Origin of the sequence: Methylocaldum szegediense (assembly GCF_949769195.1) — a bacterium.
GTDB classification, from domain to species: Bacteria; Pseudomonadota; Gammaproteobacteria; order Methylococcales; family Methylococcaceae; genus Methylocaldum; species Methylocaldum szegediense.
The window spans coordinates 3,505,129-3,562,799 of the sequence record NZ_OX458333.1; the positions used below are offsets into that span (position 1 = coordinate 3,505,129).

52 protein-coding genes and 1 tRNA gene (2 of these 53 only partly in view) are annotated in these 57,671 nt (G+C 55.0%); 37 read left to right on the forward strand and 16 right to left on the reverse strand.

Going from position 1 to position 57,671, the window contains the following annotated elements; all coding sequences use genetic code 11:
* On the reverse strand, positions 1–1,820 hold the 5' portion of the coding sequence (glnD, locus tag QEN43_RS15150; RefSeq protein ID WP_026609209.1) for a [protein-PII] uridylyltransferase. Its footprint begins 844 nt before the window's first position; 1,820 of the gene's 2,664 nt are visible here — the first part of the coding sequence; the start codon lies at positions 1,818–1,820; the stop codon falls past the left edge of the window.
* Positions 1,786–2,589 (reverse strand): type I methionyl aminopeptidase, encoded by an 804-nt coding sequence (gene map, locus QEN43_RS15155; RefSeq protein ID WP_051331428.1) that lies wholly within the window; start codon positions 2,587–2,589, stop codon positions 1,786–1,788. The genes glnD and map overlap by 35 nt, the downstream gene beginning before the upstream one ends.
* Positions 2,590–2,823: 234 nt before the next feature.
* Here map and rpsB point away from each other — a divergent pair, with 234 nt between their 5' ends.
* The 9 genes from rpsB (at position 2,824) to QEN43_RS15200 (ending at position 11,253) form a co-directional block, all read left to right on the forward strand.
* The gene (gene rpsB / locus QEN43_RS15160) at positions 2,824–3,609 is read left to right on the forward strand and encodes a 30S ribosomal protein S2 (protein ID WP_026609210.1); all 786 of its coding nucleotides are present in this window, start codon (positions 2,824–2,826) and stop codon (positions 3,607–3,609) included.
* A gap of 119 nt (positions 3,610–3,728) precedes the next feature.
* Complete coding sequence (gene tsf / locus QEN43_RS15165; protein WP_026609211.1) at positions 3,729–4,613, forward strand: translation elongation factor Ts; 885 nt, start codon at positions 3,729–3,731, stop codon at positions 4,611–4,613.
* A gap of 92 nt (positions 4,614–4,705) precedes the next feature.
* Positions 4,706–5,425 (forward strand): UMP kinase, encoded by a 720-nt coding sequence (gene pyrH, locus QEN43_RS15170; protein WP_026609212.1) that lies wholly within the window; start codon positions 4,706–4,708, stop codon positions 5,423–5,425.
* Between the two features lie 6 nt (positions 5,426–5,431).
* A complete protein-coding gene (gene frr, locus QEN43_RS15175; protein WP_026609213.1) occupies positions 5,432–5,989 on the forward strand; it encodes a ribosome recycling factor in 558 nt (185 codons plus the stop codon).
* A 140-nt stretch (positions 5,990–6,129) separates the two neighbouring features.
* Positions 6,130–6,918, forward strand: a complete 789-nt coding sequence (gene uppS / locus QEN43_RS15180) for a polyprenyl diphosphate synthase (RefSeq protein WP_036267818.1) — start codon at positions 6,130–6,132, stop codon at positions 6,916–6,918.
* Between the two features lie 21 nt (positions 6,919–6,939).
* Entirely contained in the window at positions 6,940–7,947 is a 1,008-nt protein-coding gene (locus QEN43_RS15185; RefSeq protein WP_051331429.1) for a phosphatidate cytidylyltransferase, read from the forward strand.
* 1 nt (position 7,948) lies between these two features.
* Positions 7,949–9,136, forward strand: a complete 1,188-nt coding sequence (gene ispC / locus QEN43_RS15190; protein WP_317964080.1) for a 1-deoxy-D-xylulose-5-phosphate reductoisomerase — start codon at positions 7,949–7,951, stop codon at positions 9,134–9,136.
* 7 nt (positions 9,137–9,143) lie between these two features.
* Complete coding sequence (rseP, locus tag QEN43_RS15195; protein ID WP_026609215.1) at positions 9,144–10,505, forward strand: RIP metalloprotease RseP; 1,362 nt, start codon at positions 9,144–9,146, stop codon at positions 10,503–10,505.
* 31 nt (positions 10,506–10,536) lie between these two features.
* Positions 10,537–11,253, forward strand: coding sequence for a DsbC family protein (locus tag QEN43_RS15200; RefSeq protein WP_026609216.1), 717 nt, complete (start codon positions 10,537–10,539; stop codon positions 11,251–11,253).
* Positions 11,254–11,286: 33 nt separating this feature from the next.
* On the opposite strand, the gene mutS is transcribed toward QEN43_RS15200, so the two are convergent.
* Positions 11,287–13,851 (reverse strand): DNA mismatch repair protein MutS, encoded by a 2,565-nt coding sequence (gene mutS / locus QEN43_RS15205; protein WP_026609217.1) that lies wholly within the window; start codon positions 13,849–13,851, stop codon positions 11,287–11,289.
* 54 nt (positions 13,852–13,905) lie between these two features.
* Here mutS and QEN43_RS15210 point away from each other — a divergent pair, with 54 nt between their 5' ends.
* From QEN43_RS15210 to lpxB, 17 genes are all read left to right on the forward strand, one after another.
* Positions 13,906–14,400, forward strand: coding sequence for a CinA family protein (locus QEN43_RS15210; RefSeq protein ID WP_026609218.1), 495 nt, complete (start codon positions 13,906–13,908; stop codon positions 14,398–14,400).
* A complete protein-coding gene (gene thpR, locus QEN43_RS15215; protein ID WP_317963380.1) occupies positions 14,327–14,959 on the forward strand; it encodes an RNA 2',3'-cyclic phosphodiesterase in 633 nt (210 codons plus the stop codon). Before QEN43_RS15210 ends, thpR begins: the two co-directional genes overlap by 74 nt.
* A gap of 40 nt (positions 14,960–14,999) precedes the next feature.
* Positions 15,000–16,046, forward strand: a complete 1,047-nt coding sequence (gene recA / locus QEN43_RS15220; protein ID WP_036267822.1) for a recombinase RecA — start codon at positions 15,000–15,002, stop codon at positions 16,044–16,046.
* 41 nt (positions 16,047–16,087) lie between these two features.
* Positions 16,088–16,504 (forward strand): regulatory protein RecX, encoded by a 417-nt coding sequence (locus QEN43_RS15225; RefSeq protein ID WP_396662805.1) that lies wholly within the window; start codon positions 16,088–16,090, stop codon positions 16,502–16,504.
* Between the two features lie 38 nt (positions 16,505–16,542).
* Positions 16,543–19,143, forward strand: coding sequence for an alanine--tRNA ligase (alaS, locus tag QEN43_RS15230; protein ID WP_026609221.1), 2,601 nt, complete (start codon positions 16,543–16,545; stop codon positions 19,141–19,143).
* Positions 19,144–19,172: 29 nt separating this feature from the next.
* Positions 19,173–20,402, forward strand: a complete 1,230-nt coding sequence (locus QEN43_RS15235) for an aspartate kinase (RefSeq protein WP_026609222.1) — start codon at positions 19,173–19,175, stop codon at positions 20,400–20,402.
* Positions 20,403–20,533: 131 nt separating this feature from the next.
* Complete coding sequence (gene csrA / locus QEN43_RS15240) at positions 20,534–20,740, forward strand: carbon storage regulator CsrA (protein ID WP_026609223.1); 207 nt, start codon at positions 20,534–20,536, stop codon at positions 20,738–20,740.
* Between the two features lie 24 nt (positions 20,741–20,764).
* Positions 20,765–20,857, forward strand: a tRNA-Ser gene (locus QEN43_RS15245).
* Between the two features lie 215 nt (positions 20,858–21,072).
* Positions 21,073–21,336 carry a 30S ribosomal protein S16 gene (gene rpsP / locus QEN43_RS15250; protein ID WP_026609224.1) on the forward strand — a complete coding sequence of 88 codons (264 nt, stop codon included), beginning with the start codon at positions 21,073–21,075 and terminating at the stop codon, positions 21,334–21,336.
* Between the two features lie 29 nt (positions 21,337–21,365).
* Entirely contained in the window at positions 21,366–21,866 is a 501-nt protein-coding gene (gene rimM / locus QEN43_RS15255) for a ribosome maturation factor RimM (RefSeq protein WP_026609225.1), read from the forward strand.
* A gap of 12 nt (positions 21,867–21,878) precedes the next feature.
* On the forward strand, positions 21,879–22,628 hold the full coding sequence (gene trmD, locus QEN43_RS15260) for a tRNA (guanosine(37)-N1)-methyltransferase TrmD (RefSeq protein ID WP_026609226.1): 750 nt from the start codon (positions 21,879–21,881) through the stop codon (positions 22,626–22,628).
* An 11-nt stretch (positions 22,629–22,639) separates the two neighbouring features.
* Positions 22,640–22,990: a 50S ribosomal protein L19 gene (gene rplS / locus QEN43_RS15265; protein ID WP_084161627.1), complete on the forward strand. Its 351-nt coding sequence runs from the start codon at positions 22,640–22,642 to the stop codon at positions 22,988–22,990.
* A gap of 133 nt (positions 22,991–23,123) precedes the next feature.
* Positions 23,124–24,044: a site-specific tyrosine recombinase XerD gene (gene xerD / locus QEN43_RS15270; RefSeq protein ID WP_156912643.1), complete on the forward strand. Its 921-nt coding sequence runs from the start codon at positions 23,124–23,126 to the stop codon at positions 24,042–24,044.
* A gap of 27 nt (positions 24,045–24,071) precedes the next feature.
* Entirely contained in the window at positions 24,072–24,860 is a 789-nt protein-coding gene (lpxA, locus tag QEN43_RS15275) for an acyl-ACP--UDP-N-acetylglucosamine O-acyltransferase (RefSeq protein WP_026609229.1), read from the forward strand.
* Between the two features lie 48 nt (positions 24,861–24,908).
* Entirely contained in the window at positions 24,909–25,844 is a 936-nt protein-coding gene (locus QEN43_RS15280) for a Gfo/Idh/MocA family protein (RefSeq protein ID WP_026609230.1), read from the forward strand.
* A 107-nt stretch (positions 25,845–25,951) separates the two neighbouring features.
* On the forward strand, positions 25,952–27,049 hold the full coding sequence (locus QEN43_RS15285; protein ID WP_026609231.1) for a DegT/DnrJ/EryC1/StrS family aminotransferase: 1,098 nt from the start codon (positions 25,952–25,954) through the stop codon (positions 27,047–27,049).
* Positions 27,042–28,193: a lipid-A-disaccharide synthase gene (gene lpxB, locus QEN43_RS15290; RefSeq protein WP_317963381.1), complete on the forward strand. Its 1,152-nt coding sequence runs from the start codon at positions 27,042–27,044 to the stop codon at positions 28,191–28,193. The genes QEN43_RS15285 and lpxB overlap by 8 nt, the downstream gene beginning before the upstream one ends.
* Positions 28,194–28,228: 35 nt before the next feature.
* Here the strand turns inward: lpxB and QEN43_RS15295 are convergent, their stop codons facing one another.
* Positions 28,229–30,040: a GGDEF domain-containing protein gene (locus QEN43_RS15295; RefSeq protein ID WP_051331431.1), complete on the reverse strand. Its 1,812-nt coding sequence runs from the start codon at positions 30,038–30,040 to the stop codon at positions 28,229–28,231.
* A gap of 221 nt (positions 30,041–30,261) precedes the next feature.
* On the opposite strand from QEN43_RS15295, the gene QEN43_RS15300 reads away from it, so the two are divergent.
* The 6 genes from QEN43_RS15300 to QEN43_RS15325 all read left to right on the forward strand — a co-directional run bounded on the left by QEN43_RS15300 (position 30,262) and on the right by QEN43_RS15325 (position 35,205).
* Positions 30,262–30,759 carry a GreA/GreB family elongation factor gene (locus tag QEN43_RS15300; RefSeq protein ID WP_026609233.1) on the forward strand — a complete coding sequence of 166 codons (498 nt, stop codon included), beginning with the start codon at positions 30,262–30,264 and terminating at the stop codon, positions 30,757–30,759.
* Positions 30,760–30,762: 3 nt separating this feature from the next.
* Entirely contained in the window at positions 30,763–31,479 is a 717-nt protein-coding gene (locus QEN43_RS15305) for a M48 family metallopeptidase (protein ID WP_026609234.1), read from the forward strand.
* A gap of 4 nt (positions 31,480–31,483) precedes the next feature.
* On the forward strand, positions 31,484–31,975 hold the full coding sequence (locus tag QEN43_RS15310; RefSeq protein WP_026609235.1) for a protein disulfide oxidoreductase: 492 nt from the start codon (positions 31,484–31,486) through the stop codon (positions 31,973–31,975).
* A gap of 35 nt (positions 31,976–32,010) precedes the next feature.
* Entirely contained in the window at positions 32,011–32,988 is a 978-nt protein-coding gene (locus tag QEN43_RS15315; protein ID WP_026609236.1) for an NAD(P)H-quinone oxidoreductase, read from the forward strand.
* 155 nt (positions 32,989–33,143) lie between these two features.
* Complete coding sequence (locus QEN43_RS15320; protein WP_026609237.1) at positions 33,144–33,749, forward strand: tetratricopeptide repeat protein; 606 nt, start codon at positions 33,144–33,146, stop codon at positions 33,747–33,749.
* A gap of 481 nt (positions 33,750–34,230) precedes the next feature.
* Positions 34,231–35,205 carry a carotenoid biosynthesis protein gene (locus QEN43_RS15325; RefSeq protein WP_051331432.1) on the forward strand — a complete coding sequence of 325 codons (975 nt, stop codon included), beginning with the start codon at positions 34,231–34,233 and terminating at the stop codon, positions 35,203–35,205.
* Positions 35,206–35,258: 53 nt separating this feature from the next.
* On the opposite strand, the gene QEN43_RS15330 is transcribed toward QEN43_RS15325, so the two are convergent.
* The 6 genes from QEN43_RS15330 to QEN43_RS15355 form a co-directional block, all read right to left on the reverse strand.
* On the reverse strand, positions 35,259–37,733 hold the full coding sequence (locus QEN43_RS15330) for a PAS domain-containing hybrid sensor histidine kinase/response regulator (protein WP_317963382.1): 2,475 nt from the start codon (positions 37,731–37,733) through the stop codon (positions 35,259–35,261).
* A gap of 160 nt (positions 37,734–37,893) precedes the next feature.
* Complete coding sequence (locus QEN43_RS15335) at positions 37,894–38,361, reverse strand: FKBP-type peptidyl-prolyl cis-trans isomerase (RefSeq protein ID WP_026609240.1); 468 nt, start codon at positions 38,359–38,361, stop codon at positions 37,894–37,896.
* A 127-nt stretch (positions 38,362–38,488) separates the two neighbouring features.
* The gene (locus QEN43_RS15340) at positions 38,489–40,366 is read right to left on the reverse strand and encodes an ABC transporter ATP-binding protein (protein ID WP_026609241.1); all 1,878 of its coding nucleotides are present in this window, start codon (positions 40,364–40,366) and stop codon (positions 38,489–38,491) included.
* 273 nt (positions 40,367–40,639) lie between these two features.
* Entirely contained in the window at positions 40,640–40,825 is a 186-nt protein-coding gene (locus QEN43_RS15345) for a hypothetical protein (RefSeq protein ID WP_026609242.1), read from the reverse strand.
* Between the two features lie 136 nt (positions 40,826–40,961).
* Positions 40,962–41,663 carry an endonuclease/exonuclease/phosphatase family protein gene (locus tag QEN43_RS15350; RefSeq protein WP_317963383.1) on the reverse strand — a complete coding sequence of 234 codons (702 nt, stop codon included), beginning with the start codon at positions 41,661–41,663 and terminating at the stop codon, positions 40,962–40,964.
* Between the two features lie 16 nt (positions 41,664–41,679).
* Positions 41,680–43,848, reverse strand: a complete 2,169-nt coding sequence (locus QEN43_RS15355; RefSeq protein WP_051331433.1) for a VTT domain-containing protein — start codon at positions 43,846–43,848, stop codon at positions 41,680–41,682.
* A 531-nt stretch (positions 43,849–44,379) separates the two neighbouring features.
* Here QEN43_RS15355 and QEN43_RS15360 point away from each other — a divergent pair.
* Together QEN43_RS15360 and QEN43_RS15365 are read left to right on the forward strand one after the other, a co-directional pair.
* Positions 44,380–44,994: a response regulator transcription factor gene (locus QEN43_RS15360; protein WP_026609243.1), complete on the forward strand. Its 615-nt coding sequence runs from the start codon at positions 44,380–44,382 to the stop codon at positions 44,992–44,994.
* Positions 44,995–45,367: 373 nt separating this feature from the next.
* Entirely contained in the window at positions 45,368–47,575 is a 2,208-nt protein-coding gene (locus tag QEN43_RS15365) for a sensor histidine kinase (RefSeq protein WP_051331435.1), read from the forward strand.
* On the opposite strand, the gene odhB is transcribed toward QEN43_RS15365, so the two are convergent.
* Both odhB and QEN43_RS15375 read right to left on the reverse strand, forming a co-directional pair.
* Positions 47,465–48,712: a 2-oxoglutarate dehydrogenase complex dihydrolipoyllysine-residue succinyltransferase gene (gene odhB / locus QEN43_RS15370; protein WP_317963384.1), complete on the reverse strand. Its 1,248-nt coding sequence runs from the start codon at positions 48,710–48,712 to the stop codon at positions 47,465–47,467. The two genes, QEN43_RS15365 and odhB, sit on opposite strands and share 111 nt — an antisense overlap.
* Complete coding sequence (locus tag QEN43_RS15375; RefSeq protein ID WP_051331436.1) at positions 48,687–51,518, reverse strand: 2-oxoglutarate dehydrogenase E1 component; 2,832 nt, start codon at positions 51,516–51,518, stop codon at positions 48,687–48,689. Before QEN43_RS15375 ends, odhB begins: the two co-directional genes overlap by 26 nt.
* A 430-nt stretch (positions 51,519–51,948) precedes the next feature.
* Here QEN43_RS15375 and QEN43_RS15380 point away from each other — a divergent pair, with 430 nt between their 5' ends.
* Together QEN43_RS15380 and moaA are read left to right on the forward strand one after the other, a co-directional pair.
* Complete coding sequence (locus tag QEN43_RS15380) at positions 51,949–53,154, forward strand: EAL and HDOD domain-containing protein (protein ID WP_026609245.1); 1,206 nt, start codon at positions 51,949–51,951, stop codon at positions 53,152–53,154.
* Positions 53,155–53,268: 114 nt separating this feature from the next.
* Positions 53,269–54,270 (forward strand): GTP 3',8-cyclase MoaA, encoded by a 1,002-nt coding sequence (gene moaA / locus QEN43_RS15385; RefSeq protein WP_026609246.1) that lies wholly within the window; start codon positions 53,269–53,271, stop codon positions 54,268–54,270.
* A 42-nt stretch (positions 54,271–54,312) separates the two neighbouring features.
* Here the strand turns inward: moaA and QEN43_RS15390 are convergent, their stop codons facing one another.
* The 4 genes from QEN43_RS15390 to QEN43_RS15405 form a co-directional block, all read right to left on the reverse strand.
* Positions 54,313–54,519, reverse strand: a complete 207-nt coding sequence (locus QEN43_RS15390; RefSeq protein ID WP_026609247.1) for a DUF6494 family protein — start codon at positions 54,517–54,519, stop codon at positions 54,313–54,315.
* A gap of 82 nt (positions 54,520–54,601) precedes the next feature.
* Positions 54,602–55,282 carry an NnrU family protein gene (locus tag QEN43_RS15395; protein ID WP_026609248.1) on the reverse strand — a complete coding sequence of 227 codons (681 nt, stop codon included), beginning with the start codon at positions 55,280–55,282 and terminating at the stop codon, positions 54,602–54,604.
* A gap of 94 nt (positions 55,283–55,376) precedes the next feature.
* The gene (moaB, locus tag QEN43_RS15400) at positions 55,377–55,898 is read right to left on the reverse strand and encodes a molybdenum cofactor biosynthesis protein B (RefSeq protein WP_026609249.1); all 522 of its coding nucleotides are present in this window, start codon (positions 55,896–55,898) and stop codon (positions 55,377–55,379) included.
* A 1,188-nt stretch (positions 55,899–57,086) separates the two neighbouring features.
* Positions 57,087–57,368 carry a DUF4389 domain-containing protein gene (locus tag QEN43_RS15405; RefSeq protein ID WP_051331437.1) on the reverse strand — a complete coding sequence of 94 codons (282 nt, stop codon included), beginning with the start codon at positions 57,366–57,368 and terminating at the stop codon, positions 57,087–57,089.
* A gap of 184 nt (positions 57,369–57,552) precedes the next feature.
* On the opposite strand from QEN43_RS15405, the gene QEN43_RS15410 reads away from it, so the two are divergent.
* A protein-coding gene (locus QEN43_RS15410; protein ID WP_051331438.1) for a DUF2127 domain-containing protein crosses the window boundary here: on the forward strand, positions 57,553–57,671 show its start. Its footprint extends 397 nt past the window's final position; 119 of the gene's 516 nt are visible here — the first part of the coding sequence; its start codon is at positions 57,553–57,555; the stop codon falls past the right edge of the window.

Here is a 57,671-nt window from a genome sequence, read left to right on the forward strand (position 1 = left end):
TCTTTCCACGAATTCCACAGGTTTGGGTTGGTGGCGCGAATGTCAGCGACGGTCAGGAGATAGAGATAATTCAGCGTATCCTGGTCTCCGACGGCAGTGGCGAACTCGTGAATGACGTCAGGATCACTAATGTCCTTGCGCTGAGCCGTCATCGACATGAGCAGGTGGTTCTGAACCAACCATTTCACGAGTTTGGTATCCCGGGGACCGATCTCGTGGCGTTGGCAAAAATCCTCGGCGATCGCTGCACCGACGATGGAATGATCGCCACCGCTGCCCTTGGCGATATCGTGCATCAAGCCTGCAATGTAAAGGAGTTCCGGTTTTTCGATGATCTGGAAAATTTCATTGCAGAGGGGGTGTTCGGCTCTATGTTTTTCGAGTGCGAATCGTCTGAGATTGCGGACGACAAAGAGCGTGTGCTCGTCGACCGTGTAAACGTGGAAGAGATCGTATTGCATGCGGCCGACGACGCGGCCGAAGGCTGGAAGATACGCCGCCAGAATCCCGTAGCGGTTCATCCGCCTCAGTTGATGTGTGATGCCGCCCGGCTGACGCAGGATTTCCATAAAGAGTCGGCAGGCTTCGGGATTTCGGCGGAAGTTCTCGTCGATCAGATAGAGATGCTGACGGATTAGCCGGATGGTGGCGGCGCGTATGCCTAACAAGGTTGCGTTTTGCTGCAGTAGCAGAAAAATTTGCAACAAGGCCAAGGGCTGCTCCCGAAAGACATTCGGGTGCAACGCCTCAATGTAATTGTTGACTGCCTGGAAATACCGGTTTATTGGGAGTATGACGGCGTCCTCGTCGCGGTGTAATGCGGCTTCCTTGAACAGTTGTAGCAGCATTTCGTTTAGCCGTTCGAGGCCCATGACGGTGCGGAAATAACGCTGCATGAATTGCTCGACGGCCTCATTGATATCCGGGTCCTGATATCCGAATTGGCGGGCCAGATCCTTCTGATATTCGAACAGCAGGCGGTCTTCGCAACGCCCGGTCAATGTATGGAGGGCAAAGCGCAGTTGCCAGAGGAAGTGTTGGGCCTGTGTAAGTTCGGCGTATTCGGCTTCGGTCAGCCAGCCGTGCAGCAGTAGGTCGTTCAGGTTTGAGACGTTGTAATGGCGCTTGATGATCCAGCCGATGATTTGGATATCTCTCAGGCCGCCTGGGCCTTCTTTGATATTCGGCTCGAGATTGTAGGCGGTGTCGTGGTATTTGGCGTAACGGGCCGCCTGTTCGGCCATCTTGGCTTCGAAGAATTCCTGCGACGGCCAGATATGCTCAGGACCGATGCGTGCCCACAGCTCTTTGAACAGTGTCGAAGAGCCGCAGAGCAGACGGGATTCCATCAGATTGGTGATGACGGTCTGGTCCTGCCTGGCCTGTTCCACGCACTCGTCGACCGTACGGACACTGTGAGCGGGCTTGAGTCCGATGTCCCAGAGTAAATTGAAAAAATCGGCCAAGCCCTGCCGGCAGCGCGGTTCTTCGCTTTGATCGGCGCCGCTGCCGTGAAAATCGAGGAGAATCAAAACGTCGATATCGGAGTGAGGATGCAGTTCGCGTCTGCCGTAACCACCTACGGCGATGAGGGCAAGTCGTTCGGCATCGGGTCCGAGGAAATGGTTCCAGCACGCTCCTAAGAGCTCATCCATGAAATCGGAGCGCGCCCGAATGAGTTCGGCGGCCGGGATGCCGGCGTGGAAGCGCTCGGTTAGGTTCGAGTTATTCTGCTGAATAAGTTCCCTGAGCGACTTGATGCGCTCGGCGGACGATAGGAGATCGTTATAAGCCGGCGAGTTTGAGTCGGCCGTTTTCAATCGTGTGTGCCTCTTCTTGACGCAGGGTGAGGATTTCGTAGCCATCCTCGGTGACCAAAACCGTGTGCTCCCACTGGGCAGACAGGCTGTGGTCCTTGGTCACGGCTGTCCATCCGTCCGGAAGTATTTTCACGTAGCGTTTACCGAGATTGATCATGGGTTCGACGGTGAAAATCATACCCGGTTCCAGCGTTATTCCGGTATTCGGCTTACCATAGTGGAGCACCTGCGGGTCCTCGTGAAAACTCCGGCCGATACCATGCCCACAGAATTCCTGCACGACTGAATAGCCGTGAGATTCCGCATGCCGCTGAATGGCAAAGCCGATATCGCCTAGTCGCCCGCCGGGACGGACTTGCTGAATCCCGAGGTACATGGCTTCCTGACAGACCTTGACTAGGCGCTTCGCCCGAATGGACACTTCGCCGACGAGAAACATCTTGCTGGTGTCCCCATGGTAGCCGTCCTTGATCACGGTGATGTCAATGTTGATGATGTCGCCGCTTTTCAGTTTCTTCGGGCCGGGTATGCCGTGGCACACCTGATGGTTCACCGAGGTGCAGATGGATTTGGGAAACCCTTTGTAATTTAGCGGAGCCGGAACGGCTTTCAGCACGTCGACGATATAGTCGTGGCAGATCCGATCAAGCTCTTCGGTGGTTATTCCGGGAACCACGAATGGCTCAATCATTTCCAATACTTGTGCGGCGAGTCGACCAGCGACACGCATTTTCTCGATTTCGGCAGGCGTTTTAAGGATGATGCTCATCGCGAGATTTGGGTTGGTTCACGTGGCGCTCGGTCGAGGAAAGGTGTGGGAACAGAGTCGGATTGTTGAATAAATCTCGTTATGGTATAAAGCGCTGCTATTTTTCGCAATAACACACACGCATCGTCACGGTCGGCGGGGTGCCAATTCCCGGTGATTTGGTCGCCGGTCGGGATGCGTGGAGGCTCAACCCATAGCCGGCTCAAGCTGGCAGACATCTACCAGGAGATTTGAATGTCGAACGTCACCATGCGCCAAATGTTGGAGGCCGGCGTACATTTCGGTCACCAGACGCGCTATTGGAATCCCAAGATGGCTCCGTACATTTTCGGTGCGCGGAGCAATATCCATATTATCAATTTGGAGAAGACCTTGCCGCTGTTCGAGGAGGCTATGAAGTACCTTGAGCAGCAGGCGGCCAACAGAGGCAGAATTCTTTTCGTCGGCACCAAGAGAACGACGCGCAAGGTCATCGAGGAAGAAGCCAAGCGCTGCGGTATGCCGTACGTCAATTATCGATGGCTGGGCGGAATGCTCACCAATTTCAAGACGATCAAGCAATCGATTGCTCGCATGAAAGAGCTGGAAGCGATGCGAGACGACGGGCGTTTGCAGCGATTTAACAAAAAGGAAGCCCTAGGCATGATGCGCGAGCTGGAAAAGCTGCAGCATAGTCTGGGCGGCATTCGCGATATGGATCGGCTTCCGGACGTGTTGTTCGTCATGGATGTCGGTTATGAAAAAAATGCCGTCAACGAAGCGAAAAAACTAGGTATTCCGGTCGTCGGCATAGTCGATACCAATAACAGTCCGGTCGGCATCGACTACATCATACCGGGCAACGACGACTCGATTCGAGCTGTTCAGCTGTATGCGCAGAGCGCCGCGACGGCCATCTTGCAAGGCAAGGCCCACAGCTTGGACTTTGCGGGAGGAGAGGACGAATTTGTAGAAATGGAGTCGAATGCCGAGACGAGTTCGGACTCCGCTGCGGAAGCGGTTGACGCTCATGCCGAATAGGGATGCCCGCCCTACCGCCCGCGCCTGAAAATGTTCGAAACGCCTCCTTCAGGGGGCGTTTTCATAAGCGTAATTGCTTGAAAGAGCAATGATAAGCAATCGAAGATGAGGTTTGGTCAATGAATATCACTGCCGCAATGGTGAAGGAACTCCGCGAACGTACCGGTTCGGGGATGATGGAATGCAAAAAGGCGTTGCAAGAAGCCAATGGCGATATGGAAGCCGCGGTGGAATTGATGCGGAAAGCGGGGCTTGCGAAAGCAGATAAGAAAGCCGGCCGTGTCGCCGCCGAAGGTAGGATTTCGGTAAAGACGAGCGCTGATAACAAACGCGCAGTGATCGTCGAAGTCAACTGCGAAACCGATTTCGTCGCCAAGGGCGATGATTTCGTGCAATTTGCGGATAACATTGTGCAAACGGCATTGGACTCCAACGTGGGGTCGCTCGAGCAATTGCTCGCTACGGTCATCCCGTCTACCGGTTCCAGCGTGGAAGACACGCGACGGGCGTTGATTGCCAAGATCGGAGAGAACATCAATGTTCGTAGGTTTGACCGCATCGTTTCGGAAAAGGGGATTATCGCGAGTTATCTGCACGGGACCCGGATTGGCGTTTTGGTTGAGTTGATCGGCGGTGATCAGGAATTAGGACGGGATATTGCTATGCATATCGCCGCCAGCAATCCGCTATGCGTAGATGAGCAGGGTGTGCCTCCGGAAACGCTTGCTAAGGAGCGTGAAATCGCCAAGGCTCAGGCCGAAGCCGAGGGGAAGCCAGCTAACATCGTGGAGAAAATGGTAGAGGGCAAGCTCCGAAAGTTCATCGGAGAAGTGACTTTGCTAGGTCAGCCCTTCGTCAAAGACCCGGATCAGACCGTGGGTAAATTGCTGAGCAGTCGTGGAGCGAGCGTCGGGCGCTTCGTCCGCTTCGAGGTCGGCGAAGGTATCGAAAAGACGGAAAGCAATTTTGCGGAAGAAGTGATGGCACAGGTTCGCAACACCTAACCAGGGATTGCCGGCAGCCCGGCGGAGGTGTTTTCTTGGTGCCTTCGCTGGGTTTCGTGGATTACATAATCGATGACATAAGAGTTGAACCGATGGGCGCGCCTAGATATTCCAGGATTCTGTTGAAGCTGAGCGGCGAGGCGCTTATGGGGGACCAGGGAAGTGGGATCGACCCACAGACGGTTAAACGTCTGGCGCTTGAGATAAACGATTTATGCCGAATCGGTGTCCAGATTGGGCTGGTCATCGGAGGGGGCAATATCATACGTGGTTCCGAAAAGGCATCGGAGGGCTTGGATCGAGTCACCGGCGATTACATGGGCATGCTGGCGACAGTCCTTAATGCTCTTGCCATGCAAGACGCTCTGGAGAATCTCGGGCAGCCTGTACGCGTCATGTCGGCCTTGAAAATCAATCAAATTTGCGAGGATTACATTCGCCGTCGAGCCGTGAGACATCTTGAGAAAGGACGGGTCGTGATCTTTGCGGCAGGAACCGGCAACCCGTTTTTTACGACGGACTCGGCGGCAAGTCTCCGCGCCATCGAAATCAACGCTGAGTTGTTGATCAAGGCCACTAAGGTTGAGGGGGTTTATTCGGCGGATCCTCTCAAGGATCCCAATGCGCGGTTCTACCCTCGGCTGACCTACGACGAGGCTTTGGACCAACGCCTCAATGTCATGGACGCTACGGCACTGGTGTTGTGTCGCGACCATAATATGCCGCTGAGGGTGATGAATGTGTTCGAGCCAGGTGCCGTTATGCGTGTGGTCCTGGGCGAAGATATTGGATCCTTAATTCAAAACCGGTAAGTAACCATGATCGACGATATTCAAAAACGGACTACGGAACGAATGAAGAAAAGTGTCGAGGCGCTCAAGCACGAGCTTGCGAAGATCAGAACAGGTCGTGCTCATCCCAGTCTCTTGGATCACATTACGGTGTCTTACTACGGCAACGAAGTGCCATTGACGCAAGCCGCTAGCGTCGCGGTCGAAGATGCTCGTACGCTGACCGTGACCCCGTGGGAACGCAGTATGGTTCCAGTGATCGAAAAGGCGATCAGGACGTCCGACTTGGGTTTGAATCCGTCGACAGCGGGATCGGTGATACGCGTGCCTATGCCGCCGCTTACCGAGGAGCGGCGACGCGATCTGATCAAAGTTGTGCGCCAGGAAGCGGAGAATGCGCGGGTAGCGATTCGCAATATTCGGCGGGACGCCAATAATGAGCTCAAGGCAGCGTTGAAGGAAAAACAGATCTCGGAAGACCAAGAACGCCGCAGTCAAGAGCAAATTCAAAAATTGACCGACCAGTACATTAAAGACGTCGACGCCTTGCTCAGCGAAAAGGAAGCGGACTTATTGGCAATTTGAGCGGTCGCTTCGCGTCCGAGTTCGACTTTTTCGCCGTTTACTATCAATCGATATTCGATGGTGCCCCGGCTAGCCCGGCTTCGATCAGGAGCGGTGAGGCGCCTCGTTGTCCATAATGATGATCCGTTTGGAACCCAAATATGGAAGTGTCCGCTGTCCCTGCCGATGATGACCGGCTGCCCCGCCATATCGCTATCGTTATGGATGGCAATGGCCGCTGGGCGAAAAAGCGTCTTTTGCCACGTACGGCCGGACATCGCGCTGGTGTTGCAGCTGTGCGAAAAGTCATCGAGCACTGCCTAAAGCGCCGGATCGAAGCCCTTACTCTGTTCGCATTCAGCAGCGAAAATTGGCGCCGCCCGCCACAAGAAGTTTCCCTGCTCATGGAATTATTCTTGACAACCTTGGAGCGGGAAACCGAGAAACTTCACGAGAACGGTGTGCGACTCCGAGTGATCGGGGATCGTCGGGCGTTTTCGCCTGCACTGCAGGAGAGGATTTCAGAGGCCGAACGGCTCACTGGCGAAAATACTCAGTTGAATCTAACTATTGCCGCGAATTACGGCGGCCGTTGGGATATTCTGCAGGCCACTCGCGCACTGGCAAAACGAGTAGCGCAAGGGGATCTACGCCCGGAAGACATTGACACGCACTGCTTCGAATCCCATCTGGCGCTGGCGGACTTACCGGAGCCCGATCTTTTCATTCGTACCGGCGGCGAACAGCGTATCAGCAACTTCTTGCTGTGGCAGATGGCTTACACCGAACTCTATTTTACGCCGGCCTTGTGGCCGGATTTTGACGACCAGTCACTCGAACTAGCGTTGAAAGACTATGCCCGCCGACAACGCCGCTTCGGATATACCAGTGAGCAGGTCGAGGATCTGGTTTTGGAGAACGTTTGCCCTAAGACAAATGAATTCCGTTAATTTGGCATCTACGAGACACTCATGCTGAAAAATAGGGTCATCACGGCTTTGCTCCTGGGGCCGCTTGTCATCGCCGCAATTTGGTTTCTGCCAATTGGCGGTTTTGCAGTTTTTTGGGGCGCGATCATCCTGGCTGGTGCCTGGGAGTGGGCGAATCTCTCGGGGCTCTATCATCTACCGGCGCGTCTCGGTTTCGTTGGCCTCGTACTCGTTCTTCTGCTCGCCGCGCGATATTTTGCCATCTACTGGGCACCGGGCGAGTTACCGGGTTGGTTTTATTGGTCGGTGGTGGGCTGGTGGTTTCTGTGGGGAATCGCATTCCGCCGGATGCCCGAGCGTTTGGTTAAGATCAAATATCCGCTTTTCGCAAAGTTGGCAGCCGGTTTATTCGTGCTCGTCACCGGTTGGATCCTGATGGTCTGGTTGCGGTTGAATTTTCACCAAGAACAAGTTCTTTATTTGGTACTACTTATTTGGTCGGCTGACGCTGCGGCCTATTTCGTGGGCAAACGTTGGGGGCATACCAAGTTGCTGGAACCAATCAGCCCCGGCAAAACGGTGGAGGGCGTTTACGGGGCTTTGTTCGTTACCGCGATATTGGCGACAGCGGTGGGAATTTTCATGAAACTCGAAGCGATTTCGCTTGCAGACTTCGTTTTCCTGTCTTTGTTTACGGTGGCGGTGTCCGTTTGCGGAGATCTTTTCGAAAGTCTCGCGAAGCGTGTTCGCGGGGTAAAAGACAGTGGCGCTATCTTGCCCGGGCACGGCGGAGTCCTCGACCGCATCGACAGCTTGCTGGCAGCGGTTTCGGTTTTTTACGCCGGTTCGCTGGTGTTGGGCATATTTTTGGCGGCTGGGTTGGAAGCGAGTGTGGTAATTCCCCAGGATATGGTCGCGGAGAGTCCGGGCGCGACGGTGCTCCACGAATACGAAGAAATAACGGATGAGGAGGGGATGGCAAGCGAGGCGGATACGGAAGGAAATCAAGTAAACAAGGAGGGGGCGCCTTTGGATGAAGGGGCTCCTTAAGATGAAAGGCATCTGCATTCTTGGTTCGACGGGCTCTATCGGCGTCAACACACTCGACGTAGTGGCTAGGCACCCAGACCTCTACCGAGTCGTGGCGCTTACCGCCAACAACAATCTGGATCGTCTTTACGAACAGTGCCTGCGTTTTCATCCGCCGTATGTCGTCTTGCGCGGAGAGCCCCAGGCGGAGGAGTTGAGAGCGCGTTTGAGCGCGGCAGGTTTGCCGCGCATTCAAGTGTTAAGCGGCGCAAAGTCCCTGGAAGACGTGGCCGTGCTGCCCGAGGTGGATTGTGTCATGGCCGCCATCGTCGGAGCGGCCGGACTACTGCCCACGTTGGCAGCGGCGCGGGCAGGCAAGACAGTGTTCCTGGCGAACAAAGAGGCGTTGGTGATGTCCGGCCAGCTTTTCATGGCTGAAATCGCTAAATCGGGCGCCAAATTGCTGCCTATAGACAGCGAGCACAATGCCATATTCCAGTGTATGCCCGCTGACTATAAAGCCGGACAATCGGCTTCCGGAGTCCGGCGGATTTTGCTCACTGCCTCTGGCGGTCCTTTTTTGCGTACCGCTCTAGATGAATTGGATGATGTGACGCCGGATCAGGCCGTGGCCCATCCTAACTGGGTCATGGGGCGGAAAATTTCCGTTGATTCCGCTACTATGATGAACAAGGGATTGGAAGTGATCGAGGCATGTTTGTTGTTCAACATGCCGCCCGAGCGCGTGCAAGTCGTCGTTCACCGGCAAAGCGTCATTCATTCGCTAGTCGAGTACGTTGACGGAACGCTGCTGGCGCAAATGGGTAGTCCCGATATGCGCATCCCTATCGCTCATGCCTTGGCTTGGCCGAAGCGGTTTGAGTCGGGAGCGGAACCTCTCGATTTATTCGCTGTCAGACAGTTGGATTTCGAAGCACCGAACGAAGCACGGTTCCCGTGCTTGAGTTTGGCTTATGAAGCCGTGCGCGCGGCCGGAACGATGCCGGCCGTTCTAAATGCCGCGAATGAAGTCGCGGTCGCGTCGTTCCTGGATCTTAAGATACGGTTCACCCATATTCCGGAGATCATCAGACATTGTATGACCACTATTGCGCCGGAGCCGGCCGATACCATCGAGGCCGTTCTAGAAGCGGACCGCATCGCTCGCTTAGCGGCCGAGTCGTATGTTAATCGGTTAGCGGAACGTTAAGGCTCCCATGTTTTCGCTCCTGCATACGCTTTTCTACTTCATCGTCGCGTTAACGATCCTAATTGCTTTTCACGAGTTCGGCCATTATTGGGCGGCACGGAGATTGGGGGTCAAGGTCCTACGGTTTTCGTTGGGATTCGGGAAAATTCTCTGGCGTCGGCAGAGAACGCCCGAAAGCACCGAGTTTACCGTAGCGGCACTTCCCCTTGGCGGCTACGTGAAGATGGTGGATGAGCGGGAAGGCGCGGTCGCACCGGCCGATCTGCCCTACGCATTCAATCGCCAGCCGCTGATTCGTCGGGTGGCGATCGTATTCGCGGGGCCGTTTTTCAATTTCATTCTGGCGATCCTGATTTACTGGGCGGTTTTCATGATCGGTGAAACCGGAATACGCCCCATCTTGGGACCGGTGACCAGCAACTCCTTGGCGGCCCAGGCCGGGTTTGAGGAAGGCGACGAGATCGTGGCTATCGCTGGTAAAACCACGCCGACCTGGAATCATGCCATCGGCGAACTGCTGGAACGTGTCATGGAAACTGAGGCCATATCCGTAGTGGTGAAAACCAAGGATGGCGAGCAATTGGAGCGGACTCTGACCGTCCCGGAGGAACTCCTTCAGCATCCGAATCGCTTGTACCAGCAGCTGGGATTGCGCCCCTGGGAGCCTGATCTTCCGCCGGTCATCGATAGGGTTGAGCCGGGTGGTGCGGCAGATGAGGCCGGGTTGCAGTCCGGTGACCGGCTGGTCAGTGTGGATGGCAACGCGATCCGAACATGGCGGGAATGGGTCGACTACGTGCGTGCCCATCCCGGCTCTACGCTCGAAGTGGTTGTGGATCGTGGTGGCCAACGTCTATCGCGTTCGATAACCCCGGTACCTGTCGAATCGGAAGAAGGTCGTATCGGGCGGATTGGTGCCGCGGTCCAGATTCCGGAGCAGCTTGTTGATGACATGCAAATAGATTATCGCTTGGGGGTACTTCCGGCGTTCGTGGCTGCGGTTGAAAAAACCGTCGATTACTCCGTACTGACTTTGAAGATGGTGGGGCGGATGCTGGTCGGCAGGGCGGGCATCGAAAATCTTAGCGGCCCGATTAGCATTGCTCAATATGCCGGAAAATCGGCCAGCATCGGCTTCAATCAGTTTCTTAAGTTTCTCGCCATTGTCAGTGTCAGCTTGGCCGTGTTGAATTTGCTGCCGATTCCGGTGCTCGATGGTGGTCATCTCCTGTTTTACTTGATCGAAGCGGTCAAGGGCAGTCCGGTATCGGAGCAGACTCAAGCCTTCTTTCAACAAATCGGCTTGTTTATTCTGTTGTCTTTGATGAGTCTCGCATTCATACTCGACATCGAGCGTTTGCTTACCTGATTCGAAACCGAAGTTACCCACGGATACACCTATGAAGAAATATTGGGGCATCGCAATATTGGGCATGACGGCCTTATTTTTTGAGCCGGTCCAGGCCGATAGCAAAGCCATCGAGCAGGCATTAAAGGAAGTGCTTCCGGGAGTCAAGCCGGATTCAATTACGCCGTCGCCGATGTCGGGCCTCTACGAGGTTGTCGTCGGACCGAAGCTGTTTTATGTTTCTGAGGATGGCCGGTATTTGTTTCAGGGAGCGATGATCGATATTAAAGCGCGTGAGGATTTGACGGAGAGCAAACTAGCCGGCGCTCGCGTCAGTTCCTTGAAGAAAGTCGGTTTGGACAACATGATCGTGTTCAAGCCCAAGACTTCGAAACACTCGCTGTATGTATTTACGGACATCGATTGCGGGTACTGCCGCAAGCTGCATTCCGAGATCGACCAATACCTGTCGGAAGGCATTGAGATCCGTTATCTCTTCTTTCCGCGCGCCGGCGAAGGATCGGAGTCGTATAAAAAAGCGGTATCGGTATGGTGTGCGGACGATCGCAATACAGCTTTGACGAAGGCCAAGCGAGGTGAGGCGGTCGAAAACCGGCAGTGCGATAATCCCGTAGACCAGCACCTCACGTTGGGAACCCAAATGGGCGCGACGGGAACGCCCATGCTCGTCACCGAAAAGGGCAACATACTGCCGGGATATGTACCTGCCGGCCAATTGGCCAAGATTCTCGCTCAAGAGAGCGAGTAATAAGGCAGACGGACTTTGCCCCGCGGTTTTGCCTCAGCGGGTCAATGCCTTTAGGGCGAACAGTAAATCTAAGGCCTGTTTGGGCGTTGTTTCCTCGGGTTTAATCGTTCTTAGCAGATCCAAGGCGGGGTGAGGCTCGGCATTCATAAAGAGGTCGAATTGCTGAGCTTCGCTTCGGTGTTCCGCATACGTCTGCTTTTCGAGAGCCATCAACTTCTTGCGAGCACTGTCGATCACCGCTTTCGGCACGCCGGCCAGAGCGGCTACTTGTAATCCATAGCTTTGATTGGCAGGTCCTTCCTTCACGGCGTGAAGGAACACAACTCCATCGCCATGTTCAATCGCATCCAAGTGAACGTTGTGTACTCCGGAGCACTCGTCGGCCAAGGTAATCAATTCGAAATAATGAGTGGCGAAAAGGGTGAATGCTCGGACATTTCTTGCGAGGTAATCGGCTGTCGCCCAGGCGAGGGACAGGCCGTCAAAGGTGCTGGTCCCGCGGCCGATCTCGTCCACCAGAACCAGACTTGAGGATGTCGCATTGTGGAGGATGTTTGCGGTTTCGGTCATCTCGACCATAAAGGTCGATCGGCCGCTGGCCAAATCGTCGGAAGCCCCAATACGGGTAAAGATCCGATCGATAGGGCCTATCACCGCCGCATCCGCAGGGACGTAGCTCCCAATGTGTGCCATTAACACGATGAGCGCCGTTTGCCGCATATAAGTGGATTTTCCGCCCATGTTAGGGCCCGTGATAATGAGCATGCGGCGATCGGCATGAAGCTCCAAATCGTTGGGAACGAACGGTGTGTCGGAAACAGTTTCGACGACGGGATGTCGCCCGCCCGTGATCCGAATGCCGGGCTCCTGAACTAAAACGGGCATGGTGAGATTCAGGCTTTCTGCGCGCTCCGCTAGATTCGCTAAGACGTCTAGCTCTGAAAGGCCTGATGCGCAGGCCTGCAGGGTTGCCAGATGACCGGTGAGAAGATCCAGAAGTTCATCGTAAAGGGCCTTCTCAAAAGCTAGAGAACGTTCCCGTGCGCTCAGTACTCTGTCCTCAAAGGCTTTTAGTTCTGGCGTGATATAGCGTTCGACTCCTTTTAAGGTTTGGCGCCGGATATAGTCGGCCGGAACCTTGTCGGCTTGCGTGCGCGAGAGTTCGAGATAGAAGCCCTGCACGCGATTGTAGCCGACCTTCAAGTTGGGTAGTCCGGTTCGTAGGCGTTCCCGTTGCTCCAGTTCGAGCAGGAAACGTTCCGTGTTTTGGCTAAGGCTGCGTAGTTCATCCAACTCCGGATGGTAACCTTCGGCGATAACGCCCCCATCGCGGACCAGCATGGGCGGGTTCTCTACGATCGCGCGTCGCAAAAGTTCGCAAAGTTCAGGTTGCTCTCGAATCCGCTGTCGTATATCTGAAAGGAGATCGCTCTCCAGGTTCTCGATCAGCGCTAGAATTTCGGGCAGTGTTTCCAAAGAAGCTCGCAGAACCACGAGATCCCGAGGTCTCGCGGACTTGAGGGCAATTCGGGCAGCGATACGTTCGATGTCACCGACCGATGCTAGTACATTGCGAATGGATACATATCCGCCATCTCTGAGAAGCGCTGCTATGGCTTCGTAACGCCGGTTAAGGGTACGGTGGTCGCGCAAGGGGTTATGCAGCCAACGCCGCAGCAGACGTCCGCCCATTGCTGTTGTAGTTCGGTCCATGACGCCGAAGAGGGTAAGACTGACCTGACCTGACGGGTGGTAATCCAGTTCCAAATTGCGGCGGGTCGCGGCGTCCAGGACGATGCTCTCCTCGCCGGTTTCCGTGCGTAAACCCTGAATGTGGGGCAGAGCGATTTTTTGGGTCTCCTGAACATATTGAAGCAAGCACCCAGCGGCAGCGATGGCAGCGGGCAAATCTTCGCAGCCAAAACCGGTTAAATCCTGAGTCTTGAACTGATGCAGTAATCTGTGGCGCGCGCTCTCAGGGTCAAAATGCCAGGGCGGTCGCCGGGTAATTCCGCGCCGGGCAGCTACGATCGATGGTGGTGACCAGCTTTCGCTAATGAGCAATTCTGACGGGTTCAGGCGTTCCAATTCGCCCGTCAAACGCTCCAATCCCTTGACCTGCTGCACAGTGAATCGTCCACCCGCCAGGTCTAAGGCGGCGATGCCGAAAAACTCGTCGACCTGGGTGATGGCGACCAATAGATTCTCTTTGCGATCTTCTAACAAAGCCTCTTCAGTCACCGTGCCGGGACTGACGATACGAACGACCTTGCGTTCGACGGGACCCTTGGATGTAGCCGGATCGCCGATCTGTTCGCAGATAGCGACAGACTCGCCGAGTTTGATCAATCGTGCCAGATACCCATCAACGGCGTGGTAAGGAACACCTGCCATCGGTATGCGTTCCCCGGCAGATTCGCCGCGGGAGGTCAGGGTAATGTCTAGGAGTTGAGCGGCTTTACGGGCATCCTCGTAGAACAGTTCGTAAAAATCCCCCATGCGGAAGAAGAGAAGCTGTTCGGGGTGTTCGGCCTTGATGCGCAAGTACTGCTGCATCAAGGGGGTGTGTTTGGAGAGAGTGGTCGTTTGATCGGTCATCGGAGTAGTTTATCGGATAGAATAGCGGTCCGCGATTGAACAAATGGCGAGCGCATGGCGGAAGACGACGCTTTATACGCGTTAGCGGGCGAGGTCGGGAGAGTCTTGAAGCTTCAGGGAAGAGTGTTGGCCGTGGCCGAATCTTGTACCGGCGGGTGGGTCGCCCAGTGTATCACCGACGTGCCCGGAAGTTCCGCCTGGTTTGATCGAGGATTCGTTACTTACAGCAATCAGGCGAAGTGTGAATTGTTGGGTGTACCGGGCGAGACTATCCAGATTCACGGTGCGGTCAGCGGCGAAACGGTTCTTGCCATGGCAGCGGGCGTCTTGGATTACAGTGCAGCGGATATCTCGGTGGCCGTCAGTGGAATCGCCGGACCGACCGGTGGCACGCCCGACAAGCCGGTAGGTACCGTCTGGTTTGCCTGGCGGCGGCGCGATGGCGTATGTCGCGTGCAACGCAGGCAGTTCGGAGGTGATCGGCGTCAGGTCAGGCGGCAAGCTGTGGAAGTCGCGCTTCAAGGTATTCTTGATGTCTGTCGGGATTAAAACGCTTCGTTTGTTTTTTGCGCTTTGGCCGGATGAGGCGGTCCGCGCTTCGTTAGCGCAATTTGTCGAGACGCTGAAGCAAACGACTACAGCCCGATGGGTGGAGCCCGAAAATTTTCATATTACGTTGGCTTTTCTAGGGGCAGTAAACGAAGATCAGTTGCCACTGGTTTGTCGGATTGGTGACGGTATCGATGGCCAATCGTTTGAGCTTACACTGGACCGAATCGATTTCTGGCCAAAAAGGGAAATTGTTTGGCTGTCGCCGTCAAGTACGCCGGCGGCGCTTGCGAATCTCGCGAGCGGTTTAACGGCCGAGCTCAAGCAAGCCGGGTTTGTCGTGGAGAATAGGCCGTATCGAGCGCATCTGACTCTTGCCAGGAGAGCGCGTCCTGGCCGTATCTCATCAGGCGTTCTCGACGATCCTATTCGTTGGAGCGAGGGTTCATTTTGTCTGATCGAGTCCCATCTCAGTCGTATGGGCTCTCAGTATCGGGTACGCAATAACTGGAATCTATCGGGTTTTCAGGCTATTCCCGATGACTTGTCTGTGAGATAATTAAACAATTATTTACAAGAGTTTAGTCAGTATCAAGCTAATGGACGAAAACAAAAGGAAAGCGCTGAGCGCGGCGCTTTCTCAAATCGAAAAGCAGTTTGGTAAAGGGGCTGTGATGCGGATGGGCGATGTCCCCGCAATGCGCGACCTCGACGTCATTCCCACAGGTTCCCTATCGCTCGATATTGCATTGGGCTGCGGGGGCTTGCCGCGAGGGCGTATCGTTGAAATCTACGGTCCCGAATCGTCCGGCAAAACGACTCTGACACTCGAAGTCATCGCCCAGGCTCAAAAGAAGGGCGGGGTAGCGGCGTTCGTCGACGCCGAGCATGCGTTGGATCCTGTTTACGCGGAAAAGATCGGCGTCAATCTGGATGATTTGCTGGTTTCGCAGCCGGATACCGGCGAGCAGGCGTTGGAAATCGCCGATATGTTGGTTCGGTCGGGTAGCGTCGACGTGGTCGTGATCGACTCAGTGGCGGCCTTGACGCCAAAAGCGGAAATCGAAGGCGAAATGGGTGATTCCCATGTCGGGCTTCAGGCGCGATTGATGTCGCAAGCCCTGCGGAAATTGACGGCCAATATCAAGCGCTCAAACACCTTGGTGATCTTCATCAACCAGATTCGTATGAAGATCGGAGTCATGTTTGGCAATCCGGAAACTACGACAGGTGGCAACGCGCTTAAGTTTTACGCTTCGGTTCGTCTTGATATTCGCCGCTTGGGGGCGATCAAGAACGGCGACGAGGTCGTCGGCAATGAGACCCGTGTCAAAGTTGTGAAGAACAAAGTAGCACCTCCCTTCAAGAATGCCGATTTCGAGATTCTTTACGGCGAGGGCGTTTCCCATGAGGGCGAATTGGTCGATTTGGGCGTTGCCTACGGAATTCTGCAGAAATCAGGTTCCTGGTACAGCCTCGGATCTGAACGTATTGGTCAAGGGAAGGATAACGCTCGCAATTTCCTGAAAGAGCATCCCGAACTAGCGGAAAGCATCGAGTCCAAGATCCGTGAAAAGGCTTTCGCTAATATCGCTGTGGCGGGGGCTGTCACTGCATCCGATCCATTCGAGGGGGTTGAAGCCTGAGCGATAATTCGGATTCCCTGCGGGCAGTAAAATCCGCGGCCCTGCGTTATCTGTCGCGCCGTGAGCACAGTAGCATGGAGCTCAGGCAGAAGCTTTGTCGCAAAGGATATTCGGAGACCGTAGTGGAGCAAGTCATTGCCGAACTGGCTTCTCAGGGCTTGCAGAGCGACGGGCGTTTCGCCGAGGTGTTCACTCACAGTCGCGTTGAAAAAGGGTACGGCGCATACCGTATCAGACAGGAGTTGCGACAACACGGCATCGACGTGAATCAAGCGTTGGAAAACGACCGAGATTGGGATGAGCTGATTCGAAAGACTTATGTCAAAAAATATGGCGAAACCGTTCCGGGTTCGATAGAGGAACGTGCCGCCAGGGAGCGTTTCCTTCGGAGGCGCGGTTTCGACGCAGAGCAAATCCGACGTTTGTTCAAGTGCTTAAGACAGCCTGAAAGCAAATAAGCCCCAAAAAGAAGAACGAAACCATCGGTAGTAGCGAAATGACCAGCGCAGAACTGCGTTCACTTTTTCTGAAGTTTTTTGAGGAACGGCAGCACACGATCGTTCCCTCCAGTTCGTTGATTCCGGCCGATGATCCTACTCTGCTGTTCACGAACGCGGGTATGGTTCAATTCAAAGATGTGTTTTTGGGGCGGGAAAAACGTCCATATGTACGTGCTGCTTCGGCGCAGCGTTGCGTTCGGGCTGGCGGCAAGCACAATGACTTGGAAAACGTAGGGTACACCGCGCGCCACCATACGTTTTTTGAGATGCTGGGGAATTTTAGCTTTGGCGACTATTTCAAACGCGAAGCAATCCATTACGCCTGGGAATTTTTGACGGGGGTTTTGAAACTGCCGACGGAACGGCTCTGGGTTACCGTTTTCGACCAGGACAAAGAAGCCGAGTCGATCTGGCTGAAAGAGATAGGGGTCGATCCGGCACGCTTTGCGCGTATCGGTTCGAAAGATAATTTCTGGAGCATGGGAGACACCGGGCCTTGTGGACCATGTACAGAGATTTTCTACGATCACGGCGAAGGGATTCCTGGGGGTCCTCCGGGGTCGCCTGACGCGGATGGCGATCGATATATCGAGATCTGGAATCTCGTCTTCATGCAGTACGATCGTGCTTCAGACGGAACATTAAGCCCCTTGCCCAAACCATCGGTCGATACGGGTATGGGATTGGAGCGCATCGCTGCCGTCGTTCAAGGTGTACACAGCAATTATGATATCGACCTCTTTAGGGCGCTGCTCAAGGCTGCAGCGGATATCGCGCAAGTCGAGAACACCGACAACAGCTCGTTGAGAGTGTTGGCCGATCATATTCGCTCGTGCGCTTTCCTGATTACAGATGGCGTACTGCCGTCCAACGAAGGGCGCGGATACGTACTGCGCCGCATTATCCGAAGAGCGATTCGGCACGGCTACAAACTCGGGGTGCGAGATACCTTTTTTTACCGTTTGGTCGCACCGCTGTGTGCTCAGATGGGCGATGCCTACCCGGAGTTGGTTGCGGCTCGGCCGATGGTGGAGCAGGTTTTAAAGAAGGAAGAAGAGCGTTTTGCCGAAACCTTGGAGCAAGGAATGAAAGTTCTTGAGACTCATCTCAAGGGAATGAGCGGCAAGACGATTCCTGGCGACACGGTGTTTCTGCTTTATGACACCTATGGTTTTCCGGTCGACCTGACGGCTGATTTCGCCCGTGAACATGGCTTGGTACTGGACATGGAAGGTTTCGAGAGAGCGATGGAGGAGCAAAGGGAGCGCGCACGCGCGGCCAGCCATTTCGGAGTTGATTACTCCCACGACGTACATCTCGACATACGCTGCGATTTTACGGGTTACACGAATTCGCGTGAGGAGACGCGCGTTGCAGCGGTGTTGCAGGACGGCAAACCTGTAGAGCTGCTAACAGCTGGCGAAGAAGGTATTTTGATCTTAGAAAGAACGCCGTTCTACGCCGAGTCGGGCGGACAAGTCGGTGATCGAGGCACTATCCGTGCCGGGGAAAATCTGTTCGAAGTGTTGGACACACAGAAGAAAGTCGGCGATTTGATTCTCCATATCGGGCGGGTATCGAAAGGAACGTTCAAGCGCGGTCTGGATTGTGAAGCGACGGTTGATGTCGCGGCACGGAACGCAATAGCACGTAATCACTCCGCGACCCACTTGCTCCACTCTGCATTGAGGAAAGTTCTTGGGGAGCACGTGATACAGAAGGGATCACTGGTCGCTCCTGACCGCCTCCGCTTCGATTTTTCTCATTTTGCGCCAGTGACCGCAGATCAGCTTGAGGCTATCGAACGCCTGGTGAACGAGCAGATTCGGGCAAACAATGCCGTTTCGGCCGAAATGATGCCGAAGGACGAGGCTATCAAAGCAGGTGCGATGGCTTTGTTCGGCGAGAAGTACGGCGATTTCGTGCGTGTCCTTCGAATCGGCGATTTTTCGACCGAATTGTGTGGTGGAATTCATGTCCAGCGCGCTGGTGATATCGGGTTGTTCAAAATCGTAAGCGAAACGGGGGTTGCGGCTGGGGTTCGGAGAATTGAAGCCTTGACTGGGGAAGCCGCTGTCCAATGGGTAGAGAAGAACGATAGGATCCTGCAATCCCTCAGCGAGAGAATGAAGGTTGGGCGGGATGCTTTGGATGAGAAAGTGAACCAGCTTCTTGAAAGAAACCGTTCGTTAGAGAAGGAATTGGAGCGACTGAAAGGTAAGCTGGCGAGTGTCACTGGAGACGATCTGGCTTCTCGTGCGATATCGATCGATGGGGTGAAAGTTCTCGCGGCAAAGGTGGATGAAAGCGATCCCAAAGAACTCAGGGATATGGTCGATCAGCTCAGGAATAAGCTGGGTAGTGCGGCGATCGTGCTGGGATCGGTTAAAGAGAATAAAGTAACCTTAATTGCCGGCGTGACCAAAGATCAGACCGCTCGAATCAAAGCGGGCGATTTGGTTAATGCTGTGGCCGTTCAGGTGGGTGGAAAAGGCGGCGGCCGGGCCGACATGGCCCAAGCAGGAGGGACTAATCCGGCGATGCTGGATGCGGCGCTGAAAAGTGTGCCGGATTGGGTGCGGCGCCATACCGCGTGAACACGAGAAGTTATAAGAACTAAATAGAAATGGCCTTATACGTACATAAATATGGCGGCACGTCGGTAGGCAGTACAGAACGAATCCGACATGTCGCCGATAACATTGTGAAAGCTCGAGAACGAGGCGACAGTATTGTCGTTGTTGTATCCGCTATGAGCGGAGAAACCAATCGTCTAATAGCGTTGGCTCAGGAAATTCAGGCGAACCCGGACCCGCGAGAATTGGATGTTTTGCTGGCTACAGGTGAGCAGATTACGATAGCGCTTTTGTGTATGGCGCTGCATGAGAAGGGCGTGCCTGCGTGTTCGTATACAGGCGGACAAGTTAAAATCCTGACCGACCGATCATATAACAAAGCGCGTATCTTGAATATCGATACCAACCGTATCGCAAATGATCTCGCGCGGGACAAGGTAGTAGTTGTGGCCGGTTTTCAGGGGATCACCGAGGATGGTGACATCACCACTCTTGGCCGGGGCGGATCGGATACTACGGCTGTGGCTTTGGCTGCCGCGCTCAAAGCTGATGAGTGTTTGATCTATACCGATGTAGATGGTGTTTATACTACGGACCCGCGCGTCGAACCGAACGCTCGTCGGCTGGACCGGATTACGTTCGAAGAAATGTTGGAAATGGCGAGTTTGGGATCGAAAGTGTTGCAAATTCGGTCTGTGGAGTTCGCCGGTAAGTACAATGTTCCGCTGCGGGTGCTTTCAAGTTTTACTGAAGGCCCCGGCACGTTGATCAGCTATGAGGAAGAAAACGTGGAAAAGCCGCTGATTTCCGGCATCGCGTTCAATCGAGACGAAGCAAAGCTGACGATTTTGGGCGTCCCCGATCGTCCGGGCATTGCCTACAAGATTCTCGGTCCGATTGCCGATGCGAATATCGAGGTCGATATGATAGTCCAAAATATTGCTCAGGACGGCACGACCGATTTCACGTTTACTGTGCACCGCAACGACTATAGAAAAGCCTTGGAAATTCTGCGTAGCACATGTGCGGAGCTCGGAGCGCGCGAAGTTGCGGGTGACGACAAGATCGTAAAGGTGTCTTTGGTTGGCGTCGGCATGCGTTCACACGCCGGTATCGCGAGCAAGATGTTCGAAGCTCTCGCAAGAGAGGGCATCAACATCCAAATGATTTCGACGTCTGAAATCAAAATTTCCGTGGTTTTAAATGAAAAATATTTGGAACTTGCGGTTCGCAGCTTGCACGAAGCGTTTAATCTTGACCAGTCGTCGGAAGCGGCTTGAGATTAAATTTTCATTATAAACATAAAAAAACCTGATATAATATATCGCTTAACCGTTTGTGTTGGTTGGCTTGGTGTTGCGTGAGCAGCACCATCTTAGGTAGGTCACAAGCGACCGGAAAGGAAGGATTTATGCTGATATTGACTCGTAGAGTCGGTGAGACTCTGATGATCGGGGATGATGTAACGGTTACCGTGTTAGGGGTGAAGGGTAATCAGGTTCGCATCGGTGTAAACGCGCCCAAGGAAGTTTCTGTGCATCGGGAAGAGATCTATGAGCGTATAAAGCGGGAGCAGCAGGCTCAATCGTCAGAAAAAACAGCTGAGCACACGGAATAGGTCGGTTATAATCTCGTTAGCTTCGGAGAGATGGCCGAGAGGCTGAAGGCGCTCCCCTGCTAAGGGAGTATAGGGCCAAAAGCTCTATCGAGGGTTCGAATCCCTCTCTCTCCGCCATTCCACTAAGGTTTAGAAGACTTTGGGTGGCGAACGCGCGAAAGACGTTCGGGTCTGCATTCCGTCTCCAAATTAACCCTTAACGACGCTGATCTGCTGCACTGGCTTACATTGCGGCATGTCTATCTGTCGGTTAGAGGGTCTTAACAGGTGCGGGTTTTTCGGTATAATAGCCTGTTTTTTCTGGTTGTTCTTGCATCCTAAGAGGAATTTTAATGGTCACGATTCGTCTTGCCCGTGCTGGCGCAAAAAAGCGTCCGTTTTACCACGTTGTCGTCGCTGACAGCAGATGTAAACGAGATGGCCGCCACATTGAGCGGGTCGGGTTCTTTAATCCCATTGCTTCCGGGAAAGAAGAAAGACTGCGTTTGGATGATGCTCGGATTCAGTATTGGTTGAGTCAGGGCGCCAAGACAAGCGAGCGGGTTCATTCGTTGATCAAAGAATTCCGCAGGAAAGCAGGCACGACTACCGAATAGAGGCGTCGCGGCGATATACGTTCGCCACAGTGGGCCGGCAGATTATCGCGGGCGAAGTGGCGGGCGCGTTTGGCGTCCGGGGATGGGTAAAGGTCCGCTCCTATACGGAACCGCCTGACAATATAGTGGGTTATTCGCCTTGGTTAATCGGGAACGAGGCGGCTCGAAAGGAATTCAAAGTCGTTTCCGGTCGTCGTCACGGTAATTGGATGGTAGTCTGCTTGGAGGGTGTGGATACCCGAGACCAGGCTCTGCAGCTGTCTGGTCTGAAGATCTTCGTCGATAGAAGTCAATTCGAACCTACGAAGCCGGGTGAATATTACTGGGCTGATTTGATTGGGCTCGAGGTTCGGGAAACATCTGGTCGCAGCTTGGGTACTGTGGTCAGCATGATGGAAACCGGTGCAAATGACGTTATGGTGGTGCAAGGCGAACGGGAGCGCTTGATACCGTTCGTGGTTGGAGAGTTCGTCAAGAGTGTCGACTTGAATCAGGGGGTCCTGATCGTGGATTGGGATCCTGATTTCTAAAGCCGTCGATCAATGCGTTTCGATGTCGTCACCCTGTTCCCTGAAATGGTTGATAGCGCTGCCAGATATGGTGTGACGGGGAGGGCGATTGAGCAAGGGATAGTTGACCTCAAGCTCTGGAATCCACGCGATTGGGCACCGGACCGACATCGGACGGTCGATGATCGCCCCTATGGCGGTGGACCGGGGATGGTCATGAAAGTGGAGCCGCTGCGCAGCGCCATTCGCGCGGCAAGAGCCGATTCGGACCTGCCTGCGAAGACGATTTATTTAAGCCCGCAGGGTGGTTTGTTGACGCAAGATGTCGTCGTGCGCCTTGCTCGATGTCCGAGACTGATTCTCGTTGCCGGACGCTACGAGGGAGTCGATGAGCGGCTAATCGAGTTGGAAATCGATGAAGAATGGTCGATAGGCGATTACGTGTTGAGTGGCGGCGAGCTTGCGGTGCTGGTGATGTTCGATGCGGTGGTCAGGCTGTTGCCCGGCGTTTTAGGGCATGCGGATTCGGCCGTTCAGGATTCCCATATGGCGGGGTTGTTGGACTGCCCCCATTACACACGGCCGGAAGTGGTTGATGGTCGACGAGTACCGCAGGTTTTGCAAAGCGGGGATCACGGCGCGATCAGACGTTGGCGCCTGAAACAGTCCCTTGGTCGAACATGGTTAAGAAGGCCGGATTTATTGGCTAAGCTGGAGCTCGATGCGGAGCAGCGGAGCCTGCTGGAAGAGTTTAAACACGAATTTTACGCCGGAACGAATTAAGGGGAATCGCAATGTCCAGTCACATTATTCAACAACTCGAGCGCGAATGGATGAGCAGGAAAACGGTCCCGGATTTCGGTCCAGGAGACACTGTGGTCGTGCAGGTGAAGGTAAAGGAAGGAAATCGCGAGCGCTTGCAAGCCTTCGAAGGTGTAGTTATCGCGAAGCGGAACAGGGGATATAACTCCGCTTTCACGGTCCGCAAAATATCTCATGGCGAAGGCGTGGAAAGGGTTTTCCTGACCTACAGCCCACAAGTCCAAGAAATTCAGGTCAAACGTCGCGGTGACGTTCGTCGCGCGAAGCTTTATTACCTCCGTACTCGTGCTGGCAAGGCAGCTAGAATTAAAGAAAAAATTTGATAGGGGCGAAGGATCGCCGCTGCGACTGATACGATGATCGATACGGGCAGCGTTCGCTGCCCGTTTCTTGTCTTGGGGGAAACTAATTAGGGAGCACTTTGCAAGAAGCTGCCGCTCGTAAAGCGTGAAGGCCATGGGCTTGAATGAACTGCGTGTTGCTGATTCTGACGCTGACCTGATCCGGCGTTTTGTAAATGCCTTGTGGGTAGAAGAAGGATTAAGCGAGAACACGCAGAAAGCATACTGCAGCGATATCTCCCTATTTGCCGTTTGGTTGAGCAATACCCATCAAAAGGCGCTTTGCGAAGCCGACACGGGCGAGATAGAGGGCTATTTGGCACTCAAATATCGTCAAAAGGCAAGCGAGCGGAGCAGCGCCAGATTATTATCAAGCCTGCGTAAGTTTTATCTGTTCGCGCTTCGTGAAGGAAGCGTGGATAGAGATCCGACTGCGTCCATAGAGGCGCCCCGGATTGGTCGTACTCTGCCAAAGACGTTGACAGAAAAGGATGTGGAAGCGCTGTTGGCGGCTCCCAATAGTGATGAGCCTTTGGGCTGCCGTGACCGCGCTATGTTGGAGGTGCTTTATGCTACCGGGCTTCGAGTGAGCGAATTAGTCGGGCTCAAGCTCGGACAACTGAATCTCCGTCAAGGTGTTGTTCGCGTGGTGGGTAAAGGAAGCAAGGATCGCTTGGTTCCGATTGGGGAAGAGGCTGAGGATTGGGTGAATCGTTACCTTAAGACCGCGCGGCTAGCTATTTTAAGAGGGCGGCGCAGCGAGTATCTGTTCGTCACGGATCGCGGAGCGGGTATGACCCGTCAGGCGTTCTGGCACCTCATCAAGCGGTATGCCTTTCTCGCCGGAATCCGCAAGCCGTTGTCGCCGCATACCTTGAGACACGCCTTTGCCACGCATTTGTTGAATCACGGCGCGGATCTTCGGGTGGTTCAACTCCTGCTGGGGCACAGCGATTTATCGAGCACCCAGATTTATACTCACGTGGCGCAGGAGCGCTTGAAGGACCTCCATGCCCGCTGTCATCCGCGCGGGTGAAACCATTCTGAGCTTAACCGAGGATTTATGACTCTGAGTATTCATCCTACGGCGTGCGTCGCTTCTGATGCCAGATTGGGGGCTCGCGTATCAGTCGGCCCTTACGCCGTGATCGAAAGTGGTGCCGAAATCGGGGACGGTTGCCGGATCGAGGCTCATGCGGTCATCCATTCATTCGTCCGAATGGGCAAGAACAACCATGTCTTTCCGCAGGCTGTCATTGGCGGCCTGCCACAGGATTTGAGCTTCGATCCTCTTACGGCAACTTACGTGGAGATTGGTGACGGCAACGTATTCCGCGAAGGTGTGACCGTGAGCCGGGCAACTCAGAAGGGCAGTGCTACACGGATCGGTGCGAACAACTATCTGATGAATAACAGTCATGTGGCCCACGATTGCTGTCTGGGCGACCATAATATCTTCGCTAGTGGCGCTACGCTAGGCGGTCATGTACAGGTTGGAGATCGTGTCTTTTTCGGCGGCGGGGTCATGGTTCACCAGTTCTGCCGTATCGGCAGTTACGCAATCTTGCAGGGACTTGCGGGCATCAATAAGGACGTGATTCCTTTTACCATGGTCGGAGGAAGACCAGGCAAGCATTATCGGATCAACCTGGTGGGGCTACGGCGCGCGGGGATCGACGGAGGTCGTCTCAAGGCGGTTTCGGCTGCCTACCGTCGCTTGCGAAACAAGATGAGCCTCGACGACCTGCCGGATACGCCGGAACTCGTTTATCTTCGGCGCTGGCTAGCGGAAGAGTCGAGGCGCCATGGAACCCTAGGCTTTATCGAGCTACCTTCCCGCGGCGACGATTGATGGTTCGACTGGTCGGGGCGTCTGTTTTATCAGCCAAAGAATAGCGTCATGAGTGCACTGAAATGCGCCGTGGTCGGCGTCGGTTATTTAGGGAAATTCCACGCGGAAAAGTATGCCGCACTTCCCGATTGCGAGTTGGTCGCCGTCGTCGATACCGACCCAGCGACCGCTCAGACCGTAGCGGAGAAGACAGCTTGCCAGGCCTTGACCGATTATCGGGAACTACTCGGTCGCGTCGATGCTGTGAGCATCGTAGTGCCGACCAGTTTGCACCACCAAGTGGCTAAGGACTTTTTGATAGCTGGCGCGCATGTCTTGGTGGAAAAACCGATCACGGTAACAGTAGCGGAGGCCGACGAGCTCGTCCGCATCGCCGAAGAAAAATGCCTCACTCTCATGGTGGGACATCTGGAACGCTTCAATGCGGCTCTGCTGGCGCTTGATTTGACGGAGGACAAGCCGATTTTCATCGAGTCGCACCGTTTGGCGCCATTCAAGCCACGCGCCAATGATGTCAGCGTGGTGTTGGACCTCATGATCCACGACATCGATATCATTCTGGATCTGGTCGATTGTGAAGTAGACCGTATAGATGCCAAAGGCGTGCCGGTGTTGACCGGAGACATCGATATCGCCAACGCACGCATCTCGTTCAAGAACGGCAGCGTGGCCAATGTCACGGCGAGCCGAGTCAGCCAGAAAGTCGAGCGCAAGATGCGCCTGTTCATGCCCAAAGCCTATATTTCGGTCGATTTCCAGAATCGAGTATTGACCCGCCATCGCAAAGGCGAGGGCGAGATGTTTCCGGGCATACCGGAGATCGTTAGCGAGGAGTCGGTGTTCGAGAACGGCGACGCTCTGATGGAGGAAATCAAGCATTTTGTCGCCTGTATTCGCAACCGCCGTGAGCCTTTGATATCCGGCCATGCGGGGCGACGTGCCCTGGCAACCGCTACCGAGATTACCCGGCTGCTCAACGCCTAAACCTTCATGCGTTAACGGTGGTGCTGCCCCCTTCGGCACTGCGGTCGCCGGGGTACGAATCCCAAGAACGGCCGCCATGACAACGCCTAGATAGAGAGATAAAACTCATGATCCCCATGGTTGACTTGAAAGCCCAATACCTGCAACTCAAGGACGAAATCGATCAAAGCTTGAGCCAGGTATTGGACAGTTGCGCTTTTGTCCTGGGACCGAACGTTAAGGCGTTCGAAGAGGAAGCGGCGGCTTATCTGGGGGTCAAGCATGCGATCGGTGTCGCTTCGGGAACCGACGCCCTGCATCTTGCACTTTTGGCGGCCGGCATCGGTCAAGGGGACGAAGTGATCACGACGCCTTTTACCTTCATCGCTACCGCCGAAGCGATTCGGTATGTGGGTGCAAAGCCGGTGTTCGTGGATATTGACCCTAAAACCTTCAATATCGATCCCAATGCTATCGAAGCAGCGATCACGGAAAAGACCGCTGCGGTCATGCCGGTACATTTGTTCGGGCAGCCGGCGGATATGTCGAGGATTGCCGCGGTCTGTGAAAAACATGCGCTCAAGATGGTTGAAGATTGTGCCCAATCTTTCGGCGCGTCCATCGGCGGGCGGCAGACCGGCAGCTTTGGCGTTAGCGCAGGATTTAGCTTTTTTCCAAGCAAGAATCTCGGCTGCTATGGCGATGGCGGTTTGGTTACCACCAACGATGATGATATTGCCGCAAAGATCAAAATGTTGCGAAATCACGGGTCCGAGGTGCGTTACTACCACGACGTGATCGGTTACAACAGCCGGCTCGACGAATTACAGGCGGCGATTCTGCGCATCAAGCTGAAGCGAATCGACGATTTCAATCTGAATCGGCGCCGTGTTGCCCATCTGTATTCCGAGTTGCTAGCGGATCTGCCTGTGACCACGCCTTACGAAGACGGCGTGGGCGTACATGTTTACCACCAGTACACGATCTTGACCGACCAACGGGACACTATCATGCAGGCGCTGCAGAACGCCGGCATCGCCTGCGCGATCTATTATCCGGTTCCGCTCCATCGGCAAAAGGTATTTGCCGACGAGTGTGCGGGGCTGAACCTGCCGGTTACAGAAGCGGTTGCCGCGAGTTGCCTGTCCCTGCCTATTTATCCCGAACTCCAGGACGCTGACATCCGTCGCATCGTGTCGGTCATCCGTGCGGCTTTGAATGGCTGATCAGTCGCCCCTCGTTATGCTGAGCGCAGGAGAAGCTTCGGGCGATCTCCACGCCGCCAATCTATTCCGGGAATTGAAACAACTGATTCCGAACCTTCGCGGTATAGGCATGGGCGGTGCCAGAATGCGTGAGGCAGGAATCGAGATCCGTTACGATTCCACACATCTCGCCGTGATCGGACTTACCGAGGTGATCAGGCATTACGGTGAGATACGTCGTGCACTTCGGTTGATGCAGCGTATCGCATGCGAGGAGAAACCGGATCTTCTAATCTGTGTCGACTACAAGGAGTTCAACTTCCGTCTGGCCCGGAAGGCGAAGAAAGGTGGTGTCAAGGTCCTGTTCTACGTGAGTCCGCAGGTTTGGGCCTGGCGTCCTGGGCGCGTGAAGACCTACGGCCGGATCGTCGATCACATGGCGGTGATTTTCCCGTTCGAAGTGCCTTTTTACGAAGCATACAACGTACCGGTGACCTATGTCGGTCATCCCTTGGCGGGAAAAGTGAAGCCGTCCATCGGACGCGCCGAAGCGATGGAAAGATTTGGGCTTTCCGTTGAAGGCCCGGTCATCGGCCTGTTGCCGGGCAGCCGGATCAACGAGATCAATCGGCTTCTGCCTGTCATTCTGGGTGCCGCCGGACGCCTCTCCCATGAGTTTGCGGAAGCGCAATTTCTTCTGTTTCGGGCGCCGTCGATCTCAGCTGAACTGTTGCAAAGCCATCTCGCACGAAGCGATGTTCCGATCCGCGTGACGGAAGGCCAGGATTATGATGCGTTGCAGTGCTGCGACGCCGTGATTACGGTTTCTGGAACCGCGACGCTCGAAGTGGCGCTCTTGGGCGTACCGATGGTCATTGTTTATCGGTTGACACCCATTAGTTACTGGCTTGGGCGGGTTTTGGTGCGGATTCCGTATATCGGATTGCCGAATATCTTGGCGGGCCGCCATGTGGTCCGCGAATTTATCCAGCACGACGCGACCGCGGACAATATCGCCGGCGAAATCGCGAGAATCCTTCGGGATCGTGATTATGCCGAAGCGATGCGGCAATCACTCCGGCGAATTAGGGATGACTTGGGCGATGCGAACGGCCCGGCCAAGCTCGCGCAGCTCGCGGCGGATATGTTGAAAAAAGGTGGATAGTGAAATTTCCCATCCGGCCGGATGGCTTCGACCGGTCAATGCATGAATAGCTTGGACTGAGTGGCGCTTCCTTCCAGGTGAGAGCTTAAGCCGACCACTTGGTCGTCCTCGGTATCTTCGACGTGCATCGCGTTTCCACAGTATCCCTTGGCCTTCCCTTTGGCCATTGAAGCTCGCTCGGCAATATATTCCTTGGTCAAGCCGTTCTGGCTCGCGGCTACCGGGAAAATTCCGATGGAAAGAGCGACGAAAGGGAAATACCGCTTCTCACCGTACCGATCGCAGACTTCTATTCCACCGATTTGCCGGTCTTTTGCGGTATAAAAGTCCGGCGCAAGGGTTTCGAAGGTTTGTAGGAGTTGCCGGCATCGTTCCCGCCAATCGCCGCTTCGGAACAGCACGATGAAATCGTCACCGCCAATATGCCCTACAAAATCCAGATCGGGGTCCGAGATTTCCGTCAGCAAACGGCCGACGAGTCGGATGAGTTCGTCCCCGCGCATATAGCCGTAGACGTCGTTATAGGCTTTGAAATAATCGATATCGCAATACGCGACGGTGAAATCCTCTCGATTGCGCAGGAACTCATCTAGTTTTTGCTGGATCAAAACATTACCGGGCAGCAGGGTTAGCGGGTTAGCGTAGCGGCTTCTGGTAATCTGCAAGTCCGTGATCGTGCTGAGCAGATCCAGAATCGTGCCTTTACCGATCAAACGCCCGTTTTCTGTGATCAAGAATTCGTCCGTTCGGTGATTGACCGCGCTGGTCAGGCAGCGGCTGACCTCCTCAAGGGATGTGTGCAGGTCGAACTTGAGTGTCGCCTTAAAGGTGAATTCCTGTATGGGTTTCCGGCCATGCAGGTCGCGGCCGTACCGGCTTGCCAAGAGATTCATCAGGTCGTCGCGTAAAACCAGTCCCAGCGGTTCGCCGTCGTCCACAATGGCTACGGATTGGAGCGTTTCGCTGATGCGGAATATCTCGCCGACTTCTTCCACGGTCGATCGTGGTGAAATGGTCGGAACCTCTTTCACTAGATGGGCGATCGTCAGCTTCTCGGAGTAAACATTCCGTTTTTGGCGTTCGCTGAACAGTTGCGGACTCAGCGCGATGTCGGGAGCTTTTTGGGGTGGTGCGAAATAGAATCCTTGCGCCATGTCAATTCCCAATTTGCGCAAGGCGGCATATTCGTGTTTATGCTCGATACCTTCGGTAATCGTTTGGCATCCTAGGGATTTGGCGATTTCGATGATGGATTTGATGAATTGCCGCTTGGTTTGGTCTTCGTCGACACCCTCGATGAAATGGCGATCGATTTTGACGAAATTGGGATTAAGTTCCGACCAGAGCTTGAGGCTGGAATGGCCGGCTCCAAGATCGTCCAGTGCCACTTTGAAACCCATTCCACGGTAGTGTTGGAGGGCATGCTGAAATACCGTCCAGTCCTGGATGGGTTGTGTTTCGGTGATCTCGACGACGATGCGGTCCGGATCCAATTTGTAATTCTGTAGGTACATGAGTGTTCGTCCGTGAATGAATTCATCGTCAGCCAAAGTAATGGGATTGACATTGATGAAGAGGTGTCCAGGCAGGCCGAGTTTGGCGAATTGTCGAACAATGAGTTTGCGACAAAGAAAGTCCAATTCTGCCAGGCGTCCGTATTTTGCCGCCGCGGCGAACAGAACGCTTGGCCTATGCAGCAAGGATTCGGACGGGCCTCTGATCAGGCCTTCGTATCCAAAAATCGCCTGCTTGTCCAATACGACTACCGGCTGGAACAAAACGGTCAACTGTTCCAGGGCGAGTATACGCTCAAGCAGGCTCTTGACATGGATTTCTTGCTTTTGCACCTGAGGTTCGCGTTGCGATCGGTGAAGAGTCAATCGTTCATCATTGAACTATAGCACCTTGTATCATTTTGACCGACGAGTCTGACAGCAAACGTATTACGAACGCGTGTATATTTTCGACCTTGCCCGTGGCGGTCTCGGCCATTGTATCGAATGCCCTGGCGACTCCCGGGCACGGAACTGTTGCTTGCCTCTCCCGCTAAAATCTCGAGGTAGTTATTATGAGTCGTGCTTTTGTCAAAGAACCGGATGGCGAACAGTTCGGGGACAATATCCCGGAGCGGCCTAGAAGCTCGTATACCAACTATGTTACGCCGCAAGGACTGACGCAGCTTCAACAACGGGTTCGCGAGCTCAGTGAGCAAAGAGATGCCCTGATCGGAAAAGAGGATATGGGCGCGAAACAGCAACTCAAGCAAGTCGAACGTGACCTGCATTATTATGAGGAGCGAGTACAGAGCGCCGTAGTGGTGCCACCGGACGCTCAGTCGGACGACAAGGTGCATTTCGGCTCGACGGTCGAAGTTCTCGATTCCGACGGCCGGACGCTATGTTTTACCATCGTCGGCGAGGACGAGGCTGATGCGAGTCAGGAGAAAATTAGCTGGATGTCACCTTTGGCGCGGGCTTTATTGGAGGCAGAGGTGGGGGATATCGTGACCTGGAAAAGACCTGTGGGGGACATGGAGCTGGAAGTCATGGCCATTCGGAAAGGCTGAGCCATGTCGGCGAGCTTTCCCCTGCCTTACAGAATTCGCCACAGCAAAAAAGCCAAACACCTGCGTTTGGTCGCGAGACCCGAGGGGATCGAGCTCGTCGTACCGTCTGCGGTTAGTGAAACCCGAGCCCTAGCGTTCTTGCATCAGCATCGCGATTGGGCCGAACGCAAGCTGTCGGAAATGCGCTCGATAACCGCCCAATTGCAGCCGTTTCAGCGCCTTGAGAACGGTTCGACGCTTCCCTTTCAGGGGCGCGAAGTTCCGTTGCTGGTTCGCGAGCACGCCGGTCGAAAGCCCCAGGTCCAGTACGACGGTCGATTCCTGGTTTCGGTACCCGCCGGTAGCTCCGAGAATCAACAGCATCTCACGTTGAGCGCGCTTTTTGACTGGGCCAAGGCGTGGATACGGGAGCAAGCTGAAACCATCGTTCAACGGCACGCGACTCGTTTCCGATTATATCCGCGTCAAATTAGGGTCAAACGGATGCGTAGCCGGTGGGGGAGCTGCGGTCCTAGGAACGACATCAATCTGAATTGGCTTCTGGCTTTTGCGCCTTTGTCGGTATTGGAATACGTGGTCGTCCATGAATTGTGCCACATTCGCCATCGCAATCATTCGGCCGATTTCTGGAAGCTGGTCGCTCAGCATCTGCCCGGCTACGCCGCCGAACGGCTATGGCTACGCCGCAACGGCGCCGCGTTGTTGAGACGTTTCGAGTGACACCATGTTCGACAAGCTGAAGCACCTACTGGTGTTCGGCGGCAGCGCGATCGCACTTTACCTCGGCGCGCAGTTCATCGCCACCTGGGGCTTGGTTGCCGGGACACCGCCTCCAATACACGCCGCGACCTTGGATGGAACGCTGTTAGACATACCGAACCGAGAGGGCCGGCCCAGCGTGATTTATTTCTGGGCGAGTTGGTGTCATGTCTGCAAGGCGATGCAGAGTTCCATTCGTTCGTTGGCGCAGGATACGCCTCTCGTCAGCGTTGCTTTGCTCTCTGGGGACGAGACCGAGGTTCGGGAGTACGTCAAACGAGAGGGATTCGATGTTCCCGTCGTTCTCGACCAGGACGGTGCTATCGGCAGAAACTACGGTCTGCGTGGCGTACCGGCCGTGTTCGTCTTGGGACCGGATGGCACCATCCGTTTTTCCACTATCGGCTATACCAGCGAGCTCGGGCTTCGGTTGCGGGTCTGGCTAGCGGGTCTGTAGGAGTGGTGCTCGTGAGCCGCTCGATTCCGAATATGATGACGGCCGTCGAAATCGCCCAATGGGGTGGCCCGGAAGTTTTGCGGAGATGCCGGCGACCGACACCGCAGCCAGGTCCGGGCGAAGTTCTGATCAGAGTCTTGGCGGCCGGGGTAAACCGGCCGGATATCATGCAGCGCAAAGGGCTTTATCCGCCGCCGCCGGGAGCGTCGGACCTCCCAGGCCTGGAAATCGCGGGCGAAGTCGCGGCTTTGGGCGAAGGCGTGCGAGAACCCGCCGTGGGTGACACGGTCTGCGCGTTGGTGACGGGCGGGGGATACGCGGAGTATTGTCTTGCCGCCGCGGCGCTTTGTTTACCTATCCCGAGAGGGCTTGGGCCGGTCGAAGCGGCCGCCATACCCGAAACCTTTTTCACGGTTTGGGCCAACGTCTTCGAGCGGGGCGGGTTGAAAGCCGGAGAAAGCGTGCTAATACATGGAGGTGGCAGCGGTATTGGCACTACAGGGATTCAATTAGCCCGCGCATTCGGGGCGACGGTGTTTGTAACCGCAGGAAGCGCAGAAAAATGCCGATTTTGCGAACAGCTCGGAGCAAGGGCGATCAACTACCGCCAAGAAGATTTTGTCGACCGTATCAAGACGCTCACCGATGGCAAGGGCGTAAACCTGATACTCGATATAATCGGCGGTCCTTATCTCCAGCGGAATTTGAGCTGTTTGGCTCCAGAAGGTCGACTTGTCCTGATAGCGGTTCAGGGCGGGCCCAAGACCGAAATCAATCTGCTCCCCATTTTCCTGAACCGTTTGACCCTGACGGGCTCCACCTTGCGGCCGCGCAGCGTGGGCGAGAAAACCATGATTGCGGAAGCGCTCCGTCTAAAGGTATGGCCGCTGCTCGAATCGGGGCGGGTCCGGCCTGTTGTGCACGCCATTTTTCCATTGAGCGAAGCACCGGAAGCGCATCGGCTGATGGAGAGCAGCCAGCATATGGGCAAGATCGTCTTGTCGGTCGTCTGAGAGGGATCGATCGGACATCTGTTTCCCCGAAATCGAAAAAATCGAAACACGCCGTGATCTCATCTGGCTGCAAGAAATCTCCGGTTCTGACCGCGTTGGCATTCGCCGTTTTTTTGGTTTTTTCAGCACCGGTCCGGGCTGGATTCGAGGAAGGCATGGCCGCCGTCGAACGCCGCGACTATGCCGCGGCCGTTGCGGAATTCAAGCCCTTGGCCGAGCAGGGTATGCCAGAAGCCCAGGTCAACCTGGGCAACCTTTATATGAAAGGCTTGGGTGTGCCGCTGGACTATGTCGAGGCCCGCCACTGGTATGAGCAAGCAGCTCGGCAAGGCAACGCGACGGCCGAAAGCAAGCTCGGCATTCTCTACTACTATGGCCTGGGGACGCAGGTTGACATGAGCAAAGCCGCGCGCTGGTTCGGCAAGGCGGCCGAGCACGGAGATGCGAGCGCCCAGGCCGTCCTGGGAACGCTCTACGCGTCGGGCAATGGGGTCGACAAAGACAATGCCCAGGCGTATTTCTGGTATACGCTCGCGGCAGAGCAGGGCAATCAGAATGCGATCGATGCCAAGAACAGCCTGATCGACGAAATGGCCCCGGGCGAAGTGGCAGAGGCCCTAGACCGTCTCGCCGAGTGGCAGAAGCAGAAAGACGCTGCCCAGGTGTCTTCGCTTGATGAACAACCCAAGGCCAAAAAATCTACGCCAAGGCGGTCTCAGGAAAAACCTAAAGGAAAAAAATCTAAAGACCGCTCGCCTTAGCTTTGCTTCAAGCGAAGGGACAAACGTAATCCAGCATTTCCGTCACTTCGACATCGAATCGGCTGCCGTTCGGAATCTAGAAAGAATCAGAGGCTCCATAGGATGTTCGTAGGCCAACCGGATTCGGCAAGCCCCGGCATTGATCTTTGTGGTTTCGGGCGACTCGGAGTTGAAGGTGAGAGTGGAGGGAAGACACGTCCACGGTCTTGAGGTTGCCGTCCTAGAAAAGGATGGTATGGCTGACGCCGTTGCCGTCGACATAGACATCGGCCTTATTGAGGACGCTGACGTTTTCGAATTGCGGCATATAAGCTCGTTCGGATAAAGGCCAGCACTGTACGTGACCGGCTGATGGCTAGCGCGCATCTTGAACGATTTCGCCAAGAGGTTGAGATAGGTCGATGGATGGGAATCCAGGCAGGTGGCCAGAAATGTCATTGCCGATTAACATGAAGGGTTTTGTAAGCCTTGTAACCCTCGAATGTTTGAGCAACTTTTCTGGTCTCTAACCCATCGTCCTTATATCACGCTTTTTCTGATCACGTTTTTGCTTCTTTCCTGGCTGGAGCAAGGCAAGCTGCGAACGGGGATTTGGGTGATCAGCAGTTATCTCGTGGCCTTGCTTGCCGAGTGGGGAAGCATCAATTATGGAATTCCTTTCGGTAGATATGTTTATCACTATGAGGCGCTGAGCAACGATTTGGTCGTTTTCGGCGTTCCGTTCTTCGACAGCCTGTCATTTTCGTTTCTCAGCTATGTCAGTTTTTCGTTGGCCCAGTTTTTCATGTCTCCCCTGTGGATCAAGGCGTACGACGTGCAGCGTGTAACTCCGGCCGAGGTTCGAAATTCCGTGCCAGTGCTGCTGCTCGGCGCGTTTCTGATGCTCGTCGTTGACCTCATCGTCGATCCCATCGCCAATCTCGGCAGGTATTGGTTTCTAGGGGATATTTATCATTATCCGGAGCCGGGTGTTCACTTCGGCGTAACCCTGGCGAATTACGCGGGGTGGTACATCGTCGCAACGGTCACGATTTTCTTGAATCAACGCATCGATCGTATCTTGATGAACCGCGAAAGAAGGCGGGGGGAACCTGTCAGGTTGGCTTATATGCCGTGCAAGGGATTGTTCGCCTTATGTTTTTGGAGCGGCATCGTGATTTTTCAGCTGGGTGTGACTTATTGGTTGGCGTACGGAGGAGAGCCGATTCCGGATCAAGACCGGCTGAAACTACAGGCGCTCACCGGCAGTTTCATCATCGCGCCTATTCTGGTCCTCGCCGTGATGCAATTGCTCAAACCCTCCAACCGTGTACACGGCGACGATGTTCGGGAGCAGATCAGCACTCATCCGGTAGGGGCGTCGGTTCAAGACAAGGCTGAAGCGTTGGGGATGTCGCCGCCGTCATCGCTTCTTACCGCGGCGCGGGGCAACGAGAGCTCGCGATCTGCTCGCTAAGTTAGGAAATTGACGGCTTGCTGCATTAGACCTGGGAATGTCTCGACTCGGCTTCATGCCGGGTTGCGCACCGTTTGCATCTGTCGGTTTTCGCGCGACTCGGCAAGCGCGTAGCGCCAGGTCAACCCCAAGGAGGTTTGCAGGCTCTTCAGCAGGTCCTGGAGATCCACGGGCTTGGTGATGAAGTCATCGAAGCCTGATTTGAGGCACATTTCCCGGATGTCGTCGAAGGCGTGCGCCGTTACCGCGATCACCTTGACCTCTTGGCCGGAATCCATCCGGCGTAGATGCTTCACGGTTTCCGCTCCGTCCATGCCGGGCATCAGGAGATCGACCATGATCAAGTCGGGCCGGAATGTAGCGAGCTTGTCCAAGCATTCTTTGCCGCTCGAAGCTGTCTCCACGATAAAGTCCAGCGATGCCAAGAGCGCCGATAACATCGCCAGATTATCCGAATTGTCGTCCACGATCATGATTCTTCGCGTCTTCCCTTCGTAGCCAATGATCTGGGTATCGTCGACTTCTGATCTCGACGGATTCGACGCCGGCGGCAATGATAGGGAAACCGTAAAGATGCTGCCTTGGCCAGCCGTGCTTTGCACATCGATCCGCCCGCCCATAGCATCTATCAGCCGCTTACTGATCGCCAATCCCAAGCCTGTCCCTTCCGTAGAGTCATGATCCGCCAACTGTTCGAACGCGAGAAAGATCCGTTCCATGTCTTTTTCGGCGATTCCGAGCCCGGTATCTTCGATCTGAAAACAGACCGTTGTTCCGCGATTGAAGACTTTCAGTGCGGCATAGCCTTTATGCGTAAACTTGATGGCATTGCCCAAGAGATTAATTAGTATCTGCCGTAAACGTTTCTCATCGCCGAAGACGTATTCGGGTAAAGTCGGCGCTTTTTCATATTTGAATCCGATGCCCTTGCTGGTCGCCCGGAGGTCGAACATTTCGGCAATGCCGTCAAGAAACTCCGGTAAATGGAAAACCGAATTTTCGATCTCCAATCGTCCCGCTTCTATCTTGGACAAATCGAGCAGATCGTTGATCAACATCAATAGATGATGCCCGGAGCGGCTGATATAGTCCAAATATTCACGGTGTTTCGGAGTGATATCGGTCTGTTTTTGAAGTATTTGGGTAAATCCGAGTATTCCGTTCAAAGGTGTTCTCAGCTCGTGACTGATATTGGCGAGGAACTCAGTTTTCGCCCGATTTGCCGTTTCGGCGGCTTCTTTAGCTTCTTTTAGTGCAAGCTCAGCTTGCTTGCGCTCCGTGATATCGATACAGGTTCCAATGGCTTCTATCATGTTGCCATCGGAATCCTTGAGCAGCCTGAGCTTATCGTGAAACCAGCGGTACGAGCCGTCCTTGTGACGAAACCGGTATTGAATCGTCAGCTCACCGTGAGTGAAAAGCTGCTTTAGGTTTTCCAGGGCGGTGGCTCGATCGTCGGGATGAACACGGTCAATCCAAAATCTCTCGTCGCGATACCATTGGTGCGGTTCGTAACCGGTAACCCGGGTAATAGTTTCGCCTATGAACTCGACCTTGAATGGCCACTCCGGATTATCTGTGCGTGAAAGTATGTAAATTACAGAGGGGCTGGTATTCACGATATATTCGAGTCGATGCTGCGACTGCTCCAATTTCTTTTGTTGGGTGCGCAGTGTGAGCTCCAGTTGCTTGTAGTTCGTGATATCGGTAAATACCGCTTGAATCAATTGTTTTTGATTGAGTTGAATAACTTTCGCGTTGACGCGGATATTTCGTACAATACCAGTTTTCGTAATATGCTCCGTTTCGAATATGTCTCCCCCGGTATCTCGAATTTTCTCGATATGCCGTCTGACATCCTCCTCCGACTCCTGCCGGTCGATATCGCAGATTCGCAGCTTGCTGAATTCATCTCGGCTGTATTCGAGGTTTTGATAAGCCTTTGGATTGAAGTCGATCAACGCGCCGCTTTCGATATCCACTAGAAGCAGCGCATCCGGCATTTGCTCGAAAAGGGTACGGTAGCGATTTTCCGATTCGCGCAACGATTCCTCGATACGCCTGCGTTCCCGGATCTCGTCCTCGAGTTGAGCATTGGCCGCGACCAGTTCCGCCGTACGTTGCTCCACCATCTTTTCCAGATTGGCGTTCAGTCGTCTGATTTCCCACTCCTTTCCCTTGCGCTCTTCGATTTCATGCTGCAACCGCCGATTCGCCTCTTCTAGTCTGGCAGGACTCGGGAGTTTGAGTGCATAGGGTATCAGCGGCCATAAGAGCACCGAGGTCGCGATCGAGACGAGCCCTGTAAACAGCTTGATGACGCCTTCAAGAACATAGTCCGGGCGCCAAAGTGTCCAAATTTCCATTAAATGCGTAGTCCCGCAGGCGGTGATGAAAATGCCGAAGAGAACGAAGATTCCCCGGAACTCGAGATCCCGGCGCTTGATGACGAAGTAGATGAGTGCGGCAGGAATGGAGTAATAAGCGGCGGTGATCAGCGAGTCCGACAAAACGTGAAGAAGAAGCAAATCTGATCGCCAGAGCAGACAGTTCCCATGAGGTATAAATTCTTTAATGGCCTGAGAACCGAAGAGATTTTGAAAGAACATAAAGGGCTCGCTTGGGGTGAAACTTTACCTGGAACCGTTTCCGGTTCCTGCGATTAAATGGAGTGTCTAGGCAAGCCCGTCAAGGATTGACCTTTAGGAGTTCCACGTCGAAAATCAACGCCGCGTTAGGCGGAATGACCCGACCCGCCCCACGCGCGCCGTAAGCCAATTCCGGGGGAATGAAGAAGCGATACTTGGCGCCTTCCTTCATCAGTTGCAAACCTTCGGTCCAGCCGCGAATCACCCCATTTAACGGAAATTTAACGTTCTCGCCACGGTCGAACTCCTGACCCGAAATCAGGCTGCCGCGGTAGTTGACGAGTACGGTGTCAGTGGCTTTGGGGGAAATGCCGTTGCCCTCGTTGAGGACTTGATACTGCAACCCGCTCGGGGTACTTACGATACCGGGTTTTTTCTCGTTTTCGACCAGGAATTTCAAGCTTTCCCGCTTGTGTTTTTCGGCATCCGCGGATGGCGACGGGGTGCAGGCGGAAAGCCAAAGTAGTACAAGCACGGATGCTCGGGCAAAAAATCCGAGTTTCTTCATTGTGATTTACTCCATTTTGGATCTGACGGCTGAACCGGACGCGTGTCGTGTCGGGTGCCCCCCTATTAAAAGAAAGAATCGTTAGGAACGGCCAGTGAGCAACGCGTCCGCCGAGTGAGTCACGTTTTTACTCGGCTGGGCTACCATGTGCAAGCATGGCTTCCGGCAAGTTGTCTCCCCGGCGTTCAGCGTAGGGCCGGGCATCGGCTCTCGTATCCGGAAGAAAGCCTCCGGCCTGCATGGTCCACAATGTGTAGTAAAAGCCTTTTGCCGCGAGCAGCTCCGCGTGATTTCCGTCCTCGACGATACGGCCCTGGTCGAAGACCAGAATACGGTCCAAGTGCGCGATCGTTGATAGGCGGTGAGCGACGACGATGACCGTTTTCTTGCCCATCAGCTGGTCCAGACTATCCTGAATCGCTTTCTCCGTTATTGAGTCGAGACTGGACGTAGCCTCGTCGAGAATTAATATCGGTGGGTCTTTGAGCATGACTCGGGCGATCGCGATACGTTGCCGCTGACCACCGGACAGTTTGATGCCGCGTTCGCCTACCAGCGAATCGTAGCCGTCTTTTAGCCCTTCGATGAACTCGTGGGCATGTGCCATTCGGGCGGCAGCGATGATTTCGGCATCGTCGGCGTCGAGGCGGCCGTACCGAATGTTGTCCCGCAGCGATCGATGGAACAGGCTGGGATCTTGTGGAATTAACCCGCCTTGCTCGTGAAGCGAATCCTGGGTCACCCGGGCGATGTCGGTGCCGTCGATCAAAATTTGACCGCCTTGAGGTTCATAGTACCGGAGGATCAATCCCACGAAGCTGGATTTTCCCGAGCCCGAGAACCCGACTAACCCAACCCGTTGACCGGGTTGGATGACCACGTTCAATCCGTCGAATACCCACTGCCCGGGCGTATAGCCGAACCGGACGTCACGGAATTCGATTCGTCCGCGCGTGACGTGCAAAGGCTGAGCGTTCGGCGCATCAACGATGTCATGAGGTTTGACGATGGTCCTTACGCCGTTACTGACATTGCCTACGTACTCGAAAAACTCCAGAAATCGCCGGCTGAGGTTGCGGGCATCGCCGATGATGAGAAGCGCGAGACCGGCGCTCATCGAGAAGTCTCCGACATCGATCAAGCCTTGGCCCCAGAGCCTTAAAGCTAAATAAATCGTGCCTACCTTCAAGGTGGCAGCCGAAATGAATTGAAACCAGCGTACTCGCTCCATGTACCAGAAAGTCCTGCGTCCGGCGTTGACCTCCGTTTCCAGAAAACGGTTCAGATACTCCCGCTCGTGGCGTAGCCGAGCGAACAATTTGACATTCAGAATATTGGTCACAGAGTCGACGATCTTGCCGTTCACAAGGCTCCGAGTTTCGGCATACGCCTGAGCGTAAGGCCGGCAGCGCTCGGCCAGCCAGAACGACACGCCTACATAGACCAGCACCCACGCCGCTACGAACCAGCCGAGACTCGTGTGAGTTTTGAAGAGGAGGGTGACCGACACGGTGAATACCACTCCGATCGGCCAGAAATCGAAGAGCACGGCCCAGACGGTGTGGTTGAGGCTCATGGCCGTCTCCGTGATTCGATGTGCCAAAGCGCCGGCGAAACGTTCGCTGAAGTAGCGGACGGAATGGTGCTGGAGATAGGCGTAAAGCTTTTGCGTCGTTCGCTGGCGCAAACGGGGGCCCACCATGATAAGACATGCGCCGCTGGCTCGGCTGAACAGTATCTCGGCGATATTTAAGGCGGCGAAAATCATCAAAGGAAGGCTTAGGCGCTCTATCGGCGGAACCGAGCCGCCGTTTGCTTGGGTTACCCCGTCGATGATCTGCCCGATCGCATAGGGTATGAGAATGTTGCTCACCGCCTGACCCGTTTCCAGGGCCAGCATGAACAGAAACCATCCGCGAAACCCGGCTATGCAGTGAACAATGAAGCGAAAGGTCGTGTCGGGTAAATCGGGGGCGTCTGCCGCTCGATTAAACGAATGCGTCATGATGAGGGTAAGCGTGTATGGAGAACCGAAAGCGGGGCCGCTGCCAAGGCGAGTCAGGGAATTTTCGTTGACTGCGGCTAGCGAAGCAAGTCGATGAGGTTGTGGCGAATACGGAAGGACCGGGGCGTCCTGAGACCTAGCGGTGTGTGGGCATTAACTTCGTTGCCCGAACCCGTTCGGGCAACGAAGCGAGGCTGCGCCTCGATTCCTCGGGGTTGTTAAGAAGGCTGAAAGGCTTGGACGAGCAGGATGGCTTCAATCTAAACCAATCCGCTAACCGGCCTGCGCATGGAAGCCTGAGTCTAGGCCGACCGAATGGGGGCGTTCGTACCGGTCTTCGTCATCGGCTTCCATCGCGTCATCGGGTTGGATCCGGATGTCCAGCCTGTCAACATCGTCTGCCCATTTATCCAAGAGTGCCGGCAGACTCTTCCTCAAATAATCTCCTTTGATTCTCATGGCACTTTCCTTATTTTGAGTTGACGAACAAGTCCTGCACCTCAGCAAAGCATCGGTAGCTCATTTATAAAAAAAATCAAGGTATGGGTAAATCAGAAGTCCTTATGATTTCTAGAAGACAAATAAGCTCTATCGATTATTCGTGCTCGGAATGGAGGCACTTGAGCACGGCGCGCAGGGGCAGATGATCGGAGGTTTCCCGCGCCAGCGGGGTGGAATATGCGGCAATTTCAACAAGAAGTTCGCGCGGTTTGACCCATATTCGGTCAAGTGCAAACAGCGGCAATATCGAGGGATAGGTCGCGATGTCCGGTATGTGACCGAAATGGTTGCGTAGCCAGCGTAATGGTCTTCCCCACAGAAACCATTCGTTTAAATCCCCAAACAGAATGACCGGGGGAGGGGCTGCAGCGAGGATGCTTAGAATTCGGGTCATCTGTTTCCGCCGCTCGCCTGGAAACAGCCCCAGATGAGTGCCGATTGCGCGGAGGGGTCCGCAAGGACTATCGACCGACAAGTCGATCGCCGCCCTTGGCTCTCGGTGGGGGATGCTGAGATCGACGCGTCGGATGTTCCGGACCGGCAGCCGGGTAAGAATGGCGTTGCCATAATGTCCGTTGCGGCGTAGCAGTGTGGGGCCAGGTATTGCGCGATAGTGTAATCGGTTTGCGAAATGCTGAAGCAGATCGAGAGCGACTGATGGTTCCCATTGCAGCTCTTGGAGCGCAATGAGGTCAGCGTCGAGCTCGCGGATAATAGTCAAGACCCGTTCCGGATCGTAACGTCCGTCGCGCCCGATACAATCGTGGACATTGTAAGTGGCAACGACCAACGACATGACCGGGCAGGCTCGACTAACCGGCTGAGCCTTCCGGGCAAGAGGCCGTTTCGGTTTCGCGATGCCGCAGCCAGCGGTGCGTGGTGAATGCGGCAACCCCGATAATGCCCGCGGAGCCGACGAGCAACGCGATGTTGATTGGGCTCGGCCGGTAGATAGCGGCCGCCAGGCGGTCCGAAAATACGGTGATGGCAATGACACCGGGCACCATGCCGAAAATCGTTCCGAGCAGAAAATCGCGGAAACGGATATGGGATGCCCCCGCGACCAGGTTGACCACCGTGAACGGCGCGACGGGTATCAGTCGGACTGTAAGCATGGCGAGTAAGCCTCTACGGCTCAGCCATCGGCTGAGTGTGTTGAGTCGGGCGCCGCCCAAGCGCCGCACGATATCCCGCCCGACAACATGGCCGAGAGCAAAAGTGAGCGAGGCCCCTATCAGCGATCCTAGAAGCGCGTAAACGAAGCCCTCGGTTGGGCCGAACACGATCGCCGTCGTAAAGATGACCAAGGTGATCGGTATGGCCGTCAAAGCGGCGAGTATATAAGCCCCGATGACCCATAGAGGCGTTGCGGGCGCGTTCTGTAGTGTACGTCCGATCGCGACCAACGTTTCCTTATCGAGCCATTCGTGCAGCGGTCCCCAACGCCATGCGGCAGCGAGGGATCCGATACCAGCGAGTAGGCTGAGGGTGGCGATGATGCGTTTGCGGGCGGACGGGCGATGTTCGACAGGAATGAGTTCATCGATCAAGCGGTCGGGATCGATGGGCGCTTCCGGATCGACCACACTTGCCTCCGGCAACAGGGCATCGGCTTCTGGCGACACTTCGCCTTTGAGGTGCCGAAGCGTGCGTCTATGCCCACGCAAGCTTTCAATCGCGGAAATGAGCGAGCCGTGCCGTTCGATGGCGCGTGCCAATTGATCCGTTTCGATGCCTAGATGCTCGGCCAGTAGGCGATTTCTCAAGTCTGCCAACGCCCTCGCTGTTTGGGGCTCGGTTGCTTCGATCGCAAGATTGCATTCTGTGTCCAATCCCATCGAACGATTGTTCAGATTCGCCGAGCCGACCAGTGCCAGGCGGTCATCCACGACCATCAGTTTTGAATGGACATTAATGCACTGATCCTTCAAGCCCTCGCAGTCCGGGTAGTAGATTCGGAATCTGCCATATCGATCGGCCGTGCGAAGGCGGCGAAGCAGCCGTGCTCGCAATACTTCCATAGTTGTTTGTTCGAGCCAACCCCCGCCGGTTAAACGGGATACGACGACAATCTCCGGTGAATCCGGCTCGCGCAGTCGCGATTCGAGCAAAGCGCCGATTGAGGAAGCCGTCAGATACTGATTCTCGATGTATATTGTGTTTTTCGCCGCTTTGATTGCGTCGAGGTATAGCTGGCGGAGTTCGACGATTTCGGGGGCGCCGTTGAATCGGGGAGCCGTTCGGGCGATGGCGACGTCGACGTCGGTGATATCCGGGACGAGCCACGGCGGCCAGGGATCGCTCTCGGTGTGACCGCCGACCGGAATTTCGGAGCCCGTCGCATAGCGCCAGCGCTCACGGACGAGTTCGCCGAGTGCCGCCGCGGCGTCACCGTCCACGACCATTTGCACATCGTGAACCGGAGCGTATGCTTGTCCATTAGACCGTCGGCGGTACGGCGCATTAGGCTCGTGGGCCGGCGTGTCCCAACGTTCCTGCGCAAGGTCCATGCCGCCGACAAAAGCCACGGCATCGTCTATGACCACGATTTTCTGATGGTGCGAGGCGCCCACGGGATGCCGTCCGTCCAGATAAAAATGTAGATGCCGATGGCGTTGCCAGCCGAGCGTGTAGATAGGCAGGACTTCGCGGCCTGGGGCGTAAAGCATCGCGAAGTCCCAGTTCAAAATATAAACGTCCAGCCCGCGACGGCATTCGATGAGCGCTTTCAGAAAGTCGCCGAGCTGTACCGGAAATCCGTCGTTGGCACCATCTTGAACCAGACGGGTTCGGCTGTCGATATCCCAACCGACGATGACAATGGATCGCCGAGCCCGAATCGCCGCTGCGCGCAAAACGGGAAAGTACGCCGAACTGTCGATCAAGAAGGAAACCCGATCAGCATGGGCACTGCGCCAATAGTTGCGTCCCGGCTCGAGAATGCGTCTCTCGTTTTTTTGATGGGCGTCGAAATTCCTCATTCTTGTTCCTTAATGGTGATCGTAAGGCATCGAACTCGCCGGAGTACGTCTCCGGCTTTGTGATCGAGATCACGGAGATTGCGGTCCGACGTTTTTTGAAGCTTTGACAAGCTCCGGCGCCCATTTCTCACAGCTGGGTACTGCAGGTGCCAATACAATCGCGGCTGGCGTTCCGATCACTGAGGAGGTGGATTCTCGGGGCGAGCGGTTCTTCTGCGGGAAGTTTGTCGTCGCCATTAAGGGGCGAGAGCCATGGACAAGGACAGGTTGCTAACAGTCGATCGGTCCATTAGGACGATTGACCGATGTCTCGCGAAGGTACAGTACGTAATATTCCTAAGCTATGGTCGGTGATCAAAAAAGCTTTAAGCCTAATAGTTTACAGAGCCGTATTTCAGGCGATACGATACCTTGTTTACCAGTAAATGTCGGGCTGGTTTGGCGGCATATTCGTATATACAAATGCATGACCTTCATGGAAAATACCGACCGCGTACCCTCGAAACCATACTAATCGAAAAGGCGTTAGATATGGCTGTTAATGGACTAACAGTTTTCATCGTCGATGACGACCCCGATGTATGCGATGCCTTGGCAGCATTGTTGAGGGCTGAGGGCTTTGTGGTCGAAACCTATTTGTCCGGACCGGATTTCTTGGCTGCGGTCAAGCCGGAACAACAAGGATGCCTGATCCTCGATATTCATCTCCCTCAGATTTCCGGGTTGGATCTGCAGCAGGTCCTGACCGAGAGAGGCTACAATCTTCCTATCATCTTTCTGACGGGATTTGGTGACGTGCCTAAGTCGACCGCCGCTTTCAAGGGCGGGGCCGTGGATTTTCTCGAAAAACCCGTGGATGCCGATGTCTTGATACCGGCGATAAGAAACGCGCTAGCTCTCAGTTATCAGCGTTTCGAAGAGAAATCGCGTCAGCACGAACTCGATGCTCTTTACTCCAGCCTCACGCCTCGTGAAAAGGAAATCTTGGTGTTTCTGGCTCGAGGCTACTCGGCTAAACAGGTCGGCAAAGCATTGGGCATCAGTCACCGTACTGCTGAAATTCACCGCGCCCGAATCATGGAGAAGCTAGGCGTCCAATCGCTCGCCGATCTCGTGGCGCTCGCCATACAGATGGGGATTCGCTAATCGGCAAAATATCATTCTGTCCGCTCGCGCTCTGCCGCCGGCAAGCCGTATAGCCTAGTCCGGAAGATACGTAAGAGTACGTGCATTCCAATCTCCGTTCGGTGGCTACTCTACGGCGACAGAGTGTTCGAGTCTTTCATAGAACCGGAGTCCAACAGAACTCGGCGTGACCGGGGGAGTCGGTCTCATCTTCGCGGTACAAACCGTAGATCATCGCGGTGCGAATAGTACGGCGGCGATAACGGATTATTGAGTCCTCATCGGCTACAAACAACGAGGAGATCTCGCTTCACGCCCAACCCAGGATTGGGGTGGATGAACATGCTCGGCACTTGGGAGGCGTTGTTCGGGGATATAGGAACGGAGGTTAGTCGTGTCCAACTTCATTAAATCCAACGATGCCTTGAATCACAGGGATCCATTCGACGTTCTCAAGCCAAATCTCGCGGTCGTGGCTTCACTCTCCGTTGTTCTGGGTTTGATTGCCGCCGTGCCGGCGCTGAGCAGCCCGGTGCCGGTAAGTTTTTTGTTGCTGATTCCGGTCTTGATTGGCGCGTTGCTAGGCGGACTGGGCATCGGCTTATTTGCCATGCTCCTCGCCGTGGCGGCTGCCCATTTGCTGCCGGGAGAGTCGGCTTTCGATCTCCGGCAACAATTTCCGGACGTGGATCAGCGGGTTCGGTTTGTTTTTTTTATCGCCGAGAGCTTGTTGCTGATCTGGATCGGTCGAAGGTATCGGCTATCCAGGTTCGAGGCGCGGGAAGCCTCGCGCCATCAGCTCATGCTGGAGCAAGAAACCGTCCATCGGCAGAAGTTGGAGGAATCGCTCGTACGAAGCCAACGTACCGTCAAATCGCACATTGCCGAAATCGAAAACATCTATGCCGCTGCCCCCGTCGGTCTCTGCTTTCTTGATCGAGAACTCCGTTTCGTTCGCATCAATCGGCGCTTTGCTGAGATAGTCGGGTGTCCTGTCGAAGTGGGTATCGGAAAGAGCATGCTTGAAGCGGTTCCGGAGCTCGGAGAGGCGCTCTATCCGCTGCTGCAGCGCGTGATCGTATTGGGACAGCCGATCCTGGAAAAAGAGATCCCCGGCATGGAGAGAAGCGGTGCTCAAACGGAGTCGGCCTTCCTAGCGAGTTTTTTGCCCATAAAGGAAGAAGATGGCTTCGTAACCGGCGTAAATGTTGTCGTGAAGGACGTCACGCGGCAAATTGAATCCGGCGAGAACGCCTCGCGAGAGAACGAGACTCGTCTGCAACTTGCCCTTGAAGCGGGGCGAATGGCGATCTGGGAGCGCGATTTGGCGAGCGGCCGAATGACATGGTTGGATCCGGCGAACATTCACTCGGCGATCGATTTCGAGCAGCAATTTTTGGGCTGGGTGCAGAACATTACCGAGGGAAATTCGTTCGACGTTTCCGAGGCCGGAGAGCGGCCGGTCGAGAGCTGGCGCCGGGAGTTCCGCATCGTCATGCCGGACGGACAGTGGAATTGGGTCGAAGCGTGCGCATTGCGAGTGCTTAATTGCCGGGAAGGCGGCCGCTGTTTGGTCGGTGTTCTTGCCAACGTTACTGATCGAAAACGTGCCGAGGAAAGTTTGAGTCAAGTCATAGAAGCTGAAGAAGCCTTGCGCGAAGCAGGCCGTAGAAAGGACGAATTCATCGCGCTCCTGGCTCACGAGCTTCGCAATCCGCTAGCGCCGATCTTGACATCGGCACAGCTCTTGAAGCGCCGCGGTTCCGAACGGCCGGAACTGATCGCGTCCGCCACCGAGAGTATCGAACGTCAGGTCAGATATCTGACCCGACTGATCAACGACCTCCTGGATATATCGCGGGTTGCTAGAGGCAAGCTGAATCTGAATTTTGAAATGACTGATATGGCGTCGATCGTCGCTCATGCTATCGAACTCTGTCGGCCGGTTATCGACAAGAATCAACAGGAGTTGGTGCTCAGCGGGACCGATCAATCGCTTTATCTCTGGGGCGATCCGGCCCGACTCTCGCAAATTATCGCGAACTTGTTGATGAATGCCGCGAAATTTACGCCGGTAGGCGGTCGGATTGAATTGGCGGTGAGACGGAGGGAACGGGAGGTTTCGATCAAAGTGCAAGACAATGGAATCGGAATCGAGCCGGATGCGCTGGAGCATATCTTCGAGCCGTTCGTGCAATTTGAACGGCCGCTGCACGACGGGCACAGTGGCCTTGGCGTCGGCCTGGCGCTTGTAAAAAGCCTGGTGGAGATGCACGGTGGCAGAATTTCGGTCGCCAGCCACGGCAAACATCGAGGTAGCGAGTTTTGGGTTCGATTGCCGTTGTACGACCAATCGTCACAGCGAAGAGCAGGCCGGACGGAGCACGATGGTCGGGGGCAGCCTGTCCAGGCGCCTCTTGGGTGTGACCAAACCCACTCTCTCGTGGTTTTTGAAAGCCTGGGCGCAGACGGTTGCGGCGAGGCTTCCGCGTCAGATCTTGAGAAACAATCTGACCGGGTCTTCCAGCAGTTCCTTCAAGGTGAACAGAAAAGTCACCGCTTCGCGGCCGTCAATGATGCGATGATCATAGGAAAGGGCTAGATAAATCATTGGCCTGATCACAATCTGCCCGTTTTCCACCACAGGTCGCTCCTTGATGGCATGCATGCCGAGAATGGCACTCTGCGGCGGATTGAGGATGGGGGTCGAGAGCATGGAGCCGAATATACCGCCGTTGGTGATGGTGAAGGTACCGCCGCTCAGTTCTTCGAAACTGAGTTTGCCGTCTCGAGCCCTCTGCGAAAAATCGACGATGGCCTTTTCGATCTCGGCGAAATCGAGACGGTCGGCGTCACGTAGGATTGGCACCACCAGTCCACGATCGGTCGATACCGCAATACCGATGTCGTAATAATCGTGGTAAACGATATCGTTTCCGTCGACTGAAGCATTGATGATCGGAAAGCGTCTGAGTCCCTCTACCACCGCTTTGACGAAAAAGGACATGAGGCCAAGCTTGATCTTATACCGCTGCTCGAAGCGAGCTCGGTGCTCGTTCCGCAGGTCGAAGATCTTCTGCATATTGACTTCGTTGAAGGTGGTCAGCGTCGCAGTCGTATGCTGCGCCTCGATCATGCGCTCGGCAATACGGGCACGGAGCCTGCTCATGGGCACACGCCGTTCGCCCCGACCTTCTGGCGCAGGGGCCGACGGTTTCTCCTTTGCTGCCGGTTCCGGTTCCGGTTTCGGTGCTGGCGCGGTTTCTTCGAGGGCTTTGCGTTTTCGGGATTCCAGATAATCCAGGACGTCTTGCTTGGTCAGACGGCCCTCCCGTCCCGTGCCTTTGATCTGTGTCGGGTCGAGGTTGTGTTCCAGGATCAGCCGGCGTACTGAGGGGCCCATGGGTTGGGCAAACGTCGCGGGCCTGGGAGCCGCTTCGGGTACGGCCGCTGGTTCCGGCTTTTTCGGAGGCGCTGCGGTCTCGGCGACCGCGGGACGGACCTCGGTTTCGATCACTGCGAGGAGGTCGCCGCTTGCAACCACGTCCCCTTTGGCGTGGTGAACTTCCTGCAATACGCCATTATCCGGCACGGGTACTTCGAGGATGACCTTCTCGGTTTCCAAGTCGACGAGTGTCTCGTCCTTCTGCACCGTGTCGCCTGGCTTCTTATGCCAGTCGAGCAGGGTCGCGTCGGTAACGGACTCGGGCAGGTTAGGCACGGTGACTTCGATGCGCATGAACGATTCCTAAAGGCTCTTGACGGGGCACGGTTCCAAACAATGCGTCTTCGACGACTTTCTTTTGCTGTTCCAAATGCCGGTGGAATTGGCCCACTGCAGGGGCCGCCGACATTGGACGCCCAGCATAGCTGAGGATGATGTCCTTTTCCAGAAGACTCAGGAAGCGGTGCTTGATCTGGTGCCAGGCGCCCTGATTTTCCGGTTCTTCCTGACACCAGATCAATTCCTTCATTTGCGGATAGGCTGCCAGCTCTTGCATAAAAGTGTCGTAAGGGAAGGGATAGAGCTGCTCGATACGGATAATCGCGACATGATGGAGACCTTCCTTACGCCGCGTTTCCAAGAGGTCATAGAACACTTTGCCGGTGCAGAGAACGACGCGTGTGATCTTAGCGGGGTCATGGGCATCGATCTCGCCGATGATGTTTCGGAAACTGCCGGTTGATAATTCGTCCAGCCGAGAAGTTGCCAGCTTGTGCCGCAACAAACTCTTGGGTGTCATGATGATCAGCGGCTTGCGATAGTGCCTAAGCATCTGCCGGCGCAAGAGATGAAAGATTTGGGCCGGCGTTGTCGGTACGCAGACTTGAATGTTCTGCTCGGCGCACAGTTGCAGATAGCGCTCGATCCGGGCTGACGAATGTTCGGGGCCTTGGCCTTCGTAGCCATGAGGCAGAAACATGGTCAGTCCGCTGAGCCTTCCCCATTTGGTTTCGCCGGATGTGATGAACTGATCGATCACGACTTGGGCATTGTTAGCGAAGTCGCCGAACTGGGCTTCCCAAATGACCAAGGTTTCGGGCTCGGAACTGCTGTAGCCGTATTCGAACCCGAGTACGCCTTCCTCGGACAGCAGAGAGTCGTAGATGTAAAAACGAGCCTGTGTGCTGCTGAGGTTCTGAAGTGGAATGTAGGTATCACCAGTATTTTGATCGTACAAGATCGCGTGACGATGGAAAAACGTGCCGCGCCCCACGTCCTGGCCAGTCAAACGTACGCTGTACCCTTCCGTCAACAATGAGGCATAGGCCAAGGTTTCGGCATAACCCCAGTCCAGCGGGATCTCCCCCGCTGCCATTTTTCGCCGGCTCTCCATGATCGCGGCCGCGCGTGGATGAAGGGCGAACCCCGGCGGGATTTCGATCAGACGCTGGGAGAGATCTTGAATCCTTTTCGGGTCTATACCCGTCTCGCAGGGCTGGGTCCACTCGGTGCCGATATAATGATTCCAGCGGGTCTTGGCATAATTCATGGCGTCGTGAACGACCGGCCGCAGGAAGGTTTCGTCTTTCTTAAGGCCGTTCTGGTAATCCTCTTCCATGCGTTGGACTTCATCTGGAGTCACCACCCCTTCGGCAATCAGGCGATCGGCGTACAGCTTCCGTACCGTCGGATGGTTACGGATGAAACGGTACATCAAAGGTTGGGTGACAGCCGGTTCGTCCGCCTCGTTATGGCCGTGGCGCCGGTAACAGATCAGGTCGATCACCACGTCCCGCTTGAATTTCATCCGATAATCGAGCGCGAGCCGTGTGACGTAGAGCACCGCTTCTGGATCGTCGCCGTTTACGTGGAACACCGGGGCCTGGATCATGTTAGCGACATCGGTGCAGTACAGCGTAGATCGGGCATCGAACGGATTGCTGGTAGTGAAGCCGATCTGATTGTTGATGACGATATGTATGGTTCCGCCCGTCGTATATGCTCGGGTTTCGGACATATTGAGCGTCTCCATGACGACGCCTTGCCCCGCGAACGCGGCATCGCCGTGGATCAGCACCGGAAGCACCGCCTTCTCGCCGTCTTCGTGCTGGCGCCTATCCTGGCGCGCGCGTACCGAGCCTTCCACCACCGGATCGATGATTTCGAGGTGTGAGGGGTTGAAGGCGAGAGCAAGATGCACCGTGCCGCCCGGGGTTTCGATGTCCGACGAGAAGCCCATGTGATATTTCACGTCGCCTGCACTGGCATACGGGGGCGAGTTCGGATAGATCCCCTCGAATTCCTGAAACAGCGAGCTGGGTTTTTTTCCTAGGATGTTGATGAGTACGTTCAGGCGGCCGCGGTGGGCCATGCCCATCACGATTTCCTTGGAACCTTTTTCGCCGGCCCGTTGGATCAGTTCATCTAACAGCGGGATCAGAGTTTCCGCCCCTTCGAGCGAAAATCGCTTCTGTCCCACGTATTTGCGGTGCAGGTATTTTTCGATTCCTTCGGCGGCGGTAAGAAGCCTCAGGATCCATCGCTTTTCGTCGGCATCGAAGTTTCCGCGTGCACGTGTGCTTTCCAACCGCTTTTGAATCCATTGTTTGATATCGCTGTCGACGATGTGCATGTACTCGGCACCGACCGGGCCGCAATAGGTCTCCCGGAGCATCGACAGGATTTCGCGCAAAGGCAGCCGTTCCGAACTTCGTAGAATGTCGATGTAGAACAGTCGGTCCAATTCCTCTTCGCCCAGACCGTAATAGGCCGGATCTAAATCTCTCAGGCCCGGCGGGGGCGACAGCTTCAACGGATTGTTGTCGGCCGCCTGGTGGCCGCGGGTGCGGTATTGGCAAATCAGCCGGTCGACCGCGGATTGCTTGCGCAGCAAGTCTTCTGCTTCGGATTTCCCGATGACCTTTTCGGCGTAGGGCTCCGCCTTTGCCAATTCGTATTGGATCGACCGGAACTGTTCGCGCCAGCTTTCATCGACAGACTCGGGATCCCGCAGGAATTTCTCGTAGAGATCCTCGAGAAAACCGATATTGTCCTCGCTAAAAGCCGATGCTTCTCTGAGAAGTTGTAAGAGTTTATTCATTCGATGGTCTCGTGTGTCCGTCCCGTGTTTTAAGATTTTCGATGATGGTTTTTGCCTACCGTGACACGTTCAGTCCATTTGGTCAGGCTGTGGGACGCGTATATTAAAGACAATTTTGAGCCGAGTTTTATCTCCGATAAAGCTGGGAAAATCATCCGAGTTTCGGTAGTCAGACGAGCGGGCCCGCGCCGGACTTGCCGCTTCCCGCCCGATGCCACAATCGGTCTTTGGGGTCCGGTTACTTCTCAAGACTTAAGTCTACGCCAGTTTATTCTGATGCAGGCTGAGTGAGCGACGGTCCGGCGATTTTAGCCTTTCTGGGGAATGGCAGCGACGGGTAGGTCGCGTGAAAGCGCCGGTACGTGAATGATTCTTGTGCTAGCCTCTTGTGCATGTTTTGTTGTCGGTCGAAACAAGGCGGGGGATAGCAATGTTTGACGGGTTGATTGGTCGTGTGCCCATTTACACGGGCACTTTTGATGTTTTTGGCTATGAGCTCAGCGTTTGCAGCGGCGAAGCACTCAGCACCGGAACCAAGGACAGCGAAGACCAATGGGCCGAGACAGTGCGGCAGGCGGGTCAGACAGTGGACTTGAAAGATCTGGTCGGTGACGGCCGCGCCATGCTTCGAGTTCCATTTGCTTTTCTGAGCGTGTGCGAACGATTGGCATGGCCGAAATCTCAGATGGTTGTGGCGGTATCGGGAGACGTCCTGAATGACAACACGGCCCAGCAAGCAGTGGCCAGGCTGGCGGAGGAGGGGTTTACCATCGCGCTCCACAATCCGTCCTGCGATCTAGCGGAGCTTCGGCACACGGCCGGTTTCGCGTCGATTTGCTCTCTGGATGCCCGCAGGCTGAACGATTTCAAGGCGCGTTGGACGGCGAATCCCGGTCGGGCACTGCGCCTTCTGGTGCGCGATGTGGAGACACCGGACCAGTACGATCGTTTTTGCAAGCTGGGTTTCGATTACTACGAAGGTGTGTTCTTCGAACGCCCCAGACCGATACACAGCAGCGACATACCGGGAAATCGCCTGGCCGTGCTCGAATTGCTGGGTCGGCTCCACGATCCGAATGCTGAAATCGCCGACGCCGAGGCGATCATTACGCGTGACCTGACCTTAAGTTATAAGCTTCTCCGCTTGGTCAATTCTGCATTTTTCGGCGTTACGAAACGTGTTGATTCGATCCGGCGGGCGGTGACTTTCCTAGGCTTGCAACGGGTCAAGAATTGGGCGTCCGTAATCCTGGTCAATTCCGTCGACTATCGGCCGCGTGAATTGCTGATCACGGCAATGGTGCGGGCGCGCGCCTGTGAGCTATTGGCGGAACAGCTGAAACGGCCCGATACCGAGCGGTATTACATCGCGGGGCTGTTTTCGTTGCTGGACGCGATCATGGATGTTCCTATCGGGAACATCTTGCGACACCTGAATCTCGACGACAGCATCAATGAAGCGCTGCTGCGCGGCAGTGGTCCGATCGGGGAGATTCTCCGCGCTGTAATCGCGTTCGAACGTGCCGAATCGGGTCAAATCCACGGCTGCGGGTTCGAACCGGGTGTGCCAGCCCGGGTTTACCTGGAATCGATTCGCTGGGCGACGAGCGCTCGAAGAATTCTGGAAACCGCTTGACACTGGCCTTCGGGAGGAGGAGCCTGGATAAATCCTGAGTAAATTACTTGGCTATAGGACGGTTTCGTGCAAAAATCATAAGTTCCTCGAGCTGATCCGATTAGAACTAAGGTTATGGCGGCTTTATCCACGCAATTGATTGACCGTTTCGGGCGGCGCGTCAGTTATGTTCGTATTTCCATCACCGACCGCTGCGACTTCCGCTGCCTTTATTGCATGAACGAAGACACGGTCTTTCTGCCGCGTGCCCAGATCCTGACGCTCGAGGAAATCCTCACCGTCGCTAAGGCATTCGTGGAGCTCGGCGTGGAAAAGATCAGGATCACGGGCGGAGAGCCGCTGGTCCGCAAGGGTGCGATCGATCTCTTGCATGAAATCGGAAAGTTGCGGGGGTTGAGAGAGCTGGTCTTAACTACCAACGGCTCGCAACTGGAAAAGACCGCTCCTCTGCTGAAGTCGGCCGGAGTCAAGCGCATCAATGTCAGTCTCGATTCGTTGAAGCCCGATCGATTCCGGGAAATGACCCGCGTAGGTGACTGCGCCAAAGTGCTGCGAGGCATCGATGCCGCCCTGGATGTGGGTTTTGAGAGACTCAAGATCAATTCCGTCGTACTCAAGAACCGCAATCACGACGAAGTGGGTGATTTGGTTGCCTATGCGATCGCCAAGGGTATCGACATCAGTTTCATAGAGGAAATGCCCTTAGGTCTGGTCGAGGGGCATGATCGTGCCAGCGAATATTATTCTAGCGATGAGATCAAGCGCGATCTCGACCAGCGGTTTACCTTGCTGCCCACTCCGGAAACGACAGGCGGACCTTCCCGATATTATCGGGTGTCCGGTACCAATACCCGTGTGGGGTTCATTTCCCCGCACAGCCACAATTTCTGCGCAAGCTGCAATCGCGTTAGAGTGACGGCAGAAGGGCGATTGCTGCTCTGTTTGGGCAACGAACACTCAATCGACCTAAAACGGGTTTTGCGCGCCAATCCCGGCGATATGCCAAAGCTGAAACACGCGATCGTCGAATCGATGTCGATCAAGCCCGAGCGGCATCATTTCGACATCAAGGCTCAGCCCGTCATTTTTCGCCACATGAACGCCACCGGCGGCTGAACCCTGCGGTTCAGTGGCGACCACGCGTATCGCCGCGGGTACCTACTCCAGAGCGATTTCGCCTTCTATGACGTGGCGGATGTTCAGCCCCGGTACTTCCAACATCATTTTTGCGGCAAATTTTTCGTTTCCGGCCAGCTTGCCGGCTTGCAATGCATCGTGGACAGCCAGCTCGATTTCCCGTTGCGAAGTGACGCCGACTCTTTTCAGAAACTTGCGGACATCCATATTGAAGGTATCGTCGTTCATCACCTTGACTCCCTGATTTCAATGATCTCAAGTTTCGATGCAAAATTCGGGGACCTTGATTCCGATGTCTCGAGCGACGAGCTCAGAAGAGCGGCGAAACTCCAAACAGTGAGCTATGGAAGTGCATTAGTGCGAAGTAGAGTACCAGGGCCAGTGCAATGCGCCACCAGCCGATTTCAGCCCATTCAAGTCGGTTGCGCCTCTCCAGGATAGCGTAAAACGGAATGTTGGACGTCGCCGCCGCGAATTTCGCCCATCGATCCCCGAATTGCCTTTGACGCTTGGTGTCTATCGAACGGGTTCCACCCAAGGTCAAGATAAGAAAGGACCCGAACAGTACGAGCGCCGCGGCATCGCCGTTGGCGATCAGATGCACGGCAGCCCAGAGGGCGATTCCCCACAGGAAGGGATGCCGGGTGATCCGTAGCATACCTTGCGCCGGTTCGGCTTCATAGAGCAGAGGCTCGCCGTCGACCGCAGTTGGATTGGGTGTCGTTACGCCGGCTACAGCCAGGATGAATGCGATGAGCATCAGAAACGCAGCGATCGGCTTGAACCATTGGAGTTGTCCCCAGGTCTCGATGTAAGGTGCCTGACGATAGGCATAGATCAACCAAACGAGACCTGCCAGCGAAAGGATCGAAAAACCGCCGCGGTAGATGCGTTCGCCGTATCTCGTGATCAGCCGGTCCCGCCATCGGGTGCCGGCGATCAGGAAATGAATGCCGACGAAAAACGCAGCTGCAAACGTAAGCTGGATCATAGGCGGGCTCCGGATCTGAAGTTCGTTACAGTTCAGCGAAAGTTTTTGCCGACACGCTTGACGTCTAGCTGAAGCGCCTTTGCTGCTGCTCGGCTCACTTCTCGAGTAAGCGGGGCATTAGTTCGACAAGATTGCACGGACGAGTACGGTAATCGAGCTGATCTCGAATGAGGTGATCCCATGCGGTTCGGCATGCACCCGAGGAGCCCGGCAGGCAGAAGATATAGGTGCCGTTGGCTACACCGGCTATGGCGCGGGACTGAATGGTGGAGGTCTTGATGTCCTGGTAGGAAATGGCTCGAAAAACTTCGCCGAACCCGTCCAGAGTCTTGTCGAACAGGACCGACACCGCTTCGGGGGTGCCGTCACGCCCGGTAACGCCGGTGCCGCCGGTGGTGATGACGACATGAATTGCTTCCGCGGCAATCCACTCCGACACCACGGCGCGTATTCGGTAAATATCGTCGGGCACGATGCGCTTGTCCGCAAGATGGTGCCCCGCCGCGCTCAGCCGGTCGACCAGGGTTTTTCCCGACGTATCCGTGTCTTCCGTCCTCGTATCGGAGACCGTCAATACGGCGATGTTGAGGGGAATGAAGCCTCTTTCTTGGGACATAAGCGATGCTTTCCTGTGAATACGTGTTGTAAATTCGGCTCGTCAGGCGGTTCTCCGCCTCGCCGTAAGCTTGTAGGAGATCCTGCGAGTATTTATCGATCCAGCCGGCAAGTACTCTCCCGAAATTTCGTGTCTCCGTGCTGGGGCCCCAATCCAGGATTGACTAGCCCGATGCTTTCTTATGTATGGCCTTAATAAAGCTATCGAACATCCTGAGGGCGGGCAATCCTCAAACCGAAAAATCCGAACTGAATTAAACATTAGTAATACAGTGAACAGATCGCGATTGAAGGGCGGTCGATCTGCGGAAGGCGCCTATTTCTCCCGGATCGGTGATCGAGCCACGAATCAAGGAAGATTGTCGAGCATTGAGGCGCAAACGGGTAAGGAGCAAGCGCAGGATATGAATCTTTAAGCGTTCCCGGTCGGAATTTTGGGCCGCATTCGCCACCTGTCTGACCGGGTTTGGGACTGGGCCGTCGTCGACGCGTGGGCGGAGACAAGTGTCCGCTGTCTACTCGGGCTCGAGGAAGCGCTCAAACATGGTCGCGCTGGCCCGCATCCTGTGCGCAATTCCATCATTCTCATCGACTTCATTGGGCCGGAGCAAACCCCTGGTCGATTCCCTGACCGAAGCCGGCGCTCTGTGACTCCGCCCAATCTTTCTCACCGCGGCCGCTGTGCTGTTTGGCTCTTTCGTCACCACGCTCGATCCTATCTTCTCCGGTCTCGCGGGAGCTTCATTTTCGGCATCTTCGCGTCGACCGCGTTGTCCCTTTACGTTGTGGCCGTGGTCTATTTCCTGCTAAAGAATCGTAAAACGGCGCAATAGCGGCCCTAGAAATCGCGCCTTGTTTGGTGCTCGCTCGACGAGGTGCCTTCCTCGGCGACGGACCTCCGCCCTCCGGTTAATTAGATTCTCATCTCGAATTTCTTAATCCGCACCGCGGCCGCTTGCCTTTTCGGCGTTGACCGGGCCTTTACTCGAGCAGAGCCGCTTATTTGCAACAAATTGTTGACATAGAGCAACAAAATTTGCCGCATGTGTGAACTAATGGACGGCAACGCAGTCTATAGCTATGTGTTCTTCCTCCTCTTGACCCACCGTTAGGTGGGTTTTTTATATTTCAAGGAATGAGGAACGGCGGATAAAACCGGGTTTGGGCGGGTAAGAAAGGCTTGCAGCTGTCAGTCTTCTGTTGCGTTGAAAGCCGAAAACGGGAAAGGCATACGTTCTGTGCTATAGGACATAAAAAGCATCATATTGAAAATCCACGCCGACAGGGCCTCGCCCCATTTCACACCAATCCGGGTGGGGCGGCCGGTAAAAACGTGGGACATAAACTGGAGCAGCACGACAGTCCACAATGCAAAACGCACGACACCGAAAAGTGCAAAACACAGTGCCATAAATAACAGGCGCCTAAAGGCATTCATGGGGACTTGATTATTGTTGATAGAGGCTTTCATACGGCCGAAAGAATAAGAAGCAAAGTGGAGCTACTCAAAGGGTATTGTCAACGGTAGCGCATGACAGCCGGCACCGAATGACGAAAAGGTTCAGGGTGGTCGGCAGCATCATCAGCCAATCGTGCAGTCGCAAGTCCGATTTTTCCGGAAGCCGGCGGGCACGGATTTTAGGAGGGGCATCACCATGGGGCAACTTTTACCTGGAAAGCGCAACAGCGTCGTTGAGCCGTCACACTTGCAAGACGGGCTACGTGTGATCGCGATAGTCGAGTTCATCAAAGGCATACTGATCCTGCTGGCGGG

Bases quoted from the DNA above. Each gene is read 5' to 3' on its own strand.
- recA (WP_036267822.1), top strand. From the start codon at position 15,000: ATGGACGAAAACAAAAGGAAAGCGCTGAGCGCGGCGCTTTCTCAAATC.
- QEN43_RS15300 (WP_026609233.1), top strand. From the start codon at position 30,262: ATGAGTCGTGCTTTTGTCAAAGAACCGGATGGCGAACAGTTCGGGGAC.
- QEN43_RS15345 (WP_026609242.1), bottom strand. From the start codon at position 40,825: ATGAGAATCAAAGGAGATTATTTGAGGAAGAGTCTGCCGGCACTCTTG.
- QEN43_RS15320 (WP_026609237.1), top strand. From the start codon at position 33,144: ATGGCCGCCGTCGAACGCCGCGACTATGCCGCGGCCGTTGCGGAATTC.
- uppS (WP_036267818.1), top strand. From the start codon at position 6,130: ATGGAAGTGTCCGCTGTCCCTGCCGATGATGACCGGCTGCCCCGCCAT.
- alaS (WP_026609221.1), top strand. From the start codon at position 16,543: ATGACCAGCGCAGAACTGCGTTCACTTTTTCTGAAGTTTTTTGAGGAA.
- rpsP (WP_026609224.1), top strand. From the start codon at position 21,073: ATGGTCACGATTCGTCTTGCCCGTGCTGGCGCAAAAAAGCGTCCGTTT.
- rplS (WP_084161627.1), top strand. From the start codon at position 22,640: ATGTCCAGTCACATTATTCAACAACTCGAGCGCGAATGGATGAGCAGG.
- trmD (WP_026609226.1), top strand. From the start codon at position 21,879: ATGCGTTTCGATGTCGTCACCCTGTTCCCTGAAATGGTTGATAGCGCT.
- QEN43_RS15390 (WP_026609247.1), bottom strand. From the start codon at position 54,519: ATGAACGACGATACCTTCAATATGGATGTCCGCAAGTTTCTGAAAAGA.
- tsf (WP_026609211.1), top strand. From the start codon at position 3,729: ATGAATATCACTGCCGCAATGGTGAAGGAACTCCGCGAACGTACCGGT.
- QEN43_RS15375 (WP_051331436.1), bottom strand. From the start codon at position 51,518: ATGAATAAACTCTTACAACTTCTCAGAGAAGCATCGGCTTTTAGCGAG.
- lpxA (WP_026609229.1), top strand. From the start codon at position 24,072: ATGACTCTGAGTATTCATCCTACGGCGTGCGTCGCTTCTGATGCCAGA.
- QEN43_RS15305 (WP_026609234.1), top strand. From the start codon at position 30,763: ATGTCGGCGAGCTTTCCCCTGCCTTACAGAATTCGCCACAGCAAAAAA.
- QEN43_RS15185 (WP_051331429.1), top strand. From the start codon at position 6,940: ATGCTGAAAAATAGGGTCATCACGGCTTTGCTCCTGGGGCCGCTTGTC.
- xerD (WP_156912643.1), top strand. From the start codon at position 23,124: ATGGGCTTGAATGAACTGCGTGTTGCTGATTCTGACGCTGACCTGATC.
- QEN43_RS15280 (WP_026609230.1), top strand. From the start codon at position 24,909: ATGAGTGCACTGAAATGCGCCGTGGTCGGCGTCGGTTATTTAGGGAAA.
- mutS (WP_026609217.1), bottom strand. From the start codon at position 13,851: ATGACCGATCAAACGACCACTCTCTCCAAACACACCCCCTTGATGCAG.
- ispC (WP_317964080.1), top strand. From the start codon at position 7,949: ATGAAAGGCATCTGCATTCTTGGTTCGACGGGCTCTATCGGCGTCAAC.
- lpxB (WP_317963381.1), top strand. From the start codon at position 27,042: ATGGCTGATCAGTCGCCCCTCGTTATGCTGAGCGCAGGAGAAGCTTCG.
- QEN43_RS15210 (WP_026609218.1), top strand. From the start codon at position 13,906: ATGGCGGAAGACGACGCTTTATACGCGTTAGCGGGCGAGGTCGGGAGA.
- moaA (WP_026609246.1), top strand. From the start codon at position 53,269: ATGGCGGCTTTATCCACGCAATTGATTGACCGTTTCGGGCGGCGCGTC.
- QEN43_RS15335 (WP_026609240.1), bottom strand. From the start codon at position 38,361: ATGAAGAAACTCGGATTTTTTGCCCGAGCATCCGTGCTTGTACTACTT.
- QEN43_RS15315 (WP_026609236.1), top strand. From the start codon at position 32,011: ATGACGGCCGTCGAAATCGCCCAATGGGGTGGCCCGGAAGTTTTGCGG.
- csrA (WP_026609223.1), top strand. From the start codon at position 20,534: ATGCTGATATTGACTCGTAGAGTCGGTGAGACTCTGATGATCGGGGAT.
- QEN43_RS15380 (WP_026609245.1), top strand. From the start codon at position 51,949: ATGTTTGACGGGTTGATTGGTCGTGTGCCCATTTACACGGGCACTTTT.
- rseP (WP_026609215.1), top strand. From the start codon at position 9,144: ATGTTTTCGCTCCTGCATACGCTTTTCTACTTCATCGTCGCGTTAACG.
- frr (WP_026609213.1), top strand. From the start codon at position 5,432: ATGATCGACGATATTCAAAAACGGACTACGGAACGAATGAAGAAAAGT.
- QEN43_RS15395 (WP_026609248.1), bottom strand. From the start codon at position 55,282: ATGATCCAGCTTACGTTTGCAGCTGCGTTTTTCGTCGGCATTCATTTC.
- pyrH (WP_026609212.1), top strand. From the start codon at position 4,706: ATGGGCGCGCCTAGATATTCCAGGATTCTGTTGAAGCTGAGCGGCGAG.
- QEN43_RS15405 (WP_051331437.1), bottom strand. From the start codon at position 57,368: ATGAAAGCCTCTATCAACAATAATCAAGTCCCCATGAATGCCTTTAGG.
- QEN43_RS15355 (WP_051331433.1), bottom strand. From the start codon at position 43,848: ATGAGGAATTTCGACGCCCATCAAAAAAACGAGAGACGCATTCTCGAG.
- moaB (WP_026609249.1), bottom strand. From the start codon at position 55,898: ATGTCCCAAGAAAGAGGCTTCATTCCCCTCAACATCGCCGTATTGACG.
- QEN43_RS15235 (WP_026609222.1), top strand. From the start codon at position 19,173: ATGGCCTTATACGTACATAAATATGGCGGCACGTCGGTAGGCAGTACA.
- QEN43_RS15360 (WP_026609243.1), top strand. From the start codon at position 44,380: ATGGCTGTTAATGGACTAACAGTTTTCATCGTCGATGACGACCCCGAT.
- QEN43_RS15310 (WP_026609235.1), top strand. From the start codon at position 31,484: ATGTTCGACAAGCTGAAGCACCTACTGGTGTTCGGCGGCAGCGCGATC.
- QEN43_RS15285 (WP_026609231.1), top strand. From the start codon at position 25,952: ATGATCCCCATGGTTGACTTGAAAGCCCAATACCTGCAACTCAAGGAC.
- QEN43_RS15340 (WP_026609241.1), bottom strand. From the start codon at position 40,366: ATGACGCATTCGTTTAATCGAGCGGCAGACGCCCCCGATTTACCCGAC.
- rpsB (WP_026609210.1), top strand. From the start codon at position 2,824: ATGTCGAACGTCACCATGCGCCAAATGTTGGAGGCCGGCGTACATTTC.
- map (WP_051331428.1), bottom strand. From the start codon at position 2,589: ATGAGCATCATCCTTAAAACGCCTGCCGAAATCGAGAAAATGCGTGTC.
- QEN43_RS15350 (WP_317963383.1), bottom strand. From the start codon at position 41,663: ATGTCGTTGGTCGTTGCCACTTACAATGTCCACGATTGTATCGGGCGC.
- odhB (WP_317963384.1), bottom strand. From the start codon at position 48,712: ATGCGCATCGAAGTCACCGTGCCTAACCTGCCCGAGTCCGTTACCGAC.
- QEN43_RS15200 (WP_026609216.1), top strand. From the start codon at position 10,537: ATGAAGAAATATTGGGGCATCGCAATATTGGGCATGACGGCCTTATTT.
- QEN43_RS15325 (WP_051331432.1), top strand. From the start codon at position 34,231: ATGTTTGAGCAACTTTTCTGGTCTCTAACCCATCGTCCTTATATCACG.